At 43.4% G+C, this 57,671-nt stretch carries 56 protein-coding genes and 2 pseudogenes (1 of these 58 running past the window's edge); 45 read left to right on the plus strand and 13 right to left on the minus strand.

Annotated elements, in window-relative coordinates:
• The first annotated feature begins 32 nt into the window (after window positions 1–32).
• The 6 genes from H70737_RS11025 (at window position 33) to H70737_RS11050 (ending at window position 8,420) form a co-directional block, all read left to right on the plus strand.
• Window positions 33–3,941, plus strand: a complete 3,909-nt coding sequence (locus tag H70737_RS11025) for a galactose-binding domain-containing protein (RefSeq protein WP_042187181.1) — start codon at window positions 33–35, stop codon at window positions 3,939–3,941.
• A gap of 154 nt (window positions 3,942–4,095) precedes the next feature.
• Entirely contained in the window at window positions 4,096–5,016 is a 921-nt protein-coding gene (gene cysK, locus H70737_RS11030; RefSeq protein ID WP_042187183.1) for a cysteine synthase A, read from the plus strand.
• Between the two features lie 20 nt (window positions 5,017–5,036).
• Window positions 5,037–5,996 carry a hypothetical protein gene (locus tag H70737_RS11035; protein ID WP_042187185.1) on the plus strand — a complete coding sequence of 320 codons (960 nt, stop codon included), beginning with the start codon at window positions 5,037–5,039 and terminating at the stop codon, window positions 5,994–5,996.
• 245 nt (window positions 5,997–6,241) lie between these two features.
• A complete protein-coding gene (locus H70737_RS11040) occupies window positions 6,242–7,060 on the plus strand; it encodes a sensor histidine kinase (protein WP_042187187.1) in 819 nt (272 codons plus the stop codon).
• Complete coding sequence (locus H70737_RS11045) at window positions 7,057–7,722, plus strand: response regulator (protein ID WP_042187189.1); 666 nt, start codon at window positions 7,057–7,059, stop codon at window positions 7,720–7,722. Before H70737_RS11040 ends, H70737_RS11045 begins: the two co-directional genes overlap by 4 nt.
• 50 nt (window positions 7,723–7,772) lie before the next feature.
• Entirely contained in the window at window positions 7,773–8,420 is a 648-nt protein-coding gene (locus tag H70737_RS11050) for a DUF1775 domain-containing protein (protein ID WP_052404250.1), read from the plus strand.
• A 215-nt stretch (window positions 8,421–8,635) separates the two neighbouring features.
• On the opposite strand, the gene H70737_RS11055 is transcribed toward H70737_RS11050, so the two are convergent.
• Genes H70737_RS11055 through H70737_RS11065 form a run of 3 tightly spaced genes read right to left on the minus strand, consistent with a single transcriptional unit; the run spans window position 8,636 to window position 12,020 of the window.
• Window positions 8,636–10,546: a CotH kinase family protein gene (locus H70737_RS11055; protein ID WP_042187191.1), complete on the minus strand. Its 1,911-nt coding sequence runs from the start codon at window positions 10,544–10,546 to the stop codon at window positions 8,636–8,638.
• Window positions 10,547–10,575: 29 nt separating this feature from the next.
• The gene (locus H70737_RS11060) at window positions 10,576–11,283 is read right to left on the minus strand and encodes a DUF4956 domain-containing protein (protein WP_042193703.1); all 708 of its coding nucleotides are present in this window, start codon (window positions 11,281–11,283) and stop codon (window positions 10,576–10,578) included.
• 23 nt (window positions 11,284–11,306) lie between these two features.
• A complete protein-coding gene (locus H70737_RS11065) occupies window positions 11,307–12,020 on the minus strand; it encodes a polyphosphate polymerase domain-containing protein (RefSeq protein ID WP_042187193.1) in 714 nt (237 codons plus the stop codon).
• Between the two features lie 219 nt (window positions 12,021–12,239).
• Here H70737_RS11065 and H70737_RS11070 point away from each other — a divergent pair, with 219 nt between their 5' ends.
• The 3 genes and pseudogenes from H70737_RS11070 to H70737_RS31200 all read left to right on the plus strand — a co-directional run.
• The gene (locus tag H70737_RS11070) at window positions 12,240–13,481 is read left to right on the plus strand and encodes a purple acid phosphatase family protein (RefSeq protein WP_042187195.1); all 1,242 of its coding nucleotides are present in this window, start codon (window positions 12,240–12,242) and stop codon (window positions 13,479–13,481) included.
• Window positions 13,482–13,848: 367 nt separating this feature from the next.
• Window positions 13,849–17,001, plus strand: a pseudogene (locus H70737_RS11075) (X2-like carbohydrate binding domain-containing protein); the annotation flags it as partial.
• Window positions 17,002–17,034: 33 nt separating this feature from the next.
• Window positions 17,035–17,757 (plus strand): annotated as a pseudogene (locus tag H70737_RS31200) (X2-like carbohydrate binding domain-containing protein); the annotation flags it as partial.
• A gap of 343 nt (window positions 17,758–18,100) precedes the next feature.
• Here H70737_RS31200 and H70737_RS11080 read toward each other — a convergent pair.
• Window positions 18,101–18,841, minus strand: a complete 741-nt coding sequence (locus H70737_RS11080) for an SDR family NAD(P)-dependent oxidoreductase (protein WP_042187197.1) — start codon at window positions 18,839–18,841, stop codon at window positions 18,101–18,103.
• Between the two features lie 131 nt (window positions 18,842–18,972).
• Here H70737_RS11080 and H70737_RS11085 point away from each other — a divergent pair, with 131 nt between their 5' ends.
• From H70737_RS11085 to H70737_RS11095, 3 genes are read left to right on the plus strand one after another with little or no spacing between them, the layout of a single operon-like run.
• Window positions 18,973–19,866: a LysR family transcriptional regulator gene (locus H70737_RS11085; protein WP_042187199.1), complete on the plus strand. Its 894-nt coding sequence runs from the start codon at window positions 18,973–18,975 to the stop codon at window positions 19,864–19,866.
• 49 nt (window positions 19,867–19,915) lie between these two features.
• Window positions 19,916–20,215: a hypothetical protein gene (locus tag H70737_RS11090; protein ID WP_042187201.1), complete on the plus strand. Its 300-nt coding sequence runs from the start codon at window positions 19,916–19,918 to the stop codon at window positions 20,213–20,215.
• Window positions 20,216–20,257: 42 nt separating this feature from the next.
• Window positions 20,258–20,962 (plus strand): hypothetical protein, encoded by a 705-nt coding sequence (locus H70737_RS11095; protein WP_042187203.1) that lies wholly within the window; start codon window positions 20,258–20,260, stop codon window positions 20,960–20,962.
• Between the two features lie 103 nt (window positions 20,963–21,065).
• On the opposite strand, the gene H70737_RS11100 is transcribed toward H70737_RS11095, so the two are convergent.
• Window positions 21,066–22,280: an MFS transporter gene (locus H70737_RS11100; RefSeq protein ID WP_042193708.1), complete on the minus strand. Its 1,215-nt coding sequence runs from the start codon at window positions 22,278–22,280 to the stop codon at window positions 21,066–21,068.
• A gap of 173 nt (window positions 22,281–22,453) precedes the next feature.
• Between H70737_RS11100 and H70737_RS11105 the strand changes: the two genes are divergently transcribed.
• The 6 genes from H70737_RS11105 (at window position 22,454) to H70737_RS11130 (ending at window position 26,525) form a co-directional block, all read left to right on the plus strand.
• On the plus strand, window positions 22,454–22,663 hold the full coding sequence (locus H70737_RS11105) for a hypothetical protein (RefSeq protein WP_042187205.1): 210 nt from the start codon (window positions 22,454–22,456) through the stop codon (window positions 22,661–22,663).
• Entirely contained in the window at window positions 22,660–23,622 is a 963-nt protein-coding gene (locus H70737_RS11110; RefSeq protein WP_042187207.1) for a phosphotransferase enzyme family protein, read from the plus strand. The genes H70737_RS11105 and H70737_RS11110 overlap by 4 nt, the downstream gene beginning before the upstream one ends.
• 60 nt (window positions 23,623–23,682) lie before the next feature.
• Window positions 23,683–24,168, plus strand: a complete 486-nt coding sequence (locus H70737_RS11115) for a DUF3888 domain-containing protein (protein WP_081951092.1) — start codon at window positions 23,683–23,685, stop codon at window positions 24,166–24,168.
• Between the two features lie 180 nt (window positions 24,169–24,348).
• Window positions 24,349–24,684: a hypothetical protein gene (locus H70737_RS11120; protein ID WP_231573432.1), complete on the plus strand. Its 336-nt coding sequence runs from the start codon at window positions 24,349–24,351 to the stop codon at window positions 24,682–24,684.
• Complete coding sequence (gene dnaN / locus H70737_RS11125; protein ID WP_042187209.1) at window positions 24,685–25,833, plus strand: DNA polymerase III subunit beta; 1,149 nt, start codon at window positions 24,685–24,687, stop codon at window positions 25,831–25,833.
• Window positions 25,834–25,904: 71 nt separating this feature from the next.
• The gene (locus H70737_RS11130) at window positions 25,905–26,525 is read left to right on the plus strand and encodes a hypothetical protein (RefSeq protein WP_042187211.1); all 621 of its coding nucleotides are present in this window, start codon (window positions 25,905–25,907) and stop codon (window positions 26,523–26,525) included.
• 107 nt (window positions 26,526–26,632) lie between these two features.
• Here the strand turns inward: H70737_RS11130 and H70737_RS11135 are convergent, their stop codons facing one another.
• On the minus strand, window positions 26,633–27,250 hold the full coding sequence (locus tag H70737_RS11135) for a nitroreductase family protein (protein ID WP_042187213.1): 618 nt from the start codon (window positions 27,248–27,250) through the stop codon (window positions 26,633–26,635).
• A 263-nt stretch (window positions 27,251–27,513) separates the two neighbouring features.
• Here H70737_RS11135 and H70737_RS11140 point away from each other — a divergent pair, with 263 nt between their 5' ends.
• The 21 genes from H70737_RS11140 (at window position 27,514) to H70737_RS11240 (ending at window position 45,771) form a co-directional block, all read left to right on the plus strand.
• Entirely contained in the window at window positions 27,514–28,356 is an 843-nt protein-coding gene (locus H70737_RS11140) for a DUF2785 domain-containing protein (RefSeq protein WP_042193715.1), read from the plus strand.
• Window positions 28,357–28,564: 208 nt separating this feature from the next.
• Window positions 28,565–29,008: a helical membrane plugin domain-containing protein gene (locus H70737_RS11145; RefSeq protein ID WP_042187214.1), complete on the plus strand. Its 444-nt coding sequence runs from the start codon at window positions 28,565–28,567 to the stop codon at window positions 29,006–29,008.
• Window positions 29,009–29,047: 39 nt separating this feature from the next.
• The gene (locus tag H70737_RS11150) at window positions 29,048–30,226 is read left to right on the plus strand and encodes an NAD(P)/FAD-dependent oxidoreductase (protein ID WP_042187216.1); all 1,179 of its coding nucleotides are present in this window, start codon (window positions 29,048–29,050) and stop codon (window positions 30,224–30,226) included.
• A 160-nt stretch (window positions 30,227–30,386) separates the two neighbouring features.
• On the plus strand, window positions 30,387–31,019 hold the full coding sequence (locus H70737_RS11155) for an SGNH/GDSL hydrolase family protein (RefSeq protein WP_042187218.1): 633 nt from the start codon (window positions 30,387–30,389) through the stop codon (window positions 31,017–31,019).
• Between the two features lie 327 nt (window positions 31,020–31,346).
• A complete protein-coding gene (locus tag H70737_RS11160) occupies window positions 31,347–32,267 on the plus strand; it encodes a YhfM domain-containing protein (protein WP_042187220.1) in 921 nt (306 codons plus the stop codon).
• 32 nt (window positions 32,268–32,299) lie between these two features.
• Window positions 32,300–33,046 carry a type I methionyl aminopeptidase gene (gene map / locus H70737_RS11165; protein ID WP_042187221.1) on the plus strand — a complete coding sequence of 249 codons (747 nt, stop codon included), beginning with the start codon at window positions 32,300–32,302 and terminating at the stop codon, window positions 33,044–33,046.
• Between the two features lie 16 nt (window positions 33,047–33,062).
• On the plus strand, window positions 33,063–33,644 hold the full coding sequence (locus tag H70737_RS11170) for a DJ-1/PfpI family protein (protein ID WP_042187222.1): 582 nt from the start codon (window positions 33,063–33,065) through the stop codon (window positions 33,642–33,644).
• A gap of 24 nt (window positions 33,645–33,668) precedes the next feature.
• Entirely contained in the window at window positions 33,669–34,493 is an 825-nt protein-coding gene (locus H70737_RS11175; RefSeq protein WP_042187225.1) for a hypothetical protein, read from the plus strand.
• Between the two features lie 108 nt (window positions 34,494–34,601).
• On the plus strand, window positions 34,602–35,861 hold the full coding sequence (locus H70737_RS11180; RefSeq protein ID WP_042187227.1) for an MFS transporter: 1,260 nt from the start codon (window positions 34,602–34,604) through the stop codon (window positions 35,859–35,861).
• Window positions 35,858–37,162, plus strand: coding sequence for an alkaline phosphatase family protein (locus H70737_RS11185; protein ID WP_042187229.1), 1,305 nt, complete (start codon window positions 35,858–35,860; stop codon window positions 37,160–37,162). The genes H70737_RS11180 and H70737_RS11185 overlap by 4 nt, the downstream gene beginning before the upstream one ends.
• Before the next feature lie 84 nt (window positions 37,163–37,246).
• A complete protein-coding gene (locus tag H70737_RS11190; protein WP_042187231.1) occupies window positions 37,247–38,329 on the plus strand; it encodes a nucleotidyltransferase domain-containing protein in 1,083 nt (360 codons plus the stop codon).
• A 227-nt stretch (window positions 38,330–38,556) separates the two neighbouring features.
• A complete protein-coding gene (locus H70737_RS11195; protein ID WP_179085712.1) occupies window positions 38,557–39,432 on the plus strand; it encodes a YitT family protein in 876 nt (291 codons plus the stop codon).
• Between the two features lie 122 nt (window positions 39,433–39,554).
• A complete protein-coding gene (locus H70737_RS11200) occupies window positions 39,555–39,977 on the plus strand; it encodes an Rrf2 family transcriptional regulator (protein WP_042187235.1) in 423 nt (140 codons plus the stop codon).
• Window positions 39,978–40,212: 235 nt separating this feature from the next.
• A complete protein-coding gene (locus H70737_RS11205; protein WP_042193717.1) occupies window positions 40,213–40,947 on the plus strand; it encodes a metallophosphoesterase family protein in 735 nt (244 codons plus the stop codon).
• Window positions 40,948–41,008: 61 nt separating this feature from the next.
• A complete protein-coding gene (locus tag H70737_RS11210) occupies window positions 41,009–41,593 on the plus strand; it encodes a GNAT family N-acetyltransferase (RefSeq protein WP_042187237.1) in 585 nt (194 codons plus the stop codon).
• 17 nt (window positions 41,594–41,610) lie between these two features.
• Window positions 41,611–42,357: a Type 1 glutamine amidotransferase-like domain-containing protein gene (locus tag H70737_RS11215; protein ID WP_042193719.1), complete on the plus strand. Its 747-nt coding sequence runs from the start codon at window positions 41,611–41,613 to the stop codon at window positions 42,355–42,357.
• Window positions 42,354–42,728: a hypothetical protein gene (locus tag H70737_RS11220; RefSeq protein WP_042187241.1), complete on the plus strand. Its 375-nt coding sequence runs from the start codon at window positions 42,354–42,356 to the stop codon at window positions 42,726–42,728. The genes H70737_RS11215 and H70737_RS11220 overlap by 4 nt, the downstream gene beginning before the upstream one ends.
• 30 nt (window positions 42,729–42,758) lie before the next feature.
• Window positions 42,759–43,091, plus strand: coding sequence for a low molecular weight protein tyrosine phosphatase family protein (locus tag H70737_RS11225; protein WP_179086694.1), 333 nt, complete (start codon window positions 42,759–42,761; stop codon window positions 43,089–43,091).
• A gap of 148 nt (window positions 43,092–43,239) precedes the next feature.
• Window positions 43,240–44,115 carry a VOC family protein gene (locus H70737_RS11230; RefSeq protein ID WP_042187243.1) on the plus strand — a complete coding sequence of 292 codons (876 nt, stop codon included), beginning with the start codon at window positions 43,240–43,242 and terminating at the stop codon, window positions 44,113–44,115.
• 105 nt (window positions 44,116–44,220) lie between these two features.
• A complete protein-coding gene (locus H70737_RS11235) occupies window positions 44,221–45,114 on the plus strand; it encodes a beta-1,6-N-acetylglucosaminyltransferase (RefSeq protein ID WP_156113098.1) in 894 nt (297 codons plus the stop codon).
• 21 nt (window positions 45,115–45,135) lie between these two features.
• Window positions 45,136–45,771: an NAD(P)-dependent oxidoreductase gene (locus H70737_RS11240; protein WP_042187246.1), complete on the plus strand. Its 636-nt coding sequence runs from the start codon at window positions 45,136–45,138 to the stop codon at window positions 45,769–45,771.
• Window positions 45,772–45,845: 74 nt separating this feature from the next.
• Here the strand turns inward: H70737_RS11240 and H70737_RS11245 are convergent, their stop codons facing one another.
• A complete protein-coding gene (locus H70737_RS11245) occupies window positions 45,846–46,601 on the minus strand; it encodes an MBL fold metallo-hydrolase (protein ID WP_042187249.1) in 756 nt (251 codons plus the stop codon).
• A gap of 250 nt (window positions 46,602–46,851) precedes the next feature.
• Here H70737_RS11245 and H70737_RS11250 point away from each other — a divergent pair, with 250 nt between their 5' ends.
• The 4 genes from H70737_RS11250 to H70737_RS11260 all read left to right on the plus strand — a co-directional run bounded on the left by H70737_RS11250 (window position 46,852) and on the right by H70737_RS11260 (window position 50,548).
• Complete coding sequence (locus H70737_RS11250) at window positions 46,852–48,870, plus strand: Na+/H+ antiporter (RefSeq protein WP_042187253.1); 2,019 nt, start codon at window positions 46,852–46,854, stop codon at window positions 48,868–48,870.
• 77 nt (window positions 48,871–48,947) lie between these two features.
• Window positions 48,948–49,151 (plus strand): DIP1984 family protein, encoded by a 204-nt coding sequence (locus tag H70737_RS30680; RefSeq protein WP_256716297.1) that lies wholly within the window; start codon window positions 48,948–48,950, stop codon window positions 49,149–49,151.
• A 14-nt stretch (window positions 49,152–49,165) separates the two neighbouring features.
• On the plus strand, window positions 49,166–49,315 hold the full coding sequence (locus tag H70737_RS30685) for a DIP1984 family protein (RefSeq protein ID WP_156113099.1): 150 nt from the start codon (window positions 49,166–49,168) through the stop codon (window positions 49,313–49,315).
• A gap of 330 nt (window positions 49,316–49,645) precedes the next feature.
• Complete coding sequence (locus H70737_RS11260; RefSeq protein ID WP_331281430.1) at window positions 49,646–50,548, plus strand: DegV family protein; 903 nt, start codon at window positions 49,646–49,648, stop codon at window positions 50,546–50,548.
• 89 nt (window positions 50,549–50,637) lie between these two features.
• Here the strand turns inward: H70737_RS11260 and H70737_RS11265 are convergent, their stop codons facing one another.
• From H70737_RS11265 to H70737_RS11285, 5 genes are all read right to left on the minus strand, one after another.
• A complete protein-coding gene (locus tag H70737_RS11265) occupies window positions 50,638–51,063 on the minus strand; it encodes a threonine/serine exporter family protein (RefSeq protein ID WP_042126727.1) in 426 nt (141 codons plus the stop codon).
• 27 nt (window positions 51,064–51,090) lie between these two features.
• Window positions 51,091–51,855 carry a threonine/serine exporter family protein gene (locus H70737_RS11270; RefSeq protein WP_042187254.1) on the minus strand — a complete coding sequence of 255 codons (765 nt, stop codon included), beginning with the start codon at window positions 51,853–51,855 and terminating at the stop codon, window positions 51,091–51,093.
• 127 nt (window positions 51,856–51,982) lie between these two features.
• Complete coding sequence (locus H70737_RS11275) at window positions 51,983–53,245, minus strand: DNA polymerase IV (RefSeq protein ID WP_042187257.1); 1,263 nt, start codon at window positions 53,243–53,245, stop codon at window positions 51,983–51,985.
• 96 nt (window positions 53,246–53,341) lie between these two features.
• Window positions 53,342–53,932: a YitT family protein gene (locus H70737_RS11280; protein WP_042193725.1), complete on the minus strand. Its 591-nt coding sequence runs from the start codon at window positions 53,930–53,932 to the stop codon at window positions 53,342–53,344.
• A 247-nt stretch (window positions 53,933–54,179) separates the two neighbouring features.
• Window positions 54,180–55,046 (minus strand): helix-turn-helix transcriptional regulator, encoded by an 867-nt coding sequence (locus tag H70737_RS11285; RefSeq protein ID WP_042187259.1) that lies wholly within the window; start codon window positions 55,044–55,046, stop codon window positions 54,180–54,182.
• 133 nt (window positions 55,047–55,179) lie between these two features.
• On the opposite strand from H70737_RS11285, the gene H70737_RS11290 reads away from it, so the two are divergent.
• Together H70737_RS11290 and H70737_RS11295 are read left to right on the plus strand one after the other, a co-directional pair.
• Entirely contained in the window at window positions 55,180–57,144 is a 1,965-nt protein-coding gene (locus H70737_RS11290; RefSeq protein WP_042187260.1) for a glycoside hydrolase family 127 protein, read from the plus strand.
• Window positions 57,145–57,265: 121 nt separating this feature from the next.
• The gene (locus H70737_RS11295; RefSeq protein WP_042187261.1) at window positions 57,266–57,574 is read left to right on the plus strand and encodes a hypothetical protein; all 309 of its coding nucleotides are present in this window, start codon (window positions 57,266–57,268) and stop codon (window positions 57,572–57,574) included.
• 89 nt (window positions 57,575–57,663) lie between these two features.
• On the opposite strand, the gene H70737_RS11300 is transcribed toward H70737_RS11295, so the two are convergent.
• Window positions 57,664–57,671, minus strand: partial view of a glycoside hydrolase family 94 protein gene (locus H70737_RS11300; RefSeq protein ID WP_042187263.1) — the 3' portion only. The gene runs 2,428 nt beyond the window's last position; only the last 8 of its 2,436 coding nucleotides appear in the window; its start codon lies off the right edge, out of view; the stop codon is at window positions 57,664–57,666.

Here is a 57,671-nt window from a genome sequence, read left to right on the forward strand (position 1 = left end):
AGCTTCACAAAACTTTGGGAGGTGGTTCTCTAATGATAGCAGCTTCTAAAAAAATTACGGGTAAGTCGGCAGTAATGTATTTTTTGATTGTAATATTGTTTGTAGGTCAATTAGCGTTGTACCCCTCGGTGAGTTTAGCTGCGGGGAATTTAGCCCAAGGTAAAAGCATTACTTCAAGCTCATTTGGCGATGTTTATGTAGCAACTAATGCCAATGACAGCAATCAAGGAACGTATTGGGAGAGTGTAAGTAACGCATTCCCGCAATGGATTAAAGTGGACTTAGGCGACGTAAGCAGTGTCAATCAGGTTGTTCTAAAACTGCCGACGAACTGGGAAACAAGAACCCAAACGTTGTCGGTGGAGGGAAGCTCTGATGATTCTACTTACACTAATTTAGCAGCCTCTGCCAATTACACCTTTAATCCAGCAAGCGGATCTAATACTGTGACCATTAATTTTACAGCTGCGAGTGCTAGATATGTTAAATTGAACTTCACGGCAAATACAGGATGGCCAGCAGCACAGTTATCGGAATTTGAGATTTATGGCAGCACAACGACACTTCCAACAACAGGATATGAAGCGGAGAATGCTGCTTTATCCGGTGGAGCAAAAGTCAATACAGATCATACCGGTTATACCGGAACCGGATTTGTAGATGGCTATTTGACACAAGGAGCAACGACTGCCTTTAGTGTTAATGTTGCCTCTGCTGGAAACTATGATGCCGCATTAAAATATGCAAATGCTTCAGGCAGCACAAAAACGGTAAGTATTTATGTAAATGGGACGAAATTAAAGCAATCTTCTCTTTTAAATCTGGCCAACTGGAATACATGGTCCACAAAGGTTGAAACGCTAGCCTTGAATGCTGGTGCTAATACGATTACTTATAAATATGACGCTGGTGATACTGGAAACGTGAATCTGGACAACCTGATCCTTACTCCATCTTCAGCACCGACAGCAACACCATCACCAACAGCAACGTCAACCCCAATGCCAACGGCCACACCAACGGCAACACCAACACCAACACCGACAGTAACCCCAACACCAACGGCAACACCAACGGCAACACCAACGCCAACACCAACACCGACAGTAACACCGACACCAACGGTAACCCCAACACCTGGGACGGGTTCAAATTTGGCTGTGAACAAAAGTATAACTGCGTCGTCCTCGGTCTTTACCTTTGTGCAGACGAATGCGAATGACGGTGATGTAACTACTTATTGGGAGGGGGCAGGGGGAAGTTATCCGAACACATTAACTGTTAATTTGGGCAGCAATGCTGATGTTACATCGGTTGTTCTCAAGCTGAATCCTGCATCGGCGTGGTCGACACGTACTCAGACCATTCAAGTGCTTGGGCATAATCAGAATACAACGGCTTTTACGAGTCTTGTACCTGCGACCGTGTATACCTTTAATCCGGCAACCGGTAATACAGTGACGATTCCGGTCACGGCTACAGCTAGTGAATTGCAGCTAAAGATCACTACCAACTCAGGTTCAAGTGCTGGACAAATTGCTGAATTTCAGGTAATTGGTACACCATCTGCGAATCCAGATTTGACGGTGACTGCTCTTACATGGACTCCAACCTCTCCAATTGAGACGGATGCCATTACTCTTAATGCAACAGTTAAGAATATCGGATCTCTAGCATCTGCTGCCACTAATGTGAATTTTTATTTGGGTACTACCCTTGTAGGGACTAGCCCAGTAGGTGCTCTAGCTGCTGGCGCATCAACGAGCGTATCTCTTAACCTGGGTGCAAAAGATGCAGCAACCTACTCATTAAGTGCAAAGGTCGATGAGAATAATACAGTGATTGAATCAAATGAGGGGAATAATAGTTTTACTAGTCCGGCTTCCCTTATTATTGCTCCAGTGTCCAGTTCTGATCTGGTTGCTTCCTCCGTCAGTTGGACACCTGGCAATCCAGCAGGCGGCAACACTGTAAGCTTCTCAGTTGCCATTAAGAATCAAGGTACAGCAGCTTCCGCGAGTGGTGCGCATAACATAACTCTGACGGTTTTAGATGCTACTACGAATGCGGTGGTTAAGACTCTAACAGGCTCCTATAACGGCGTGATCGCAAGTGGGGTGACCACAGCGCCTGTAGCTCTTGGTAATTGGACTGCAGGAAATGGCAAATATACTGTGAAGAGTGAAATTGCAGTAGATGCTAATGAGCTGCCTGTAAAACGGGCTAATAATATTCAGACGCAGTCACTGTTCATCGGTCGAGGTGCGAACATGCCTTACGACATGTATGAGGCTGAGGATGGAGTTATTGGCGGTGGGGCCGTAAAGCTTTCAGCCAACCGGACCATCGGCGATCCTGCAGGTGAGGCTTCAGGCAGAAGAGCAGTCACTCTGAACACCACAGGTAGCTATGTTGAATTCACGACAAAAGCCAGCACGAACACTCTGGTTACTCGTTTCTCGATTCCAGATTCAGCGAGTGGTGACGGCACAAATGCTACGCTTAACATCTATGTTAATGGTGTCTTTAGCAAAGCTATTAACTTAACCTCTAAATATGCATGGTTGTACGGTTCTGAGACAAGTCCTGGAAATTCGCCAAGCGCAGGTTCTCCACGGCATATTTATGATGAAGCTAACATTATGTTTGATAGTACCATTCCGGCAGGAAGTACGATCCGTTTACAAAAGGATACCGCTAACACTTCTCAATACGCCATCGACTTCATCAGTCTTGAGCAGGTTTCACCGATTGCTAATCCAGATCCGGCTAAATACACTGTTCCTGCAGGCTTTACGCATCAGGATGTTCAAAATGCGCTTGATAAAGTGCGGATGGACACCACAGGAAATCTCGTAGGTGTATATTTGCCACCAGGAAACTATCAGACCTCTAACAAGTTTCAGGTCTACGGCAAGGCAGTGAAGGTTATCGGTGCGGGTCCTTGGTATACAAGGTTCATTGCTCCAACTAACCAAGAGAATACCGATGTCGGATTCCGAGCCAGTGATACTGCGAATGGATCTACCTTTGCGAATTTCGCTTATTTCGGAAACTATACTTCTCGTATCGACGGTCCTGGTAAAGTATTTGATTTCTCCAATGTGGCGAACATTACGATCGACAACATCTGGACTGAACATCAGGTCTGTATGTACTGGGGAGCCAATACCGATAACATGGTGATTAAAAACTCCCGTATACGTAACACCTTCGCTGACGGTATCAATATGACTAATGGAAGCACGAATAACCTGGTGTCTAATATTGAAGCACGGGCAACAGGTGATGATAGCTTTGCATTGTTCTCGGCGATTGATTCTGGTGGTGCAGATATGAAGGATAACATCTATGAGAACCTCACTTCAATCTTGACTTGGCGTGCTGCTGGTGTAGCTGTCTATGGTGGATACGCAAATACCTTCCGTAATATTTATATTGCGGATACACTTTGCTACTCCGGGATTACAATCAGCTCTTTAGACTTTGGATATCCGATGAATGGCTTCGGAGCTTCACCGACTACGAATTTTGAGAATATTTCTATTGTTCGTGCAGGTGGGCATTTCTGGGGCGCGCAGACTTTCCCGGCGATCTGGGTATTCTCGGCCTCCAAGGTCTTCCAAGGTATCCGAGTCAATGATGTGGATATCATTGATCCGACCTATCATGGCATCATGTTCCAGACCAACTATGTAGGTTCCACTCCACAATTCCCTGTAACAGATACCATCTTTAATAATGTTACAATTACCGGTGCGCAGAAGAGCGGCGATGCTTTTGATAGTAAATCCGGAGTGGGTATCTGGGTGAATGAAGCTGCTGAGGCTGGTCAAGGTCCAGCCAGAGGCTCAGCAACCTTCAACAATCTAAAGATTACGAACACGGTAACAAATATTAAGAATAATACTTCTACTTTTACCATTAACGTGAATCCGTAAATTGTAGATCAGTAGTCAGTTATAATGAAGCCGCCTACCCATAAATTTGGGAGGCGGCTTTTTAACTTAGGGAGCTTGCAAGCTCCAGAATCGACAGGAGGTGCCACTCAAGTTACAATGAAGGGTATGTAAAGTAATGAAGGAGGCACTATATATGACACCACTAGTTGTTAACAATATAACTGAGCTGATTGGGAATACACCGGTTGTGCGACTAAATCGGTTGACCACCCCCCAAGATGCAGAACTATATGTAAAGCTGGAACGCTTCAATCCCAGTGGCAGTGTAAAGGATAGAGCAGCTTATAATCTGATCCTGCAAGCAGAACTAGCCGGGCTGCTGAAGCCCGGAGGGACCATTATAGAGCCGACAAGCGGAAATACAGGCATTGGATTGGCTATGAATGCCGCTGCAAAAGGCTATAAAGCGATTCTTGTCATGCCTGACAATATGACGAAGGAACGAATCAATATTCTAAAGGCTTATGGCGCTGAAGTTGTGCTGACTCCTGCAGCGGAGCGGATGCCGGGAGCTATTGCAAAAGCAATTGCGCTAGGGAAAGAAGTGGCAAACAGCTTTATTCCACAGCAATTTGAGAACAAAGCGAACCCTGACATTCACCGTACTACGACAGCTCTTGAAATTATGGAGCAAATGGAAGGGAAGCTGGACGTGTTCGTTGCTTCTTCGGGAACAGGTGGTACGATAACTGGAACTGGGGAAGTGTTGCGTGAGCAGCTTCCAGATATTCGCATTCTAGTTGTTGAGCCGCAGGGCTCACCAGTATTATCCGGTGGAAAGCCTGGACCGCATAAGCTGGTTGGAACCAGTCCGGGCTTTATACCCGCCATTCTGAATACAAAGGTCTACGATGAAATTGTTCAAGTTTCGGATGAAGATGCACTGAATACCGTGAGAATGCTGGCAGCACAGGAAGGAATTCTGCTTGGACCATCAGGTGGAGCCGCAGTATGGACAGCATTGCAGGAAGCACGGCGCCTCGGGGCCGGCAAGCGAGTGCTATGTATTGCACCTGATGCGGGGGAACGTTACCTGAGCATGGGAATATTCTAACTTCGTTTGGAGGAAAAAGAATGAATAAGCTTATGGTAAGTTTCTTTATTGCTCTTATGTTGGTGGGTTGTTCCAGCAACAACTCTATGACCAGTGATGGCGATCATGTTGAGTCTACACCGGAACAAAGTGCTGAAACTGTACTGCCTTCACCAACGCTTCCTCCAAGCGCAGAGCCATTACCAACTCCAAGCAAGCAGAAGACTGAAGCTTATCTAGATACTGAGAAGCTGAAGACGAATTTTGGCTTTGCGGATGCAGAGGGGCGGAATATTCTAGTTACCGGGCATGAAAAAGGGCTGGATCAGGAGATGGCACAATTAAATGAGGCTATTGGTGATCAGGGGAATGTGTTAAAGGTTAAATTTATTAAATGGCAGGATGGAACAGAGAACAGCAATGGCCGGGAGATGGCACATAATTTTGTAAATCTGGCGGGTTATCTTTTTACGGTGGAAGAAGCAAGTGCGACCCCGGATGAAACCTACTATTTGACGGATCAAACAGACTTTAAGGTTGATACGCTTTTGCCTATTGAATCCTTAGAGGGTCAAGAAGCTTTATCTACTGTGGAAGAAAGTATTCGACAGCGTATTGTAGATACGAAAAAACGTGAAATTCAGAAAATATGGAAGCTGGCAGACCTATCTACAGATCGACAGCTGTATCTCGTTCAATTCGTAAGGCTGGATCAGAATATGTTATTTAGTCTCGTTTGGAAAGAAAAAGATGAATTTACCTTCATGGACTATCCAGCGGTGATTCAAGGAGATGAATATTCGGTCTGGCGGGTGGATGATGGCGGAGAGGTTATCCCTGAAATGTTCTCCATCCTTTTTGCTGCTGATACCTCAGAGGGCCCATTACTCGGCCTGAATTGGTGGGGCTCAGAGGGAGTAAATACGTTTTTTCTGAAAAAAGAGGGAGATTCGTTTAAAGAAATGGATATCCAATATGGACGTTATACTTCACCACTTTAGGTAGGATTTCGCAGTAAAAGTAGAAATGATTGGGTGCATCGTGAGATGTATCTTTTTTTTGCTACAATATAAGAAAGCCTGCTTATGATATTATGAATGTCAGCAATCACCTTTTAAAATACTTAAATTTGTAACATTAATGGGTCTATATAGCCCGATCGAGTCATGTCGCTTAGATGAGACGGTGATATTGTTAAGCATAAGATGTGCAGGAGGGGACGGCAACGTATAAACAAATAAAGTATATGATCCTGTTATTGCCAACGCTAATGGTGGGGATCTGGGAGATTGTGCGTCACCAGTTTCTAATGCCTTATATTTCTATGGATTTGGGGAACTATTTGACGCCAGTCCTGGTGTTTTTAGTCAGTCTTGTGTTGCTCGTCCCTTTGTTCTCTCTTATGGAACGGAATCAGCGGGAGCTGGAGCAGGAACGTGCGCTTAAAGATGCAATGAAGGCTCGGGAAGGACTTGCCAAAGAACTGCATGATGGAATGGCGCAATCTTTATTTCTCTTATCTGTCAAAATCGACCGGCTAGAAGCAAGCCGCAAGAATGGTGAGGTCAGTGAGGAAAATGTGGATCAGATCAAAAAGACGGTCCATGAGGTGAACCGTTATGTGCGGCAGGCCATTGCCAATCTGAAGATTCCGGTCTCAGAGCAGAGTTCTTTTTCATTGGAACAGTCGGTAAAAGATCAGCTAGCCCAGATGGCGAACGAGATTATGATCGAAGCCTCTCTCGAATGGAGCCTGCAAGATGATGCGCTCTCCCCTTCGGAAAAATCAGAATTGTTATCCTGTATTCGCGAAGCGATCATTAATGTTCGTAAGCATACACGAGCTGGACTGGTTTCAATTACTGGCGCTGGCGATGAGAAGAACTGGAGGGTAGTTGTTACAGACAATGGAGAAGGATTTCAGTATGATCCATTTGAAGTGAGTGGCAGCTACGGACTTCAGATCATGAAGGAACGTGTCGAGGGGATGGGCTGGAAGCTTAGGCTGACTTCTGGTGACACAGGCACCCAGGTTGAAATTACGAAAGGGGAAGTCAGTCCATGAGCCGATACCGGGTTTTAGTTGTAGATGACCATGCGCATGCACGTGAGGCGATGTGCGAGATTTTGTCCATGGATGATAGTTTTGAGGTCATTGGAGTAGTGGAGAGTGGTGCTGAAGCGATCGCTTTCACAGCCCAGTGGATGCCTGATCTCATCCTAATCGATATTCAGATGCCGGAAATGGACGGGCTGGAGACGACTCGCCGGATCAAGCAGGAATATCCTTATGTCAAAATCGTTATCGTTACCGTATCGGACGAAATTTCCCACCTCCTCGAAGCGCTAAAGCAAGGAGCACAGGGGTATTTGCTAAAGAATCTGGCACCTTCCACCTGGATTCAATATTTGCAGGCCATTGTTAATGAAGAAGCACCGCTTAGTCGGGAGCTGGCTTTTCAAATCTTGAAGGAGTTCACCGTACCCTCTGTAACGGATGAAGGGGAGTCGTTGACGGCTAGAGAGAAAGAAATTTTAAGCTGTGTATCTTCTGGATCAAAAAACAAGGAGATTGCAGTGAGCTTGGGGATTTCGGAGCATACCGTAAAAAACCATTTGAAGAACATCCTCCAAAAGCTGCAACTCCAAAACCGGACGCAGCTGACGCGTTATGCCTTGGAGCAAGGGCTTGCTTCGCGTAAACGAGATTTTTCGAAAGATGTATAGCAGGAAATTAAGGACGAAGATATATAATTATTGATGAGAAGAGGCTAACTATGAACAGATTATCTCGCAAAATAATGACGTTATTCGCACCAGCTGCAGCAACACTGTTATTGTTCGCAGCAGTGGCTAGCGCGCACGTAACCGTGGCACCAGCACAATCTAGCACGGGGGCATGGGAGACTTATACATTAAAGGTTCCTTCGGAAAAAGACGTGGCAACTGTACAAGTTGATCTACGAGTTCCAGCAGGTGCCGAGTTTAAACAATATGAGGCTACACCCGGATGGGATGTTACCATTGAGGGGAATAAGGTTAGCTGGATAGCTAATGGTGAGGGCATTCAGAAGGGGCAATTCCAACGCTTCTACTTTACGGCCAAGAACCCTGATGCCGCTGGCGACATTGCATGGGATGCTTATCAGCACTATGCCGATGGAAGCTTGGTGCAATGGTCCGGTGAGGCTGGAACAGAGAATCCGCATTCCATTACTACAATTGTACAAGCTTCCGGTGGGGATGAACATTCTCACGGTTCCAATGTCAAGAGCGATTCCATGAGCATGGAAGAGCATAATGCTATTATGAAAGATGAGGAAAAATCAAACAGTGTCAATCCAATGGTCTACATCGCAGTCGGGATATCTTTACTTGCCTTTTTAATAGCGGCTATAAGTATATTGCGCGGGCGGAAAGAGTAAGCGGAGATCGTTGGATTCCGTGATCTGAGTTGGATACTTTGATAAGATAAAAGTTTGAATTTATAACTGTGAACTGTCTCGAGTGAAGTTTGAGACTGTTCACAGTTTTTTTGTGGAGATTTAGCAATATGATCTTTAGGACATGAAAGAAGCCCCAGCCGATAAACGATGGGAGCTTCTTTTATGTTTTTTTGTTGTGGATTACTTTTACTTGTCTACAGCCGTTTCCGCTTATAGAAGGTCACAAAGACTGCAGTCAGCAGTAAGAGAAGTATCGCGACCCCAGTAGTGATGGCTTCACTCGTGCTGCCTTTTTGCTGCATAGCGCCAGCACCGCCGCCAAAGTTACCACCCATGCCACCAGGCATACCGCCACCCATTCCGCCACCGCCAGGGCCATTTCCACCTTCAGGGATAGCTGGTCCACCCATGGCACCCGGTGCACCGCCAGGCCCTCCAGTGAATCCACCTTGAGCGGCTTGCCCATCGGTATTGGTCTGCGCACCCTGAGCGGCTTGCCCGTCGGTTTTGGTTTGACCACCTTGAGCAGCTTGCCCACCAGCTGTTGCTTGCGTGTTACTGCCGGGACCCGCGCCGGCATCAGGGATAGCCGGTCCGCCCATGGCACCGGGCTCACCGCCTGCACCGCCCTGAAGAGCCTGCCCATCCGTGGCAGCTTGTCCGCTTTCGGCGTTCGGTGCAGCACCACCCGCGCTCTGATCCGCCCCCGCGTCAGTCTGCCCGTTACCCGAGCCGTTCGCGCCTTGTCCAGCACCAGCACCAGCGCCATTCCTAGTACCACCACCAAAGCCGCCGCCCATGCCACCACCCATACCGCTTCCCGATCCGTCACCGGAGGAAGGGATGGTTCCGTCGAGCTGCTGCTGGATATTTTTAGCCATGTTCGACATGAAGGTCTTAACAGACTTAATCCCTTCTTCATATTGCTCGAAGGTGTAGAAAGCAGAAGGATCTGCTTTGACATAGCTGGAAATCATCATGTCCAGCTGATCCATTCTAGTTTGGAACGTATCATCAGCTAGATAGCCATTAATCATTTCGCTGACGATCTCGTGATATTTCGCTTTGTATTCGTCGTTAGCAAGTAGCTTCGCAATCAGAGGACGTTCAGCCAGCGCGCCTTGTGTAGGCTCGTCAATCAGTACGTCTGCGCTGCCCATGCCGCCAAAAGCCATATTATAATCCCACGGCAGGATCGAGAAGACGCCTTCGTCTTCATATAAGTAATAATTTTGTTTATTACCACCTAAATAACTGTCCATATTTGCCGTGACCGCATTTAGAGCGATATACTTCAGCGATTCCTCTACGTCGATGTATTTTTCATAATCGGTGCCGTTATTAAGCTCATTCAGCATATCGATCAAAATATTATCGTTAGATTTATCCGACTTCATTACTAATCCGGTATAGAGGGAAGGGTCGTCACCAAGCCAAGTCAAGTCACTGCCCTGACCGGTCATTTCCCCTTTATAAAGTGCGCCGTAAGAGTTCCCGAAATTGCGTTCCAAATATGCGTCGCCGATCTGTTCCACCGCGAGGTAGAAGCCCTTCAGTTCATCGTTGACGTATACATTAACGAAGGAATATTTCGGCGTCGGGAGTCCGACACTCTCAGCGAGCTCATAGGTCAGAAATTCACGCATATAAGAAGCATCGCTGTAATTGTTATTTAGGTTGATCTTAGTGATGCCGAATAAGTTCTGGTTCACATATTCATCAAAAGAAATTTTAAAGCTGTACCGATCAGAGTCTGTCATCTGTACTACACTTCTGAGACTAAGATTTCCTTTGGTCCGCACGGCAACGTTATCGAATTTAACGCCGTTGTACTCAACCGATGCGGTTTTATATTCTTCTGCGCTGGCATTATCCAGCATATCCAGAAAATCATCCGGGTCCAAAGTGATTTTGACATCGACGACCTTATCTTTTGGAAAGACCTGCTCGTCTAGATTTTTCTCGTCGCTCGAGACTACCTTATCCTTAGAATCTGTTGCAGGTTCGTTTGTTGCCGATGGACTTGCGTTCTGGCACCCAGCTACAGCGATGACCAGCAGCAGGCAACAAAGACTCAGCAGGATAGATTTACCTCTTGCTTTCATCTGGGGCACCGCCTTTCATCTTATTATGTTTAGGATACATAGTCACCGCTGTAGCTGATCAGAAGTGCGTTTTTAACGCCCTTTAAGTCGGAAACAGTATTGACAAAGCCACCTACTTTATCATCCAGACGAAGCTCCAGTGTTAATTCGATATTGTTTGCAGATACTGTTTTTTGCTTCACGTTGTAGCGTTTCACGGATTTGGTGATATGGTTGTGGACTTCACGTTCACTCTCGTCGCTATCACAGTTAATGACTAGCAAGTATGGTGTTTCGATAGAAGAATGTTTTATGAAGAGGAACAGAATTAGACCTATGATGATTGAACCCACAATAGCCAAAGTGAAGAAGCCTGCGCCAGTTACAATCCCTGCTACTGCTGCCCAGAATAAGAAGATCAGATCTGTTGGATCTTTGATCGGCGTTCTGAAACGAACGATGGACAATGCGCCGACCATACCGAGGGACAGCACAAGATTAGAGTTGATGGCGATAATGACAGTGGCTGTAATCATGGTCATGCCCATTAGCGAGACGTTGAAGCTTTTGGAGTATAACACTCCGCTAAATACACGTTTATAGAGAAGGTAAATAAAGTAGCCAATCAGAAAAGCCACACCTAACGTGATTAGCATTTTCGAGATGCTTATATCGGAGACAAAGTTGTCTATCACCGAGTTTTTAATGATATCTGAAAAAGTATTTGTGGTTGTATCTGTTGTTGCGGTTGCTGCCATTGTTGCTAGTGATGCATTCATAATCAATAATCCTCCCAAGTGTTGGTTTTTAAGAATTTGCGGCAGATCACATATTTTGAAGCGGACTGTCTGTTCAGCCCCTCTAACTGCAGCGCAATCTTAATGTATTCCGGAATGTACTCATCGAATTTCACTTCAAAAATAATAAAGTTCTCATCAATCGCCCGAATCGGTTGCAAATCCTTATCAAAAATATCCGTCGAATGCAGACCGGTACGTAATTCTTTATCGAACGTGATCCGCACGTTGCCGTTGTGGCAAACATAGGGCTCGCGAACATAATCCACGATGACCTTCGGCCGAAGAAGGTTATGGCGCATCTGATTGTATAATTCCATGAACAGTGGACTGTCCGGGACATTCAGGACCTCATAGTTACCTGCCATGATCTCGTCGTACATTTGACGGGTCAGCGGCTCTTTAATTTTGGCGATATAATCGTCCATTTTGATTTTTTTCTCAAAGTGAATGATGTTGTCTTGAATGTTGTAGATACGAATACGATATTTGGCGCGTTCTCTGAGACCTCCGAGTTTGTCGGCAAGCGCCGAGTTGTTGATGTCGTCAAAATACAAACTGCGGATATGATATTCGCCACTCTCATTGGCATGCTGGTCTGTATCAATCAAACTCTGTAGTCGTTGGCGTAATACAAGGTATTGATGATAGTTAATGAAGAATTTTAGTTCATGCCGGAATTGAAGCTTGTTACTCATTTTCCCACCTCGTTTCTATCTCTATCTCTGTCGTTGGCTAACCTTCTTGCACAACTAATTCTAGGAGACAGACCTTATGCTTAACTTAAAATAGACTGAATGTTAGCTGAATGTTTTACACTGCGTTAACAAAAGTATAGATCTATAGATTTGACTTCTGACTTTCTGGAAGGCTATCTTAGTTAGAAGACTAGAGAGAAAAATGAAGGAGGAGCCGTGATGAAAGACTATAAATTCGCCATCATCCTAGGGATAGTAGTGATTGTTCTGATCTTGGTGGCTGTTGGGATGGAGTGGTCCAAATCCGGGAGCTCCAAGAAATCATCAGCCCCGTATGATCTTGTTACTACCTTTAAGGGAGATGCGGGAACGAGTCGTGCGTTTACTTGGTATACTAGCGATTCCAATGCCGCAGGAGTTCTGGAGTTAGTAAAGGGACAGATGTCCTCTTTTGTAGAATCGGATGTACTAAGGGTAGAAGCAAATAGTAGCGCCATCAAAACGGACCATGGTCCCAGAGGTGTTCACAAAGCGGAGGTTACAGGACTTGAACCTGGGACGTTATATTCTTACAGAGTGGGCAGCGGGCTTGAGGGAGGATGGAGTTCAGTTGCGGAATTTACCACGGAAGAGGTTGGACTAGATAGTGTTACGTTTATCAACGTCGCGGATTCTCAAGGGGAGAGGGCGGATGATTTTAAGCTGTGGGGGAAGACATTGAGCAAGGCCTTTCAGACCTTTCCAGAGGCCAAGTTTATTGTGCATAATGGTGACTTAACGGAGGACCCGGAGGATTCGGCGGGCTGGGATCAATTTTTTGGTAACGTGCAAGGCTTGCTTTCTGCGATACCCTTAATGCCTGTTACGGGAAATCATGATCAGGTTGATGACGATGCGACGGACTCTACTTCTCATTTCAACCTGCCAGATAACGGGGCAAAAGGTTCTATTGCGGGCACCTCGTATTCCTTCGATTACGGTCCTGTACATGTGTCTGTATTGAATACGGAGAGCAATTTGAAAAAGCAAGCTGAGTGGCTGAAGCAAGATTTGAAGAGCACGGATAAGGAATGGAAGATTGTTGCGATGCACCGTCCGGCATACGGGGGCAATTCATATAAGAAGGTTGAAGATTGGACGGATATTTTTGATGCATATGAGGTCGATCTGGTGCTGCAGGGGCATAATCATGAGTACTCCAGATCCTACCCTTTGCGGGCTGGAAAAATCGTTCCTGAAGGTGAGAATCCGGTAGGTGCTAAAAAAGGTACGGTATATGTGGTGACCAATGCATCTGGTGGGAAGTTTAATGAGAAAAAAGAAGATCAGTTCTATCATGCGGTGCATTTTCAAAACTACAAGCAAATGTTCGCGGGGATTAGTGTTACCAAGGATAGTTTGACTTATCAGGCTTATGATGTGGATGGTAAGATGCTGGATGAATTTGTGCTTACGCATTAACCAGTAGTAGCTTTCTTCACCGTTAGGGTGGAGAGGGCTTTTTTGGGATGTTTCTGGATTTTTGATTTGACACTCCTCTTAGGGGAGGTATTTATGCTTGTGAAATGTAATCTAAGGTGTGAAAATGGTACGATTTTTAGAGACAAACTTCATGAAAATACAACCATTTTCTATCGATTATGAAAAACATTACCATTATAATGAAAGCGTTATCAGAAAAATTTAAATAGTCGAATTTAGGGGGGAGGGAAGAAGCAGGGATACAGAGTAGGAGGAAAGCAAAAGCAAACCAATAAAATTGTAGGAGGCGTAAAACGTGATTCGTAATCGTATCCGAAAAACTGGATTGTTAATCCTGCTTGGCGCGATGATAGGCTCTTTATTCTCTGCATTCCCAGCTACTACTCATGCGGCCGCAAGTGAACCTTACAATTGGAAGAGTGTTGTAACGGGAGCAGGCGGTGGTTTTGTACCCGGAATTATTTTTAATCAGTCCGAACCCAATTTAATTTATGCCAGAACAGATATCGGGGGTGCCTATCGCTGGAATCAGGCTACCTCTAGTTGGACTTCGATTAGTGACTCCGTAGGCTGGGTCGATTGGAATAAGAATGGTGTAGATGCCCTTGCTACAGATCCTATTGATCCGAATAAAGTCTATATGGCAACGGGTACTTATACTAACTCCTGGGATAATAACGGTCAGATCATGCGCTCTAGTGACCGGGGAAACACCTGGCAAACCACTCCGCTGCCTTTTAAGGTAGGTGGCAATATGCCGGGCCGCTCTGCGGGTGAACGCCTCGTCATTGACCCGAATAAGAATAATATTTTATTCTTCGGAGCCAGAAGTGGCAATGGGCTCTGGAAAAGTACGGACTCCGGTGTTACTTGGTCGAAGGTAACCTCCTTTACGAATGTAGGAACATATATTCAGAATCCGACACTGGATTATGGAAATGATCTCGTTGGCTTATCCTGGATTACGTTCGATAAGAGCACAGGAACACTTGGCAATGCGACTCAAACGATATATGTAGGGGTTGCCGATACAGCAAGCAGCGTATATCGAAGTACAGATGGAGGCGTAACATGGACAGCTCTGGCAGGACAACCTTCAGGCTACTTGCCACATCATGGCGTGCTTTCATCTACAGGCGATCTGTATATTACTTATAGCAATGGTGTAGGTCCTTATGACGGAAGTAAAGGTGAGGTTTGGAAATACAATAAAACAAGCGGTGCATGGACGAACATCAGTCCTTCAACCGGAACGGATAATTGGTATGGCTTCGGTGGTTTAGCTGTGGATGCACAGAATCCTAACACAGTTATGGTATCCAGTTTAAACGCTTGGTGGCCTGATGAAGTGATTTTCCGCAGTACTAACGGTGGTGCAACATGGAGCCGAATTTGGGACTGGGGCAATTATCCAGAACGAACTTATAAGTTCAGTATGGATATCACAGCAGCACCTTGGCTCGATCACGGAACGACTTCGACCTCTCTTGATCCTTCACCAAAACTGGGCTGGATGATGGGCGATCTGGAAATTGATCCTTTCAACTCTAACCGGATGATGTATGGTACGGGGGCCACCATTTATGGCTCGAACAATTTGACCTCATGGGATACCGGAGGCAAGGTGAATATCTCGGTTATGGCCAAGGGTGTGGAGGAAACGGCTGTGCTCGGACTGATAAGCCCGCCAACGGGAACCTCCCATTTGATCACTGCACTTGGTGACGTTTCTGGTTTCCGTCATGAGGATTTGTCGGTAGCTCCAACTAAATTCCAGACCAGTCCTTCATGGGCAACAACAATGAGTATCGATTATGCAGAGTTGAGTCCATCTTATATGGTACGGGTAGGCAGTGCAGATAAAGAGAAGACACCAAGTATGAAATCCATTGGTATCTCTAACGATGGTGGTGTGAACTGGTACATGCCAAATTCCGAACCGTCAAATGGCACCAAAACAACAGTAGGGCATGGACAAGTAGCTGTGTCTGCAAGTGGGAACTCTATTTTGTGGAGCACCTCGGATATTGGTGTGTACTACTCCAAAACAACAGGTAACTCTTGGACAGCAAGCGCCGGATTACCTGCAGGAGCAAAAGTAGCATCTGACCGAGTGAATGCTAACAAATTTTATGGTTTTTTTGCTGGGGTCTTCTATGTTAGTGTGGATGGCGGAGCTACATTTACTGCCACTTCAGCTTCAGGTTTCCCAACCAATAATGTAGCTGGATTACAGCCGAATGAAGCTCAGATCAGCATGAAAGCAGTACCAGGTATTGAAGGTGACATCTGGTTTGCAGGAGGAAATACGACTGAGAATAAGTATGGTTTGTGGCACTCCACGAACTCTGGTGCGAGCTTCACGAAGTTAACCAACGTACAAGAAGCTGATCTCATTGGTTATGGAAAGGCTGCGCCGGGTCAAACTTACATGGCACTATACACGGTAGCGAAGATTGATGGCGTGCGGGGTGTCTTCCGTTCCGATGATGTTGGCGCAACTTGGGTTCGTATTAATGACGATGCCCACCAATACGCCAAGATTAATATGGCGATTACTGGTGACCCAAGAATTTACGGACGTGTATATCTCGGAACGAATGGCCGAGGCACATTGTATGCTGATCCTGTCAATCTACCAGCTACAGGCTCAACCATTACTCCAACAACTGCAAGCTTTGATAAGAAAACAGCGAATCAGGCCGACGTAGCAGTAACTATGACGTTGAACGGAAACACGCTCAGCACGATCAAGAACGGAACGGCGACATTGGTTACTGGTACAGATTACACGGTCAGTGGATCTACTGTGACCATTAAAAAAGCGTATCTAGCGACGCAAGCGGTAGGGACGACCACGCTGACGTTCAGCTTTAGCGCAGGAGCGACGCAATCCTTAGCGGTTGCGGTGACGGATACGACAACACCAGTAAGTAACTCCACGATAACACCAACAACCGCAAGCTTTGATAAGAAAACAGCGAATCAGGCCGACGTAGCAGTAACTATGACGTTGAACGGAAACACGCTCAGCACGATCAAGAACGGAACGGCGACATTGGTTACTGGTACAGATTACACGGTCAGTGGATCTACTGTGACCATTAAAAAAGCGTATCTAGCGACGCAAGCGGTAGGGACGACCACGCTGACGTTCAGCTTTAGCGCAGGAGCGACGCAATCCTTAGCGGTTGCGGTGACGGATACGACAACACCAGTAAGTAACTCCACGATAACACCAACAACCGCAAGCTTTGATAAGAAAACAGCGAATCAGGCCGACGTCGCAGTAACCATGACGCTGAATGGAAACACGCTCAGCACGATCAAAAACGGAACAGCCACATTGGTTACTGGTACAGATTATACGGTCAGTGGATCTACTGTGACCATTAAAAAAACGTATCTAGCGACGCAAGCGGTAGGAACGACCACGCTGACGTTTAGCTTTAGCGCAGGGGCTAATCAATCATTGGCGGTTGCGGTGACGGATACGACAACACCAGTAAGTAACTCCACGATAACACCAACAACTGCAAGCTTTGATAAGAAAACAGCGAATCAGGCCGACGTAGCAGTAACGCTGACACTGAATGGAAACACGCTCAGCACAATCAAGAACGGAACAGCCACCCTCGTAGCAAGCACAGATTATACAGTGAGTGGTTCTACAGTAACGATCAAGAAAGAGTATCTGGCAACCCAAGCGTTGGGAAGCACTACGCTTACCTTTGAGTTTAGTGCAGGAACCACACAATCCTTGGTTGTCACGATTGCGGATACGACAGTAGCTCCTACTGCAGCATTGAAAGTACAGATGTATAATAGTTCATTGTCTGCTTCCGGAAATACGTTGAATCCAAAGTTTAAGCTGGTGAATACGAGCACAAGTGCTGTGACACTCTCTGATGTGAAAGTGAGATATTATTACACTATTGATGGTGAGAAGGCACAAAGCTTCTTCTGCGACTGGTCACAGGTGGGAAGCGCGTATGTAACAGGAACATTTGTAAAATTGCCAACAGCTAAAGCAAATGCGGATTATTATCTGGAGGTTGGTTTCTCAAGTGCAGCAGGTTCACTTGCGGCGGGTGCGAGTATCGACATTCAGGTGCGTGTGTCTAAAGAGGATTGGACGAATTACACTCAAACCGGAGATTTTTCTTTTAATGCGGTGGATACTAATTATGTGGACTGGAGCAAAACACCAGCATACGTGTCAGGAAACTTGATTTGGGGTAGTGAACCTAACTAAAGAAATCACCAATATTTATGCAATAGAGGCTGTCCTAGAAGTAGAAAATTCTACTTTTGGGACAGCTTCTATCTTTATAAAATAGACCAAACGACGATCGTGTGAGCTAGAGAGGAATTAGGGAATAACTCCCTGAAAATAGCCGATTTTATCCTTAAATGAACGAAAACAGGGAATTCCTCCCTAAAAATCAGGGGAATTTCTTTATTTTCCAGCAAATCAGCTAAATTATAGGGAGGTTTTCCGTAATTACTATTTGGATGAGTAGATATATCAGAATTATAGGGAGAAATTCCCTAATTATTCTATCGGCGCTTCAATTGATATGCCATTTGTTTAGTTGTTACAACGTTTGTCCACTATCTACCGTAATGATCTGTCCGGTCATTGCTTCCTGTTCGAGTGTCGCGCAGACGAATTGAGCGATATCCTCAGTGGATGATAGACGCTGGAGCAGCAGATTAGGTGCTAATTTATGCATCTGTTCTTCTCGACCAGACCACCATCTAGTAGCAACAGCTCCCGGTGCGACACAGTTCACTCTAATAGTTGGAGCTAGCGCATGGGCTAGAGATTTCGTGAGGCCATGAACAGCAGCTTTGGAGACCGCATAAGGAAGGGAAGAGCCTAAGCCAGTTTGTCCGGCGATGCTGCCGAGATTGACGATGGTGCCTGAACCGCTCATGTTCATATATGGTGCAACTGCTCTGGCGCAGAAAAACATTCCTTTCACATTTACATCATAGAGTTCATCCCAGACTTCCTCCGTTGCTTTTTCCAGATCACCCAGCGCAATATGTTTAGTAATACTGGCGTTATTCACCAGCAGATCTAACGTCCCAAAATGCTGAATAATCGAATGGACCATACTTCGCACTTCCTGATCCTTAGAAACATCGGCTTGTACTGCTATCGCTTGTCCACCTTGATTCATAATCGTATTCACGGTTTCATTAGCTTCCGCCTCGGATCTAGAATAGTTCACTGCAACAAGGGCTCCGCGTCGGGCTAATTCTAGACTTACAGCTCTGCCAATTCCAGTTCCTCCACCAGTTACTAAGGCTACTTTATTGTTAAGATCCATCCTTATTCACTCCTTTGGTTGGCGTATGTTGTTGATATAGAGTATTCTATAGTGATTATTGGATTTCGTATAATTGAATTAATTGAAGGTTTGGTTCAATTTATTTGAATTAAGTAGTGGAGGGCTCAGGAATGGATCTAAAAACAATAAAAACCTTTCAAACCATTGTGAGTTCAGGAAGCTTTAACCGTGCAGCAGAGGAATTGAATTATGCCCAATCCACGGTCACGATGCAAATGCAGAGGCTTGAATCCGACTTAGGATGTCAACTGCTTGAGCGGGGAAAACAAATCAGCTTAAGTGAAGCTGGCAGATTGTTTTATGAAGAGAGCTTACATATTGTTAAGGATATGGAGCGGTTGCAGAGCCGTTTGGTCGATTTGAAGATAGGTGAGGCGGGCAACCTCCGCATAGGGGTAACGGATCCGACGGCGAGCTATCGTTTGCCGCAGCTGTTAAGCAGCTTTATGACGCAGTTTCCGAAAGTGAAAGTCTCCGTGGAGATCGCGGGAACCGTTGCACTCAGTGAACTGCTTTTGCGAGGCGAAATTGATATGGCTGTATGTTCAGCGCCAGAGCTGGGTAAGGAGCTTTATTTTGAACCCTTATTTACGGAGGAATTTGTGTTACTTATGCCAGAAGAGCATCCGCTAGCTTACAAGGAGAATATCACGCCAGAGGATTTACAGGATCATAGGTTACTTATTACGGCAGCAAACTGTCCTTATCGCAAAAAATTAGAAAGTGTGCTACAGGAATCAGGTGGTGCACCGTTCGATACTATGGAGATTGGAAGCATGTCGGCTCTAAAATATTTTGTGGAAAGTGGCTTAGGCGTCGCTCTTGTCCCTGAGATAGTCTTGAATCCGGCCCCTGCAGGAACGGTAGTGCGAAAACTGGAGGGAAAGGTTATCGATATGACCTGCGGTATCCTATGTAAACTTTCGGATTATCCCTTGAAGCTGGCGAGCTCCAGATTGTATCATTTTTTAAAGCAGGAGCTATCCGCGACAAGGATATTTTGAATTTTAAACGAATTGTATGTATTAGGAAAAAAAGAGAGGGCGGTGCTTGATGTTTTTAAGGAGAAAATTCAGTTTCTGGTTTTCGATTATTAGTATCATCATCTGTCTGGGTGATTATTTGGGGATTGAGATCGCAAACATCATTCTTGTACGACTTAATCCAATTATAGATACGCTGATTTTCATGAAGCCCTTTGCAAACTGGATGGTTGATGTTAATAATACGGAATGGGCTGCAAGCAGTATATTAATCAGCGTCAGATTTCCCACGTATGTAATTCATTTTGGGTCGTTCCTGATTCTAGGACTTCTTATAGATTATCTTATACATATATTTAAACAGAAGTAAAAAGCGAGCAGTATTAGCCGAGATGAGGAAAGGTGAGATGAGATGAGCGGAGTAGAGGGAAAGCTTGAGTTGGAGAGGATTGTTTTTATAGGAAGGACCTTTGAGGAATATTTACAGATGTTCAAATTGAAAGAAGCGGATCTTGTAGGCAGGCGGATTTTGGATTGTCCTGCAGGTGCCTGCTCTTTTACAGCGATATCGAATCAGTTAGGGAGTGACGTGACTGCTGCGGATATCGCTTATTATTACTCTGCGGATGAGCTTGAAGATAAAGGTGTTCAAGATATTGAGCATGCTATGTCTGAACTGGTTAAGGTACAGGGCAATTTTGTATGGGACTACTTCAAGTCTATAGAGGATTTGACACAAGCGAGGAGTAGGGCTTTAAACGATAACATCAGGGATCAGAGACAAACCCCGGCGCGATATGTTCCTGTGATTTTACCTAATCTGCCGTTCAATGATGAGGATTTTGATCTGACATTGTCTGCGCATTTCCTATTTATGTATAGTGATCGGCTGGATTATGATTTTCATCTAAGGACTGTTAATGAACTTATGCGGGTGACTAGAGGAGAGTTTCGTATTTTCCCTTTAGTTGATCTGTCTTGCAAAAGATATGAGCATCTAGATCGCCTTATAGATGAGATGGTTCAACAAGGTTTCGCTGTGGAGGAAATGGAGGTTCCTTATGAATTTCAAAAAGGGGCAAATCAGATGCTGAGCATTAGAAGAATGAAGCCATAAGATAGTAGATAGCTATAGTTTGTAAAATGAAACACGAGGGCGTCCCTAAGCCATTTTCATCGCTTTGGAGACACCCTCGTTTTTTAATATAAGCCTATAAAAATTACGCCACTTTCTCTTTACGTTCTGCTACATAACAAGCAATCCCCAGTACCAGACCGAGTCCTACCAGAACGGCACCGACCCATGGCAGCGAAGTAATCGCAAGATGAGAAATGACCCATCCGCCGATGAAGGCACCTGTTGCGTTTCCGAGATTACCTGCAGAATGACTGGTTGTAGAAGCGAGGGCAGGAGCGGCCTGAGCCAGACTCATGATCCGTATTTGTAGTCCTGGCATGACCGCAAAGGATACCAAACCCCAGAAGAATATTGTGATGACCGCGGCTACTGGACTATGCATTGTGAAGGAAAATATCGTAAGAATGACACTAACCGCGAAATAAAGTCCCACGATAGAAGGCATCAGCTTCCAATCTGCAAGCTTCCCGCCAACGATATTCCCGATGGTTACACCACAGCCGAAGAGAACTAGAATCCATGTCACACTATGCTCGGCAAAGCCGGTAACTTCCATTAGCAGTGGCGCTATATAAGTGAACACCGTGAACAAGCTGGCGTTACCAAGCGCACCGATCAGTAAGAATAGAAGCAGTTTAGGATTAGCTAGCGCAGAAATTTGCTGGATTACACTAGCAGGTTTGTCTTGTTTAATCTTTGGAATGAAAATAAGAATGCCGATTAGTGCAGCGACGCCCATGACTGCTATCGCAGCAAATGAGGCGCGCCAGCCCATGTTTTGCCCAATAAATGTTCCTAAAGGAACACCGATGATATTAGCAATCGTTAGACCAGCCATCATAATGGATACGGCTCCGGCCCGCCTATTGGGCTTGACCAGATTAGAAGCGATCACTGCACCAACGCCAAAGAAAGTCCCGTGTGTTAAAGCTGTGATGATACGAGCAACCATAAGAACGGTATAGTTTGGAGCAAATACAGAGATTCCGTTGCCTAGAATAAATAATACCATGAGCAGGCATAACAGTTTCTTTTGCGGAATTCGTTGTGTAAGGATGGTTAGAATAGGAGCACCGACGGCTACCCCAAGGGCATACATCGTGATGAGCTGACCTGCAGTAGAAATACTAACCTGTAAATCTTTGGCGACATTTGGTAAAATACCCATGATGACAAATTCAGTCATTCCAATGGCAAAAGCGCCTACCGTAAGCGAAAGAATAGAGATGGGGAAAGGTTCTTTGCGTGTTTTTTCCACACGGGCTGGTTCCTTGTTGAGGTTTGGAATTGCGTTCATGGTGCCGATGTTCAACCTTTCTTCTGTCTGTAATGAAGCTCCACCCTTATTAAGATGATAGATCCGACAAGTAGTACTGCTTTATATTATTTAGTTTTCTGAAATTATTTTCAAGAGAAATATTTATTTCAGATATTTTCATTTTTTATAATCATAGAAGGGATGAATTATTCATGATGGATGAAGGTGTAGTCCAAGTGCTCGAATTACCGGAGATGAAGCTAATAGGCTTGAGTATTACTTCTTCCTTTGTAGGGCACGAGACGGAAAGAGTAGAAGCGATGAAGCGAGAGCAGTATGTTCATGCACTGGCTATTGAAGTCTATCAGTTTGCTAATCCTACGTGGCCTGATGAGGTTGATGTGTACATTCCATTGCGATGAGAAATAATTATAAGCAAGCAGCTTTAATGGCGCTCCGGCACTTTGACCTCGATTGGACACAGATTCGTTTTATCCAACGATCGGACACCTGCACTTTTGTAATAGAGACTAATAAAGAGGGGACTTTTTTGCTGCGTCTTCACTCGGGGAGATCTAAAGAAGAAATTAACTCCGAAATCGCTTGGCTGGAGCTTTTGAAGAGCAAAATCGATGTCCCTCTGCCGAAAGGCGTTCATGATCGAACGGGTTCTGTTACGTTCAAAGTGGAGCAAGGTAATGAGGATGGTATATATGCATCGTTAATGCGCTGGGTTGAAGGCGAACATGCGAACGAAAGACTTACCGAAGATCAAATTTACAAAGAAGGCGTTCTATTAGCCAAGCTGCATAAAGCGGCACAGCAGCTTGAGTTACCTCCAGGCTTTAATCGTCCTGTGTGGGATGAACATAGCTTTAGAAAAGCAATGCTCCGATTAAAGCTGCACTACCATAGTTTTCTTTCGGATGATGAGTTCGTGCTGTATCAGTCTGCGGCTGAGAAATTATACGGCTGGTTAAGCAAGCAGCATAAAAATAAGAACAGAAGGACTTATGGGGTTATCCATGGTGATTTACATCAAGGGAACATCATATTTAAAGAGGGTGAACCTCGACCGATTGATTTCGGAAGATGTGGCTGGGGATATTATCTTTATGATGTGGCACATACCATTCTAGGGTTGTATCCTTTACAAAGAGAACTGGTCATTAAGGGTTACGAAAGTGTGGCCAAGCTTGATGGGGAGTGGTTTCAGACTTTAGAGAATTTTACGGTCATGGTTATGATCGAAAATTATTGCCATCACGCACCCGACCCTAGAGAAACCGAGGGACTGAAAGCAGAACAGCCTTATGCGCAAGCGATTCTAAGGAATTATCTTAGGGGAGATCCCTTTCTTTTTAACACAATTGAGATTTAGCGTATAAAAATAGGGCCTCATTGGGGAATTTATAAAAAGTTCCCTAAGGAGGCTATTTTGATGAAAAAAAGCTGGATTGCTCCTCTTCTTATCGCAGGTATGTTCTTGCTGGGGCAACAACCTTGCTCCGCTAATGGCTTAGTTCAACCGCAATCTGAGGCTCCGCTTAGATCTGAATCGGAACCGAAGCTTCCAGATCAGGATTCCCGCGAGCTCATGTACAAAGACACACTAATGCTCTTCCTTTTACCCCATATTGAGAAAAAAATGGCTGAGATTTATGCGCCACTTCTGACGGTAACTCCTACAGTGTATCCTTATTTAGTAGATGTTACAGATATAAAGCGAGTGAATGGATTTCGTCGGTTTGATTTCTTAATTACACTCAATATACACCCTACAGTGGGTCCACATCTTTCCGTTGGAGAGGACACTATGACTTTTAGAATCACTCCTGGTCCTAAGGTGAAGTTAGAATCATTCAAGCATTTGAGAGACCCACGAAAGTCTGACCTTACACCAAATTACCAGAATATCTTGAGATAGTGTGGTATTTAACTCTTACAATCACAATTTCGAACGCTTACCCAGCTAACCACACACTCCGATCTATGGGGTGTTTTTTTTTGTGTCTAGAATGGTGGTGGATTATTGGCATGTATGGTATTATGAAAATAGTGGATTTATTGATTTTAGTTACTAAATTCAAATTATGAGGTGTGAGGATTGAGTGATCATAAATTCGAAGACGAACACAGAGATGAAATTTTAAGTGAATTCAATTCTAAAATCACAAGCGATATCACAAGCAGCTCTAAGGATAAAGTTAAGGTAGGCGTAGCTACTAAAGATGGGCAGTTAGGGTTTCTTTTTACGAGGGGAGGTCTTCGGGAAGGGGCTGGCAGAAAAAGCACCGGTATAACTAAAAAGGTATCTTTGACGTTACCAGAAAACATCTGGCAGGAGATAGAGCAGGCCTGTGAGGAACAGAACGTATCTCGCTCCCAGGTATTTCGGAACATTATTGAGGCACATTTTGCAAAGGAATCTAAGGAGAGTTAGGTGAGGTCTTTGCTAATCCATGTGTCAAAAGATTCTCTTAGCACTGCACTACAAGCAGCCTTAAAAGCTATATCCGCGAATAGTTCCTCCCGTGTTCTTTCCGCAATACATATTCAGGCGCAAGCGGAGGGTCTGACTTTAACAGCCAGCAATATAAGAATGACCATTGAATATAAGCTTCCTGTGAAGATGGATTCGATGATTGTACACAAACCAGGTGAGATCGTAGTGCCCGCTCGTTATTTTTATGAGATCATCCGCAAGCTTGACCCTGAATTAATTAGGCTGGAAATCGCAGAGACATTGATTCTAAATATCCAATCGGGCAATATTCAGTTTCGTTTATGCGGGATGGACACTGCAGAATTTCCGAGAATCCATTACGTGGATCATCCAAACACCCAAAAGATACGCATGAAGAACACACTTTTGAAGCAAATATTTAAACATGTGGTTTTTGCGGTCTCTTCCTTGGAGACTAGACCTGTGCTCACAGGTGTTTCACTTCAAATAGATAATCAAAACATTCGCGTAGTCGCGACTGATGGCATCCGCCTCGCTCAGCATGTTGTTGAAACCGTAGAAGATTACGGAGCAAGTCCTTTAAATGTCATTATACCGGGCAGCACCCTTGAGGATCTTTTAAAAATAATAAACGATGATGAGGGCAGCAGCATCCAAATCGAGATAGGTCAGAAACAAATCAGATTTATTTCTGATGGCTTGAGGGTTCAGTCTGCGCTACTTGAGGGCACTTATCCCTATGTCGATAATTTAATTCCACAGGTATATATATCCGAAATGATCGTTAAGACAGAGCGTTTGTTGCGTGTGGTTGAACGTATTGCTATATTGGCTGGTGAAAGTGTAACGCTCGGTGTATATCCCTCCGGTATACTTCATTTAATATCCAGGACCGCCGACGTGGGTGAGGCAAAAGAGGAGATTCCATTGGAGTATCTAGAAGGTGAATATTTTCGAGTAGCTTTTAACGGAAAATATTTCAGAGACATCCTTCGGGCGATCGATAGTGATACGCTTAGAATAAGGTTTGCTGGAAAAGAAAGACCACTGGTGATACAGCCTGTAGACATGACTTCGTCCACACTTTTTTTAATTACACCAATGAGGACGCAGGATGGAGGATAGGCATATGAGCTTGCTAAGAAGAGTTCTCTTTGCTGAAAAAATATTATATTAATTACTTGGAGGAATGATCTATGAATCTGTTTCAGATGGGATCAAAGCCGCTTGGGACCGAACGAATCACAGCATTTTTAGAGGATAATTATGTGAGTATCGGATATCCCGGAATAGGGGATTTGGAGAACATCAGTAAAGTGGAGCTCCGTGATCGGATGATTCATGCATACCAATACAGTGAGTTGGAGCTTACAGAACATATACAAGCCATTCAACTCTTTGTACATACGATGCAGGATGGCGATTATGTGCTGGTGTGTGATGGCGATTGGGTACATCTAGGAGATCTTGGCGATTATTTTTACAATGAATTATTTGACGCGCCAGACATCGGTACATGCCATCGACGTGGTGTAACTTGGCTGAAAAGTCTTCCTATAACCGATCTAAACGCAGGGATAAAAGAGTTTCTTAGCGATAGTGGAGTGGTCAAACAGTATAAGGGGCCGATGCCTAGTGCTCGTGTGGATCTGTGGATTACAGGTTCTTCTGATTCAGAGCAAGCGGTGAGTAATCGAATGCATGTGGATGAAGAGACATTATCAATGGCGCTCGATATTTTGAAGGAAGCTCTTGTTAGTGAGAACGCCGAACGACGGGAACGAGCAGCAATTGCAATTCTTCAGTATGCTAAGTAGTGAAGAAAGATTTAAGCTCCACATCCTTAGTAAAAAAGCGTTCCATCCGAACTTCAAATATCGGATGAAACGCTTTTGTTATATCTATCGATATCTACCAATAACCCTCAGATAAATTCAACGAATTCATTGACCGGTTTACGATAGCCACGTGGTCTGATTTTATGTTTCTTGTCTTTGCCGATAGTGATCAGCATAACAGGTACCATATGATCGGGTAGATTTAAAGTGGATTGAATTGCTTCCGGATCAAAGCCGATCATCGGGCAGGTATCCCAGCCTTTATCTTTGGCAATCAGCATGAAGTGCATGGCAGAGAGTGAAGCATTCCGAATAGCCTCATCTCTTTGGAAAGCATCATTTCCTTTGTATGCATTGTTAATCGTTTCTATCTCTGCATCATAATCCTCTTGACTCATAGCCCCTAAAGCTTTAAGTCCTCCGAAGATTTCTGGGGCTTTCAGATAAGCATTCTTATCCCCGAGTACCACTATTACCGCTGAGGCGGAGTGGATTTTATATTGACCGTAAGCCGCTTTACGAATCTCATCTTTTAAATTCTCATCAGAAACCACTTTATAATTGGCATGTTGAAGATTATATGCAGATGGAGCCAATCTGGCGTAAGAGAACATTTCCTCTAGTTCATTCTGAGGGATCTTCACCCCTTCAACAAAATTCATAGCAGACCTGCGGGATTCAATCAAATCTGTAAAAGCGCTCATGAGTTATTCCTCCATATGTTATGTATTTGCTTGTTAATTATAAATAAGTGATATTTATAAATGAACTAACTATTAGTTACTAACTCAAAATAGCACAGTTAATTATATTCGTCAATGATTAAATTCACTTCATTTACATTCAGCTCTCTAAGTACTTTGGAATGTCGAAGAATAATTACTATGTTGTAAAATATTGGGATGTAAATTAGGATATTAGGATACGAAAAATTTAAATTGCTTTTATTAATGAAAGGGTGGGAATGTTGAACGATACTAGAGAGCAGTTGATAATTGACTTGCAAAGAATTGAAGAGAACGATTACGAGCTTAGAAGTGGGGAGCAATTAAGGGATTATGTGAAATTGATGCTTGAGTACATAGGAGATCCACAGCCGAAGCTACGAGATGACTTGATCTATTCCACCTTCTACAAATGGGTTAACGAGAAACAATGGTTTAGTGATGCGGAGCTTCGTGAACTACTTTTGATTCTCCTTGACGAGCAGCATTTGTTCTATCACATTGGCAGCAAAGAAGATCAGGCTGTGTTCACAAGAACGTTTTCGGTACTGATCGTTGCGCTGATTCTTCAGCGGCACAGGGAACAGGCTTTTTTAGCTAGCGCAGAGTTTACAAATGTGAAGGAAGCGCTGATTAGATATTATGAGGAAGAACAGGATTTACGAGGATTTATGCCTGAAGAAGGCTGGGCTCATGCTGCAGCCCATGGCGCAGATGCCTTGGATGAACTGGTACTCTGCTCGGAGAGTGATGCTGCAATAAGAGAAGAGGTTTTGGCAGTCATCCAAAGGATGCTTTACAACGATCAGCACATATTTAGCGACGAAGAAGATGAACGGATCGCTACGATTGTAGCTACAATGATAGATCATCATTTACTTCCACAACAATCTATTGTCGACTGGATTCGCAACTTGGAGCAATGTGGGGGGTGGCCGAGAAGCCGTGGCCAGTACGTTGCTCGTGTGAACACCAAAAATTTCGTTCGTTCTCTGTATTTTAGATTGCTACCATTAAAGAACAATCCGGCAATGGTCGAGGTTTTATTGAAAGCGGAGATGAATTTGAATAAATTTACACAATAAGCATTTAATCATCTATGCATGTATAAAAAATATCGAAAATTATGACTAATTTATTTTAATGTAATAAAAATCACAAAACTTTAGAAAAAATCAAAAACTTTGTGACATTTATAACTTGATAAGTGCTATAATAGAAATATGGCGTTATAAGTTTTTATTTTTTTATTACTATTAAGCAGCAAAGCTTATTTGCAGAGGAGATTCGGATATGTCAGAAACAATCACTCAAACACAACCTGAGCAAGAATCACCAAAATTAGCTGTCACTCAAGAACAAATGAATGTTCTAGAGCAGCTATTGAAGCCTGAAGTTCAGGAGTCGTTAACTGTCTTAGTGGAACAGTTGCCAAAATTAACAGAGCTTGTCGGCGTGCTCACAAAGTCATATGACTTTGTTCAAACTGTTGCTGCGGATGAAGTCTTGAAAAGTGATACGGTAAGTGCAATAAAAGAACTTGCTGAACCAGTGGTGCATTCGGCGAAGAATATGGCAGCTACAGTGATCGAAGCGCAAGATCGTGCGAATGAAAATAGCGATGTGATCGGTGTATTTGGTCTTATGAAGATGATGAAAGATCCACAAGCACAGAAGCTTTTCCGTTTCGTAAATGCTTATCTTCAAGTTGCCGGCGAACGCAGTCAACAGAAATAATATTTTTTATATCTCATTCGTAAGGACGGAGGAAACATCATGTCTAAACATATTGTCATTCTAGGAGCAGGTTATGGTGGTCTACTAAGCGCCTTAACTGTACGCAAGTACCTGAAGAAGGACGAAGCTAAAATTACAGTCGTTAATCAATATCCTACACATCAAATTATTACAGAATTGCATCGTCTTGCAGCGGGTAGTGTTGCAGAAGGTGCTGTTGCTATGCCATTAGCTAAGCTTTTTGCAGGTAAAGATATCGACCTGAAAATTGCAAAGGTGAATTCTTTTTCTGTTGAAAATAAACAAATTACACTATCTGATGGTGTGACATTGTCCTACGATGCTTTAGTTGTGGGTCTTGGAAGCACTACGGCTTATTTTGGCATTCCAGGTCTTGAGCAATACAGTATGGTTTTGAAATCGGCAGCAGATGCTAACAGAATTCATCGTCATATTGATGAGCGTATCCGTGAATATGCGAAGTCTAAAAATCCAGCGGATGCAAGCATCCTAATCGGTGGCGGTGGCTTAACAGGTGTTGAACTTGTTGGTGAAATCGCTGATGTGTTGCCAACACTCACTAAGAAATATGGCGTGGATCCTAAAGAAATTAAACTGATGCTGGTTGAAGCAGGCCCTAAGATTTTACCAGTATTGCCAGATGCATTGATCGAACGCGCAGTGGCAAGCTTAGAAAAACGTGGTGTTCAATTCTTGACAGGACTACCTGTTACGAATGTAGCGGATAATGTCATTGACTTGAAAGATGGTCAAAAAATTATTGCTAACACCTTCGTATGGACTGGCGGCGTACAAGGAAATCCACTGATTGGTGAGTCCGGTCTTGAAGTGAACCGTGGTCGTGCAACGGTAAATGAATTCTTGCAATCCACATCACACAAAGACGTATTCGTTGCTGGTGACAGCGCCGTTGTCTTTGCCGAAGATGGTCGTCCATATCCACCAACTGCACAAATCGCTTGGCAAATGGGCGAATTGATCGGGTACAATCTTTATGCATACTTGAAGGATAAATCATTTGAATCCTTTAGTCCGATCAACTCAGGGACGCTTGCGAGCTTAGGTCGTAAAGACGGTGTAGCCATCGTTGGTGCTAGCTCAACTCCGCTAAAAGGATTGCCTGCAACCTTGATGAAGGAAGCAAGTAATATTCGTTACTTGTCACACATTAAAGGATTGTTTAGCTTAGCTTATTAATTGTATTATTGGAAAACCTGCTCTAATTTGAGCAGGTTTTTTTGTTGATCTCTAGTGGTTTCTACCATGAATTGTTAATGATTGTCCTAGTACGTAGTATTCATTTTTGATATACTATATTGGCTAATATTAACAGGGGAAAATAGGGGAGGATTACGTGATGTTATTCCGACAAAACGATGTCATTCTGTTTCAAGGCGACAGTATAACGGATTGGGGTCGTAATTATGATGATGCTTCATCGCTTGGTGTAGGTTATGCATTGATGGTCGCCGCTCGTCTGGGGCATTTATATCCTGAGAAGAATCTTACGTTCTATAATCGTGGAATTAGCGGCAACCGTGCAGTAGATTTGCAGGAACGCTGGGAGAAGGATTGCCTGAATCTGAAGCCGACTTGGGTGTCCATATATATTGGGATAAATGACACTTGGCGCCGCTTTGATTCTGGTCAGGAAACAACGCCTGAACAATTTGAAGCTGCATATCGTGACCTGATCGAACGCACGCAGCATTCGCTGGCTGCTAATTTAGTCTTAATCGAGCCATTTGTGTTGCCTGTCCCAGAAGATCGTAGAACTTGGCGCCAGGATTTGGACCCTAAAATTCACATTGTTCGTGAATTGGTACGTGAATATGGTGCATTACTTGTTCCGTTGGATGGCCTGTTTGCTGCGGCATCCGTGAAAGCAGAGCCTGCTTATTGGGCTCCGGATGGAGTACATCCATCACCTGCGGGCCATGCACTTATTGCAGAGGCTTGGCTTAAGACGGTTAGCGCAATTCAAGCTTAATCGTCTGATCATATCACTACATATTTACTTGATTTTATAAGACTAGAACCACTCATTAAAGGAGCAGGTTGTAGTCTTTTTTTAAAAATATAAGAATTTATATGCTCCATGCTATAAATTATCCTTATCGAAGGCGTTTATGCTTGTAACGGTTCGGAAAGTCGATTTCTTTAAATTTATGGACGCTGTTATAATTGGGTTATGTTTCTTTTCTTGGAGGTGGTTCGCATTAGGAAATTACTATGGGTTGTACCCTTGTTCTTGGTTGCTCTTTTAAGCGGGTGTAAGAATGAGGTGGGCTTCATCAATGCAAGGTGGATCGCCGGAGTGTCTTTAACTCCTGTAACAACTAGTGATCAGAACCAAGTTGATCGACCCGAACATTTTGAGACCCTAATACTGAAGGACTCCGCTCTGATTAAGGCGCTTTCGGAGGCTATGAACAAGAGTGTAAAATTATCAGGTGAGCTAGATTGGGCTCCTGATTTCGATATGGAGCTTGTTTATGGTGATGGCTACTCGGAGGATTATTACATAGCAATAGGTAATGAACTTGGCTATAAAGGTTTATTTACTACAGCTGAGAATAGTGGTCAGGGCTACTCGATTCCGGTGAAGAACGCAGATCAAATAAGACAACTCATCTATGGAACAGCAGATCAGGCGAACATAGAACAGACGGAGTCGCTGGAGTCTTCTGTTAAGGTTACAGGGCCAGTAACGATATCACATAATGATCTCTATCCCTTAACTAATAGAACTGGATTCTTGAATCTGCAGCTTTTAGATGGAACCTACAGTGAGGATTGGACGATACCAGGTCCGTTGATGGGAAGAAATTGGAGTGGCAAATTTGGGCTTGCGCTTATCGATAATCAAGGGAGAACTTTGAATAGCTTTCCACTCAGTGAACATTTTGAGGATCCCATAATATTTAATGATTTTTTTCAAATTCAGTTTGAGGACTATAATGGCGACGGCGATCCGGATTTTACGATTGGTCAGTACGGATCCAGTAACGGTTACTTCTACAAGCTATTTACGCTTAGAAAAAATAACGTTATAGAGGAATTAGGGATCAAACTCGGCTCTGATTTATTTATCAGCAGTCCAAAGGGGTATTCGATAAAGCTTGATAAAGTGGATGATCATAGCTTCAAGAGAAGTTATTACGATAATGTAGCGGGTAAACAGATGGAAGATATTTTCCAGTGGAATGGAAGTGCATTTCAGAAGTTAGACAAGTGATTCATACCAGAAGTGAGAGGAATGTGTGATAGATGACGAGTGATACCATACAAGATTTAGAAGGGCTAAAAGCCATAGGGAGAGTAGTAGGACATACCATCGCCGAGATGAAAAAGAAAGTAACTCCAGGTATGACAACAGCGGAGCTTGATAAGATTGGAGCTGAAATTCTAGCGGAATTCGGAGCATCTTCAGCCCCAATGATAACGTATAATTTTCCAGGCAGCACCTGCATCAGTGTGAATGAAGAGGTTGCTCATGGGATTCCTGGTCCTAGAGTGATTAATGCGGGTGATTTGATCAATATTGATGTATCTGCTGAACTGAATGGTTATTATGGGGACGCCGGAGTTTCGTTTCAACTACCACCTTATAATGATGACATTCTTCGACTATGCCAGAGTGCAGAGGAAACTATGATGAGCGTGATCAATCATCTGAGAGCAGGGATGAAGGTCAATGAGATTGGCAGAATGATGGAACTCGAAGCTCGGAAACGCGGCTATAGAGTGGTACGTAATCTGTGCAGCCACGGGATTGGCAAATCACTCCATGAGAAGCCTTTTGAAATCTTACCTTTCTACAATCCAAGAGTGACTACAGTGTTAAAAGAGGGACAGGTGATTACGGTTGAACCCTTCCTTTCTACTGGAGCAGATTACGTGGAGCAGCAGTCGGATGGATGGACACTGAGTGTCGTAGACAATGGCCGGGTAGCACAGTTTGAACATACGATTATTGTGACTAAAGGTGAGCCTATTATCCTAACCAAGCCATAAAGAGGAGAGTGCGAAATTGAAAATCGCCTTTATACTTTTTGACGGGATTACGTTCTTAGATTTTGCGGGGTTCTATGATGTTATTTATCGATTGGGGCAATTTGAAATCGGCAAAAATTTGTCTTGGGATATATGTGCAGCGTCGGAGGAAGTGACGGATGAGTTAGGTTTCACAGTTAAAGCTGGAAAAGTGCTGCCAGAGCTTTCGGAGTATGACATGGTATTTGTACCTGGAGGGATGGGGACACGGAAACTTCGTTATGATGAAGGTTTTGTCTCGTGGATTGCTGGTGCTCACAATGTTCCTTATAAGGTATCTGTCTGCACAGGCTCACTGCTGCTTGGGGCTGCGGGGCTGCTAGGAGGGAAGAAAGCTACTACCCATCCATCTGCCTATGAATTACTAAAACCTTACTGTGTAGAAGTTGTGGAGAGCCGTATCGTGCATGATGGTAATGTGATTACAGGTGGTGGAGTTTCCACTTCTATTGATCTGGGGTTATATCTGATTACACACTTGGCTGGAGAAGCAGCAATGAATTCGGTGAAAAAGCAGATTGATTATCCATACGAGATGCAGGGGATTGTTCAAATCTAAAGGTAAATACCGGAGGGACCAGAGATGGCTGGACAAAAAATGGTTGATATGCTGTTTCAGCAATGGGTAAGCGATAAGGAGCAGTGGGTACAGCTTAGAGATTTACTGATGAAGGAGAGTAATCTTCCCGGACCACGAGTGAATTTGGAGCTATCAGGCAATTTTGCCAAACATTTTGCCCATCCTAAACTAACGGAAACAGACTGGGAGTTTCTTAATTCATGGGCTAATCTTACAGAGGCAGAAGCTGGGGTGAATGATCCCCGTGAGTTTCTGCCGTTTTGTGCGGTTAGAGCGCTGGGCGCTTATTACAGCTACGCTGAAGAAGAGCAGCGAATTGTGATTCAGAGCATCATTAAGACAGCTATGAACGACTCCAGATGGAGGATGCGTGAAGCGTCTGCTATGGCGCTGCAAAGTATAGGGGAGGATGGTTTTGCCCTTATCAGGCAGTTGATCGAGATGTGGGAGGAGGGTGCGAACGGGCTTGAACAAAGAGCTTTTGTAGCAGCGTTAGCGCATCCTCCTCTTTTAAAAGAGAAAGAGAATACGCTTTATTGTCTTCAGTTGGCTACTCGAATCATGGAAAATATGGGTAGTGGGGAAGTGCAATATGAGGACGCTGAGCATTTTCGTGTATTATCTAAGGGGCTTGAATACAGCTTAAGTGTATTTGTGGCGAGTGAACCTGAAGCGGGCTTTGCCATGCTGGAGAAATTCGCTAAGAGCCGAGATACCCGAATGATTAAGATTGTGAAGAGTAATCTTGGTAAGTCACGTTTGAGTAAAAAGTATGCTCTACAGGTTGCTGAGGTCCTTAAAAGTTTGACAATACAGGAGAGGACATGAGGATCAGCTCTCCAGTGGAATTATGAAGTGTAGTTTTACATGCATTTAACATGCCACATATGCTTAAGTGATATAACAGAAGGAACTAGGTGAAAAGGTGGCTGTTAGATGAAATTAAGTAAAGAGGAAAAATCATGGATTTTATATGACTGTGGAAATTCGGCGTATTCGATGGCGGTTACAACGGCTTTACTGCCTATTGTATTTGGGATGTTTTCGAATGTTAACAACAGCATGGATTTGGGGTATTTTAATTCCATAGCGAGTATTCTGGTGGCCATCCTTAGCCCGATTTTAGGGACGATGGCAGATTATAAGGATAAGAAAAAACGCTTCTTCATATTTTTCTCATTGATCGGCGTGATAGCTACTGCTTCGCTGGCTTTCGTTGCACCTGCGAGTGGGCAGTGGCAGTTATTGATTGTATTTTATATTTTGTCAGTCATAGGATTTGCCGGGGCCAATATTTTTTATGATTCTTTTCTGGTGGATGTAACCACGGATGAAAGGATGGATAAGGTATCCTCAAAAGGGTTTGCTTTTGGATATATCGCCAGCGTTATTCCATTCGGTATCAGCCTACTGCTGATTCTGTTTATGGGGATGGATAAATCAATCGGCTATCAGATTGGATTTATAATCACTGCCCTTTGGTGGGGACTGCTGACCATGCCTATGATCAAGGATGTGCAGCAAAGATATTACATAGAACCTGAACCCAAACCGGTCATTAATAGCTTTAAAAGACTGGGAGACACGTTTAAAAATGTCAGACAGCATAAAGTAGTATTTGTATTCTTGATCGCCTACTTTCTCTATATTGATGGGGTAGATACGATTATTAAAATGGTAGTGCCATATGCCACATCGGTACTGGGTGCGGATGCTTTTGATACCTTTACTTTACTGGGGATCTTATTAGTTATCCAGATCATCGCATTTCCGTGTGCTATCCTGTACGGTAATCTTGCCAAAAAATACTCAGCTAGAACAATGATCATCGTGGGGATTTTTACATATATCATTTCTTGTATCGCGGCTTACTTTATTACTTCAGTGTGGCATATATTTATTCTGGGAGCGCTAATTGGATCTGCCCAGGGAGGGATTCAAGCGCTTAGCAGATCTTATTATGCGAAGATTATTCCTAAGGAAAAATCCAATGAATTCTTTGGCTTTTACAATATCTTTGGCAAGTTTGCGGCGATTGTGGGTCCTGCTGTAATGTCATTAACAACTACCCTAACAGGCAACGCTAAATTTAGTATTTTAGCGATTATCCCACTATTTATTATTGGATTCTTCGTATTTATAACTTTACCAAAAGAGAAGCTTGAACAAGATGAACCGAAGGGACTTATCCTATGAAGTCAAGCGAAGAACAAACGGCAATGGCCAAACATCTGATTGTCATCTCTTACGATGCCTTTTCAGAAGACCAATGGGAAATGGCCAGCCGTCTTCCAAACCTATCGAAATTGATTAAGAACGGAGCGCATAGTAATCAATTAAAAAGTGTATATCCCACGCTCACTTATGTGGTACACACTACGATAGCAACCGGTGTATATCCAGATAAGCATGGTATCCACCATAACAATCCATTTCAGTCGTTTGTGAAGGAAAAGGAGCAAAGCTGGTTCTGGTTCAGAAATGCGATAAAGGTGCCCACGATTTATGATGCTGCGCGCGAGCATAACATGAGTACCGCAGGAATCCTCTGGCCGGTATCAGGGAAATCCTCAATCCAATATAATATCCCTGAAATCAGAGCCATCAACAACGAAAATCAGGCACTGAAGGTGTTAAAAAGCGGGAGCCCGTTATATTGCATTGAAATGGAGCTGAAATATGGACGGCTTCGAAAAGGAATTGAACAGCCTTATCTGGATGACTTCACGACAAAGTGTGCGATGGAAACGATTAAGCGTAAAAAGCCTAATCTTCTTATGATGCATTTGATTGATCTGGATGACGCCAAGCATGTCTACGGTACTGACAGCGATGAAGTGAAGCGGGTAATCACACGTATGGATAAGCGATTAGGTGATGTTATGCAAGCAGTGGATGAAGCCGGGATAAAGGATGACACGGTTTTTTTAGTTTTGGGTGACCATGGCCAGTTCAATGTTCGGTATAAAGTGCATTTGAACAACCTTTTGCAGGAAAAAGGGTTGATCTATGAAGAGAACGGCGAAATGAAGTGGAGAGCTTACTTTCAGTGTGGGGGCGGATCCGCTTATCTGCATATTAAAGAAGGTGATGAAGAAGCTGAACAATTAGCGTTAGCTGTTATTCAGGAATATATGGATGATGACGCTTCAGGTATAGAGGAAATATATACTAGAGAGCAGCTGAATCAACTTCATGTGGGCCCATCTACTAAATATATGCTTGAAGCTAGGAGAGGCTATTGTTTTGATGAGAGCATGGATGAACCTACGATTGTTGATTTGGACAAACAAGGGATTAAATATGCTACGCATGGCTACTCTCCCGATAAAGAGGATTATAGATGCAACTTGGTGATCTCAGGGAATAAGGTGAAAAGTGATTTTCCTATAGGGGATCTCAAAATGGTAGATATAGCTCCTACGATGGCAAAGATTTTAGGGATTGATTTTAATCCTTGTGACGGAAGACCTTTAGATGAAATTTTCTTGGTATAGATTGAATATATATAAAGTCGGAATACTTACTGGAGCTATATCCATATACAATGGAATTAAAATGGAGTAAGAGGAGAATTGGATATGGATGCTGATATTAGACAAAAAATTCTAAATAAAAATGACAGACTAATTAGTATGGTTATTGAACGTGCTAAGAGAGATTTTCCTGATGACATTGCAATCATTGGGCTTACAGGTTCTTTCAGTACCGGAGATTTTCATGAAAAAAGCGATCTTGATCTAATTATAATTAATAACACGGCCCAAGGCTGGGGAATATCTTCGTGTTTTATTCTTGAGGATGTTGGATACGACATCTATTGTACGCCATGGGAAACAAGGATAGAAGATCAAGCGAATCTTGAGAGCCCAATGATTTCGTGTCTGATAGATTTAGAGCTGTTATATTGTGCGAAACCCGAATATCTGGAAAAGCTAAACTTATATAAACAAAGAGCTCTCGATGCTTTGGCTAAGCCTATAGGGAATGAATGTATTAGTAGAGCGAAAAAGAATATAGACATAGCAAAAAAAGAATATACGAATACATTACTTTCTGAAGATATCGGAGCAGTGAGGTATGCTTCATGCGAAGTTGTATACAATTCGGTAAATGCTCTAACACATTTGAACAATACCTATTTTAAAAGGGGACTTAAGAGATATCTGGAGGAAATAGCTACGTATCGTTATGTTCCTGATGATTTTGAAAATATATATATGGCTGTGATCGATGCGAAGACAATTATTGAAATCAGAAGTGCATCATATAGATTTTTAGAAAGCGTCAATGATTTATATAATAAAATGTATAAGGATTTTGTGATTCAGCCTATCCCTACCTATGATAATCTTGGTGGCACCTTTGAGGAATTATGGTGTAACTGCCGCAATAAGGTTATAGCAAGTGTGGAATTAAATGATAAATCTTATGCTTATTATGCAGCCATGGGCATACAAAATTTTCTTGATGAAATGACAGAATCAAGAGGAACAAAAAAGTTTGATATTATGCAGTATTTTGATTCAGATCATCTGCATTTATTTAAAGAGCAGTTCCTGCAGGTCATGGATGAATATCTGGAAGAATATAATAAGGTGGGAAGGAAAGTTGAAAGATACGATACTTTTGAGGAATTGTATAACGAATACATGAAGGTGTGATAGAGGAGATTACCAGATTACGAATTTTCGTAGTCTGGTTTTTTCATTTTTTATGGAACGATAAGATTATTTTAAGTCATATGGGTAAAATAATAGATATCATACTAGCGGCGTCTGATTTGCCAAAGTGGTGACATTTATTATAGACTGTTTTTTGTCGGCTTTTGTCCAGTGGATGTTTTTCACTTGCAGTGATATAAAAAACTAATTTGAAGTGGGGAAATGGAATGCATGGAATAAGACAGCATCAAAAATCAAATAAGCTGAAGATATTTTCAAAAGTCATATTAATTATTATAGGGGCACTTATAACTTCATATGGCCTGGAATCCGTATTAATACCTAACAATGTTTCAGATGGTGGTGTAACAGGCCTAAGTATCGTTGGCTCACAGCTGTTTGGATTACCGTTAGGGCTGCTAATTGTTATAATTAACATCCCATTTGTTTGGTTAGGATATAAGCAAATTGGTAAAAGCTTTGCTATTTATTCCATTATCGGTATTGCCTCACTAGCCATTGGTACAAGCCTAATGCACCATGTGCCAACGATTATTGAAGGAGATACATTATTAATTACTGTTGTAGGCGGGATTATCATCGGTTTTGGTATGGGTTTAGCGTTACGTAATGGTGGAGCGTTAGATGGGATCGACATGTTGGCTGTATTGCTTTCACGAAAAATACCTTTTGGGACAAGTGATCTAATCTTATTCCTAAACATGTTTGTCTTTATTGTTGTTTCAACTGCATTTGGTCTACAAGGGGCGATTCTATCTGCACTTGCTTATTTTATTGCTTCTAAAGTGATTCATATCGTTGAGGAAGGTTTGAGCGGATCTAAAACTTTCAAAATCATCACCGTTCAACCGGAAATTATGGTGGAAACGATTCGTGACCGATTGGGACGTGGGGCAACCTATACTGATGCATACGGTGGTTACTCCAATGAACAGTTCAAAGAAATTACCTGTGTAATTAACCGTCTGGAAGAAAGCAAAATCAAGGAAATCATTCATGAAATTGACCCTAACGCTTTTGTTGTAGTATATGATGTAGCAGAAGTTAAGGGTGGTAATTTCAAAAAGCATAATATTCACTAATTAAGATCCTGAAGTGCATCTCCTTAAGTGTTTGACAAATGCATAAAATGTAACTATTATTGTTGCATCTGATTAATGCACTTGTTGCTAGCCCGGTAGTATGGCAAAAGGAGAGATTTATAGTGAACATCAGCACCCGATTTGCGGTAGCCATTCATATATTAACGTTAATCGACAGTAATAAAGAGGGTAAAAGTACCTCGGAGTGGATAGCTGGTAGTGTGAACACCAACCCTGTAGTTATCCGCCGGCTAACTAGTATGTTGCAAAAAGCAGGACTGGTAACGGCCCGCCCCGGAGTCGCAGGAGCCTCACTTTCACGTAGTAGCGCTGAGATTACACTACTTCAGATTTATAAGGCAGTAAACGCGGTGGAAGAGGATTCGTTGTTCTCAGTTCATGAGCACCCTAATCCCGATTGTCCAGTCGGCAAAAATATAGCCAGCGCCATTGTACCGGTATTCTCGCTCGCGCAAAAGGCGATGGAGAATGTCCTTCAGGAGGTTACTTTGGAGCAGATTGTGAATGAAATGCCTGAAATATAACCACTCCATATCGCAACGTAGAATGAAGACCACAACATGTGCTAACGTGATTGTGGTCTTTTTTTATTGGAAACATATCAAGAGGCTCCGAATGGCTCGGGTCAGGAGAGTAGTGACTTAAAGAAGGGAAGTAGGGCGTAATCATAGAATCTGTATTTAGAAGGCAGAAAACAGATAATACTTCATATAGGGAAACTCTAATATGCTGAAGTGGAAAATGAACGGAGGATTTACAGTGGAACAAATCGCATTAATCTCAGATATTCATGGAAATATCCCGGCTTTGACAGCCGTATTAGAGGATATTAAGCAGCGTGGAATTAGCAGGATATTTTGCCTAGGTGATATTGTTGGTAAAGGACCAAATTCAGATCTAGCCGCTGATATCATTAAGAACAATTGTGAAATCAGTGTTATGGGAAACTGGGATGATTTAATGAATCAGGATGTTGATTTTGAAATGGCCCGGTGGAGTCGGAATTTGTTAGGGAAAGACCGCCTTGCTTATTTAGGTACATTACCGTTCTCGATTGAGTTTATGATGAGTGGTAAGTTTATCCGATTATTTCATGCTTCACCGCGAAGCTATTATGAACGGATTCAGCCTTGGGACGATTATGAGAAGCGGTTATCTATGTTTGGTTGTTCTGATCTCTGCCAGGAGAAGCGACAAGCGGATATCGTAGGCTATGGGGACATTCACAATGCTTTTATACAACATTTAGAAGGGAAGACTTTATTTAATGTTGGCAGTGTGGGGAATCCTCTAGATGTCACTCAGGCATCTTATGTGATTTTGGAGGGGGAGTATGGAGGCCTGACAACAGCATCTTTGAATATACAATTTGTAAGAGTTCCTTATGATATTGAGTTAGCCATTCAACAAGCCATAGATGCAGTTATGCCAGCTACAGAGCCCTATATTCGAGAGCTTAGAACTGCGCAGTATAGAGGGAATGCGCGGGGATAGAAGATGAGCTTTCGAGCGGTAACCTTGATTCACAACATCAAAAAGTAACGGAGGGAACGAATTGAAGCTTAGTCATGTATTTGAGCAATTCCCTACTTTAGAAACTGAACAACTAACACTGAAAAAAATTGAAGTTAGTAACCTTGAAGAGGTATTTGGAATTTATAGCAATGATCAAGTGTTTGAGTACTGCGGAATTATTCCGAAACATAATAAAGATACAGTAAAGAATATGATCGGACATTTCGAACGTGATTTTAATAAAGGGTTAAGAGTGAAGTGGGGAATTTTCCGTAAAAATAATCCGTACATACTGCTAGGTATCATCGAAGCTATGGATTTTAATCAAAAAGTGGATATGGTCACGATTGGTTATTTTTTGGCGGAGTCTTATTGGGGAAAAGGGATTGCAACTCAGGCCGTTGAAATGGTGAAAAAATATTTATTTGAGACGGCAGAGGTCAATCGAATCCAAGCTGAAGTCATGCCTTTTAATGAGCGGTCCAAGCGGGTCCTTTTGAAAAGTGGCTTTATGAAAGAGGGGACGTTAAGACAAGCCCATGTATGGTCAGGTAAAGGGCTCATTGATTTGGAGATTTACAGCATTCTTGCAGAGGAATACGGAAAGGGAGAAAACAGATCCTAGTGAAAGTAGGGGAGATTATGGGGACTATCGTGGTAATCGGTGGGGGAGAGCTAATCGATTTAGAAACGCTTGAAATGGATCGTGAAGTTGTGAAGTTAACCCAGAAAGCTAATCCGAAAGCGTTATTTATTCCAACAGCTAGTAGTGATGCACCAGGTTATTGTGATACGTTCAACAAAGTGTACGGCGAGATTCTAGGATGTGAAACAAGTCATTTATTGCTTGTGAGCCAAACCTATACCCATGAAGAAATCGCAGAGTTAATTATATCCGCTGATCTGATTTATGTTGGTGGTGGTAATACCCGAAAGATGCTGGAGATTTGGAAAAATACCGGCGTAGATGCTCTTCTAAAAGAAGCGTACAACTCGGGGACTATTTTGGCAGGGCTGAGTGCAGGTTCCATTTGCTGGTTTGAATATGGGCATAGTGACTCTGAAGCGTTCGACGACCAAGGGAACTGGCAGTATATTAAGCTTGAAGCGATGGGGATTCTGCCAGGTATTCATTGTCCGCATTATAATGAGAATATTCGGGTTGAGGATTTTTCGCGTATGGTAAAAGACGGAGGTTTGCTCGGAATCGCAGTGGATAATAACTGTGCCATCATCTACAAGGATAATGAATATAAGGTGATGTCGACCAGAGAAGAAGCTAAAGCCTACCGTGTGATGGACTCAGAGCAAGGTGTTGTCGTTACGCAAATCGAAGAACATCCAAGCTACAGACCTCTTCATGAAGTGTACGGTGGAGGTGATCAATGAAGTCTAATCAAATCTCAATTATCGTGGCGAGTCTTATTCTAGGGATTTCATTTATTATTGGATGTTCAATAACTAATGGCGATAAAGAGTTGGTAGTTGATCAAGACCAGACTCCATCCATAGTAACGGCAGATAAGCTTTTGATGGATATTAAAGAGACGGCCTTATACTTAAATCTGACTGAAGATCAAGTGATGAATATTATTAAAACGGAGCATGAGAATTTAAGTAGATCGGGCATTTTTGAAGGGACTATGTTCCCTTATATCAGAGTTGGTAATGAATATCTTTTTAACAAAGACTTATTAACAACATGGGTTTCGGATGCCTCCTTAAATAGGAGGGTTTATCTAAACCGACAAACGAAATAAGGTATTAATCGGATAAGGAAGGTGCTCTCTATTAAACTACTGTTTGTCTGCAGCCAGAATCGCTGGCGGAGTTTAACTGCGGAGAAGATATTTCAAGGAATTGATGGTCATGAAGTGAGATCTGCTGGAACAGAGGATCATGCCAGAATCAAACTTTCTGAAGGGCATGTGGGCTGGGCGGATGTTATTTTTGTGATGGAGAAGAAGCATGTTCGAAGAATTCAAGATAAATTCAGAGACGGAGTAATCGGCAAAAGAATAATTTGTTTGAATATATCAGATGATTATAAGTATATGGATGAAGACTTAATTGGACTTCTTGAATCCAGTGTATCTGAATATTTACAGGAATGGCACTCCTAAGGATGAGGTGTTCTTATGAATCATGTTTGGCTGTGAATCAGTCAGCATGATTTTTTTGTTGGTAATTGACAAACATATAGAAGGTAACTATACTAAAGATAGTTAATTTGTAACTGATCAAGTTACAGGAATAGTGGGAGGAAATATAATGACAACTAAAACAACACTTCATCCGGACGTAGAGATTGGTCTGGTACAAATTAGAGTAAGTAATTTAGAGCGTTCGCTCACCTTTTATCAGGACGTGGTGGGGTTAAGTGTCTTGCGGCAATCTGGCCGTGAGGTGGAAATGACTGCTGACGGTCATAATGTGTTATTGATTCTGCGGGAGATTGAGAATGCAAAGGTTCTTCGTCCGAACTCAGTGGCTGGATTGTATCATTTTGCTATCCTTGTTCCGGATCGTCCTAGCTTGGGACTCGTTGTACGCAATTTGATCGCGTCGGGAATTGAAGTGGGTCAGGGAGATCATTTGGTGAGTGAAGCACTGTATATTCAGGACCCGGATAACAACGGAATCGAAATTTATAGAGATCGTCCTAGGGATACATGGAAGTATGATGCGGAAGGGCATGTAATGATGACAACGGACCCAGTGGATGTAGATGGTTTGTTGGCGGCTTCTGAAGGTTTACAATGGAACGGGCTGCCAGCTGGAACGGTGATCGGACATGTACACTTTCATGTGGGTAATTTAACTAAGGCGAAGGAGTTCTACGTTGGTTTGCTTGGTTTTGATCAAGTAGCTAATTATGGCAGTGCGGCAATGTTTATCTCAGCAGGTGGGTATCATCACCACATTGGATTGAATATATGGGCAGGGCAAGGCGCACCTGTGGCACCTGCTGATGCAGTAGGAATTGATTATTTCACCTTACTTCTTCCGAATGAAGAGGAGCGTACGTCTGTAGTGGAGCGTGTTAAGCAGGCGGGTTACACCGTTGTTGAAGAGATTGGAGCCCCTACATTCAAAGATCCATGGAACATTGGAATCAGACTTATAGTGAAAAGTCATACGAAATAACTAATCACCAATCGAATTCACCTTTTTCTGGATAGAAAGAACTATCCATTTTTGTCCATTTATTTTATAATATTTGGAAAAAGATGGGCGGAAGGGTGAAGGTTGTTGGAATCATTCAAAATGGCGTATGTGATCCTTTGTCACAAAAATCCTGAGCAGATCAATATGCTAATCGATAGTTTAACTAATGACTCCGTCGAGTTTTTCCTACATGTCGATCAGAAGAGTGGTATTGAAGGTGATATTACTCATCGTAACGATATTCATTTTGTGAAAGAGCCTATTGATGTAAGGTGGGGACATTACAGTCAGATTGAATGTGTTTTGAAGTGTTTTGCGCTGATCAAAGAACATGGGAAATTCAATTATATACACATCATAAGTGGTCAGGATCTGCCCTTAGCTTCCAACGAAGTTATTCTTGATTTCTTTAAGAAGAATCAGGGGAACGAATTTGTGAAGCATCAGCAATTACCGAATACTTCTGAAACGTGGGGATGTTATGAGCGGGTGTCGGTTTATTATCCTAGATTCCTGATCTCAAGAACCAGGCGTATGGCTGCCATTAGAATGAGGTATATTAAAGCAGTAATGAACGTTCCATTCTTGCATAGAAGGTTGGGTGTTCTGCCAAAATCGCTGTATAAAGGCTCTAACTGGATGTCTATTACAGGTGAATGTATGGAATACATCATGGAGTTTACTTCTACTTCTCCAGAGTATGTTAGATTTTTTAAGAACACATTATGTGGAGATGAAATCTTCTTCCATACGATTATTTTGAATAGTGGGTTTAAGAACAATGTACGGAGTGAAATTAAGAGGTATACAGACTGGGAAACAGGACCGGATTATCCAAGAACACTAACGATAGAAGATTATGACCGGATCACTAGTACGGGTACAGAATGCTTTTGGGGGAGAAAGTTTGATCTCGATATCGACAGAAGCATCGTTCAGGATCTCCTTGATATAAATACTAAAGTAAAAACATCGTAAACATATACAGGAGGAAATAATATGAAAATCGCAGTTGTAGGAGCAAGTGGAAAAGCCGGAAGCCGAATCACTCAGGAAGCGCTAGATAGAGGCCATGAAGTTACAGCCATTGTACGGGATGCATCGAAAGTTGCAAATCGTAAGGCAAAGGTCATCGAAAAGGATGTATTTGCACTTACCGCTGAAGATTTGAAGGGTTTTGATGTTGTTGTGAATGCTTTTGGAGCACCATTTGGACAAGAGCATCTGCATGTGGATGCCGGAAATGTGCTTATTGAAGCATTAAAGGATGCCCCTAATACAAGATTGATTGTAGTTGGAGGTGCGGGAAGTTTATACGTAGATGAAGCTAAGACGCTTAAAGTGGTAGATACCCCTGATTTCCCTGACTTTATCAAGCCAACGGCTACGAATCAAGGGAAGAACCTGGAGATCCTGCAAGGTACAGACTCGCTGTCTTGGACCTTCGTTAGTCCATCCGCTAATTTTGCAATTGGGACAAGAACGGGTTCTTATGTGAAAGGCAAAGATCATCTGCTTGTGAATTCCAAAGGTGAGAGCTATGTCAGCTATGAAGATTATGCGATTGCTATTGTAGATGAAATTGAACAGCCGCAGCATATTCGTGAACGGTTTACAGTTGTTTCGGAATCATAAGTGAGTATAACGAGTAAGGACTATATATAAAAAGAAAGCAGAGCCAGATAAGGGCTCTGCTTTCTTGCATCAGTCTATTCTCTTGCTTCCGCAATTTCAGCAATCCGTTTGTTTGCGTTTCCGCGATAAATTCCGCCATGATAGCAAATGACCGTTTCAATCTCATACTCGGCGAACTTTCTCAGAGAGATTAAAGCTTGCTTCATGTCAGGCGTTGCCGAAGGAGTGGGGCCGTGCAGCTCATCGCCTTGAACGGTAAGAGCATCCGCGGCAATTAGCGTACGGCTATCATGATGGTATAGACTCAGATGTCCAGGGCTATGTCCTGGTGTATGGATAATCGTAATTCCACCGGCAAGAGGCAGTATATCCCCATCCACTATGGTTCGATCTACTCTTCCTTTAGGGGGATGAGATAACACGGATAGGAAAGCGCGGCGCCATTCCTCTGGTACATGAGGGGGGATCATGGCTTCTGCCGCAGCTAAAGCTTCAGGGGTGTGTTTAAGGAGCATTCGCTCTCCTTCAATATAAGGCTGCTCGATTTCATGAGCCAGAACTGTCAGTTCTAGACATTCTTCTGACAGTAAATCAGGTAAGCTCCCGATGTGATCTAGATCTTGATGTGTGATGATTACGGTGCGCAGTTGTTCCCAAGGCACATGGGTTTCTTTTAGAGCTTCTTTGAATTTTGGGAGCAGGCCCGGAAATCCAGTGTCTACGAGTACAGCAGAATTTTGATCCCAGAGCAGCGTGGGGTAAATCGTGTCACTCCCGCCCATAACCTGTGCTGTAATCTCTAACATTTCTATTCCACTAGCAATATGCATAAGATCCCTCCATGATTGATGATAAGAGCGATGCCGTTAGGCTAATGCATATAATACTTAAAATAAAATGTAATTTCAATAGCGTAATTTATTATTATAACATAAATAAATATTTTTGTCAATATATATCTGATGTATTTTTTGTGTAATTTCTAGGGGACATTATTGTTGAGAACTTCTATTTCTATATTTTTCCCTTACCCGAAGCTTTACGATATAATAACCAAATAAAAAAGGGAGTTGATGTGGTTTGGAGACTTTTCTAGTTGTACTCGTCCTACTGGGCCTTATCGCAATTTCCAACATCATAAACCGATTTATTCCCTTTGTGCCAATACCGTTAATTCAAATTGGTCTGGGTGTAATGGTTGTGTTAATGCCTTTGGGAATACATATGACATTGGAACCAGAGCTGTTTTTCGTATTGTTTATTGCACCGCTTTTGTTCAATGATGGGAAACGGACGCCAAGAAATGAATTATGGAACTTACGGGGTCCGATATTAATGCTAGCGCTGGGATTGGTTTTTGCTACGGTGCTTATTGCTGGATATTCGATCAACTGGATGATTCCAACGATCCCGCTAGCAGCTGCATTTGCTCTGGCAGCGATCTTGTCACCTACAGATGCGGTCGCGGTCAGCGCAATCGCTGGTAGAGTACATCTTCCTAAGAGTATTCACCGCATTCTAGAGGGCGAATCATTAATGAATGATGCTTCCGGGCTTGTTGCCTTTAACTTTGCCATTGCTGCAGCAGTTACGGGTATGTTTTCTTTACCGAAAGCCTCCATTAGCTTTGTAGTTATTGCGGCAGGCGGGTTGATCGTTGGGGCATTATTGGCTTTTCTTCTGATTCGGCTAAGCGTAATTATTCGCAGACTGGGGATGGAGGATATCACAGTGCATGTGCTGCTGCAAATCCTAACTCCTTTTATTATTTATTTGATCAGTGAAGAGATAGGGGTATCTGGCATTTTGGCAGTGGTTGCAGGGGGAATTATTCATGCGGTTGAGAAGGACCGTGCCGTATCTCCGCAGTATAAGCTACAACTGGTATCCGCTAGTACATGGTCTGTTCTGCTCTATATATTGAATGGCCTGGTCTTTCTTATTCTTGGCTTATCTATTCCAGATGTTATTGAAGTGATCTACCGTGATACGGCCGTGGATAATCTTATAGTTGTAGGTTATGTATTAGCCATTACTTTGCTGCTGTTTGTACTACGGTTTGTATGGGTGTATGTGTTCTCTTTAGTAGGATCTCGTCTGCGGAAAATGGAGAAATCATCTGTTAAGTCACTATTAATCCTCACGATTTCAGGAGTGCGTGGAGCGGTTACCTTAGCCGGTGCGTTCTCGATTCCCTTTTTTCTTGGGGATGGATCGCCATTTCCTGAGCGTGATTTAATCATCTTTATCGCCGCAGGTGTTATTCTAATGTCGCTGCTGATCGCTAGTATCTTTTTGCCAATTCTAGCAGGTAAAGAAGAGCCAGTTGCTGAATCAGGTGAGACAGGAGTCGAGCAGGCGGCCAAGTCTAAAGTTATTGCTGCCGGTTTGACCATGCTGCAAAGTATGATGACAGAAGAAAGTAAGGAATCCGCACAACCGGCTTTGAGTGAATTTAGAGAAAAGGTTTATAGTCTAAACCGTGAGGACCAATCGAATGATCCAGCACTCGAGAACTTCCGCCGACTGGGTGTTGAAGCGAGGATTGTGGGTCTGCAAGCTGAACGTAAAGAACTGAACCGATTGCTAGAGAACAATGAGATTCCCGCCTCAGTGGCTCAGAAGCTGGGAGAATTCTTGGATCATAGTGAGGTCTTTCTAGCCAGAAGTCTAAATTCACAAATCAGAATATCGATTACCGAGATCAGACGACTGTTTGCGGGAATGTTCTCAGGTCAGAATGAAGGGGAAGCTAGCCAACAAATGCTGCAACAGGCTGAGTGTGCTAGAGAAGCGAAAATTGCCATGGCCCATGCTGCTATAGCTGCTATTAATGTCTGTAAGAACGAGAACAACCGAAGTGCAGCTGAGAAGGTTGCATGCAGTTATGAGCAGTTAATTTCTCGTCTGGAGCAAGGGAAAGGCTGGACAAAGGATGGGCTTGTTGATGATCAAAAGCTTGAAATGAAGCTGAAAGCCATTCAAGAGCAGCGGGATAAGGTGCAGCAAATGTATCAGGATGGAACCATTAACCGCAAGCTAGCTGGTAAATTACGCAAGTTCGTAGATCATTTAGAGACATCGATTTGGGAGGATTAGCTGTACTGAACACCACGGCATCTCTTCACACGAGCTTTATTCGCTAGCTATCAGAAAATTTTAGGGGGAATCCAGATCTGAAACTTGCGGAAGCGTTAGTGAAGCGAAGTGATCTAACCCGTAAAATCGCGCAGCTAAAGCAGCGGCTAGAGCGAGTCGTTAAAGTTCAAGAGGGTGAGGAGCCGGCTGAACAACCTGAAGCTCTTTTGCAGGAGTTAGAAAGAGCTGTGAATGAACAGACGATTTTGATCCGAGTGATCAATCGATCGCCGATGCGCTAGCGGAACGGGACAAAATGCTACAGCTACGCAAGCTGCTTAGCGATTTGCTTGAACAGACTTCCATTACTCAGGATCGTTACAGTCGCTCGGAGGTTCGTTTTCAAAGAACGGTAGATGTCGCTCAGATTCAGAAGCAGATGGATGAGTTGAAGTTGGAAAACTGACAGATGCCGGGAACGGGGATATTTTTGCTGTGGTTTAGCTTTTTCATAACATGAAGTGGCTCTATTAGGATAGGTATATTCGTCATATATAATGTGAAAAAATGTCGAATAATGTTGAATTAAATGGATTGAAATTTGCATGAAAGACCTGTTTTGCCTATATTAACGCTTGTTATCCTGTATAATTTACGAATACGCGGATTACTTAACCGCTGTTCAATTCTTAAGTTGATTATTCAGGATGAGCGTGTGATTCACTGGTCTGGAATTCTTGGCCCTTGTCTCCTCATTCATTCTACTATTCCTTTTTATGAGAGAGAGAAGTGACAAATGACCATGAAATCAATTGCCTGGGTAACCGACAGTACAAGTATCATAGATCCGGAGTTCGCTAAGAATAATCATGTGTATATTATTCCGTTACGGATTATTATTAACAACGAATGTTATAAAGAGAATATAGATATTACGATCGATGACTTCTATGAGAAAATGCGCCAGCATGAAAAGGTAGGCAGCTCACAGCCTCCAATCGGTGAGTTTATTGAGCTATACGAACGGTTGAAGGAAGAATACGATGAAATTATTGCTGTACATCTTTCTTCAGAGCTCAGTGGCACTTACAATGCTTCGATGCAAGGCGCCGAAATAGCGGAGGCCAATGTAATTGGAATTGATGCCAAGGTTGGCGCTTATCCAATCCGAGAAATGATCATGCGCGGTATACATTGGCAGAAGAAGGGTCTTTCTGGACTAGAAATTAAAGCGAAGATTGAAAATATTATTGAGAATATGTCTTTTTACTTAATTCCTGCAAGCTTGACACAGCTTCATCGCAGTGGACGTGTTTCTGGATCACAATTTGTACTTAGCCAATTGCTGCGTATAAACTTGCTGCTTCGTTTTGACGAAGGGAAGGTCGTTGTTGTGGAGAAAATCCGTACAATGAAGAAGACGCAACAAGCGCTTTTGGAGATATTTAAACAGGATGTAGGGCTTGTTAGTGATGTATGTATCATGCATTCGAATAATTTAGAGATGGCACTCAAGCTAGAAGAGGACATCAAAGCAATGGCGCCTGACATACGAACTGAGATTATGACCTATATTCCTGCTGTGGCTGTTCATGCGGGTGAGGGTACTGTAGGGCTGTCCTGGATCAAGAACACTAGCATCAATAGTATTCATCCGGGTGCTGCGCCTTTAGTCTTCCCTGAAGCGTTATTTGCATAGAGATGAACAAAGAAATCGCTCCTTGGGAGATGGATGGGTGACCACCATTGTACCAACAGGCGATTTCTTTTTTTTGAAGAAGTATGCTGTTATTTGATTGCACGACGACGGAACATTTGTCCAATTACATCACTTAGCACAAGTCCAGCTGCAATGGCTCCAGAGAGCATTAATGCCCGAACAGCGATTTCAACAGCCAGAGTATAGTCCTCTTCCACAAATTTACGCATAGCATCGTAAGCGAGACCACCCGGAACAAGCGGGATAATACCACCTACACTAAAAATAATAACCGGCATTTTGAAGGATCGCGCAAAAAATTGGCTGACGATGCCCACTATTACACTAGCTGCAAACGTAGCTACAACAGGCCCGAACTCTACATTAAGAAGCACATACACCATCCAGCCCACCATTCCGGCAAAACCACACTGTAGTAGTGAGCGCTTAGGCGCATTAAATAGAATACAGAAGGTTGCCGCGGCGATAAAACTGGTTATAAGTTGCAAAATCATGAAGGGCTAACCTCTTTCACATGGATATTAAAATAGTGATAGTACAAGCCCGATACCTGTACCGATCGCAAATGCAGTTAGAAAGGCATCTGCTCCCTTGGATATGCCTGAGACCAGATGACCGGCCATCAGATCACGAACGGCATTTGTAATGAGTAGTCCGGGTACTAGAGGCATAACGGAGCCGATAATGATTTTGTCCATTTCTTGACCAATCCCCAGCTTTACAGAACAGAAGGCTAGAAGTCCGATCAGGAAGGAAGCAGAAAACTCTGCGAAGAATTTAGTCTGCACTAAACGATGCAGATAAATGACCGCAGCGAAGCCCAGTCCGGAAATCGGCAAGGCGGGGAGAGCATCCCACAAACTGCCTTTAAACATAACGGTGAAGCAAGCACCAGTAAGGGCGGCTGCTAAGATCTGCAGCCATACGGGATAGACAGGTGAGGCTTCATCGACTTCTCCTAATTTTGCACGAGCTTCCTCAGCTGTAATCTGACGTTCGCTTAGACGCCGAGAAATGTCATTGACCTCCGATACCTTCTGCAGATCTGTTGTTCGCTCCGCAATTCTGTATAACTTAACAGGTTCTATTCTATTTGTGGTGAACATAATAACGGTTGGCGTCACATAGCTATGTGCTCCTGGGAACCCGAGGGATCCTGCCATTCGTGTCATCGTATCTTCAACTCTGGATGTTTCTGCACCATTCTGCAGCATGATCTTGCCAGCAAGAAGACAGAGATCAACGATTTCATAATACGTAGTGTTAGTGTTGCTCGTGCTATCCAACTTCTCCGGTCCTCCTCTGGAATGTGATTATCTATGTTTACATATTTCGATTGTCGCTTCATCTACGTGAAAATAACAACCCCAATATAGCATTATAAACGATATGGTGTGTATTTTAATATAGTTTTTATTTATAGTGTCCGCCGATCTTTCCAGATCTGTCCTTAAGCTGCCCGGCATCTGTAAAAGAAGCTGCTCGCCCAATGATCGTCTCCCCATATTTATTCTTGAGGGCATCGGTCGCACGTTCGAGTTCACGATAGCGAGGGCGAGACTCAAATAGGGTTAGCTGGTACTGGCTTTCGTCAGATAGATTGGACAGGCTTAAGTGGATTCTACGCACAGGCTGACCGTCCCAGTGGAGCTTGAAGAGAGAAAGAGCTGCCTCATATACAAGCAGGGTGGCATTTGTAGGATCGCTCATTGTAGTTTGTCTTGAGAAGCCTGTGGGGTCATCAAAGCTGGCACCTTGGCAGCCGATAGACACGACTGCACCATGTACTTTCAATTTGCGGCAACGTCTACATACAAGCTCAGATAGCTCAAGAATGATGGTCTTAATATCTTGCAGCTTATAGTAATCCCTTGGAAGCGTCATTTGGTGCCCGACACTCTTGGGTGCGACTTCATAGGTGCTTGGGCTCACGGGGCTGTCATCGATGCCATTGGCTATCCGCCAATATAGCTCGGCGTCGATATCACATTTTTTGTGGAATTTCTCCCTCATGCGCCATTTCAGCTCGCTTAGCGGCATCTGTGCCAAATGTCCAATTGTCGTAATACCCATGCTTTGGAAATGGGCGGACATGCGGCGACCTACCATGAACAGCTCGCTAATGGGGAGAGGCCAGAGCACATTCGGAAGCTCCTCGTTAGCGAGGGTGAATATACCATCCGCGTTCTTCTTGGCCCACAGGTCGCAAGCCATTTTGGCGGTAACCTTGGAATATCCAATGCCGATGCGCGCACGCACACCTGTGTTTCTACGAATTAGATCCTGAATGGCGGTAGCGATCTCCCTTGGACTGCCAAATAAGCTGAGGCTACCGCTGATATCAATAAACTGTTCATCGATAGAATAAGGTTCTACCTGGTCGCTAAACTTACGTAGAATATCTGTGATTTGAGAGGAGACATCGATATATTGCTGCATATGTGGTCTGACCACGATGACTTCGGGGCATTTTGCCAGCGCTTCCTTCAACGTCTCAGCGGTAGTAATGCCATAGGATTTGGCTATAGGGCAGGCAGCCAGCACAATACCGCTCCGTCTAGCTGGGTCTCCAGCAACGATCAGCGGCTTATTGCTGTACTGCGGATTAGAGGCTTTTTCCACAGAGGCATAGAAGCTTTGGCAATCAGATAGCATAATGACACGCTCTTTATTCATAGGTTCACACGCTCCAGGTGAGGTAGAGATACCTTATATTTTTTCTCCTTATTATAATACGAACGTATGATCGTGTGTATTCTTATTTATTTCCATTTATTTCGTCTCAAGTGTGCATAGACCCGTAGCCACGCCCCCAGAGATAATCGTGAGGATGGAGTGGAAGAAGGTTTCCTTGGAAATCAGGAGTCCTCCCGCGCCGATAATCATAAAGTCGGTCAAAAAAATGATGAATCCAAGGTTCAGCGGGACATACCTTTTTATAAATTGAGCGAGCAGATCGGTGCCCCCCGTACTTGCTTTAAACCGCAGCATAATCCCAAGTCCCGTTCCCATCAAAAAACCGCCAATAATGGCGCTAGAAATGGAACCAAACTCAAAATAATATAGAAAGTGATATTGGAAAGGACCGAGAAGCTCGATCAGAAATGATGAGATCAATAGGCCGAGTACACTGTTGTAAAAGATATCGCGTTCCTTTAACCAAGCGAGCAGAAAGATAGGAAAGCTGCAGAGAATTATAGCTACGCCAATTTTAGCGCCGGATAAATAATTAATAATGAGGGCTATCCCTATTATTCCCCCATCCAAGATTTTATATGGTACGAGAAAAAAATTAGTTCCCGCAGCAACGAGTAAGCTTCCTAAAAGTATGATAAGGTATCTTAATGGCCGCATATTTAACATCTCCACATTAAAGGCATGTCTATAAATATGCTTGTCACTTCCAAAAAATTGCAGTTGAACAAAAAAACCTGATTATGAATCAGGGTTAAAAAGTCTTATATTACATAGTGTGTGAGGGATAGCCGGTTCCTAACGCTCAAAAGACACCAAGTAACTAAGCGTAAACAATTCAGAAATGAAAGTATGAATGTTACTGTATGGAGGAATTAGCACGTGTCCAATAATCGGAGACGTGCTGCTTGTGTTTTTAACGGGAGTAACGCTTGCGAAAGCGAAGCGGAGAGATTCCGATCTGCTGAGCAAATCGACGCGAGAAGTAGGCGGCACTCTCGAAGCCGGTACGTTCTGCGATTCCGGCTATAGAAAGCTCAGTCTTAAGCAGCAATAGCTTAGCCTGTTCCAAACGGTAATCCGTCAAATACTCCATCGGAGTCAGCCCATATACTCGTTTCATGCAGCGAGTAAGGTAGTTATAGTGAAAATGCAGTGCGTCCGCTAGTGAGGCATTGGAGAGAGGCTCCGCATAATGATTACGGATATAAGTCTCCGTCTGCTCTGCGATTTCCACCGCGTGACTTTCTGAAGTATCATGCTGTGCCAGATCCATCATCCGCAGTATTTCTTCAAATATCCGTTGCTGCTGCCAAACTGCGCTGGAACGCCGGCCCGTAGACAGCTGTAATAGCATCTCGGCTTGTCCACTCCGTTCAAAAGGGTCAGGGAGGGGACCGAACTGTGGCACTCGAATGGTATACGGATGAGTAAGAAACTGCCGAAAATGTGTTTCACGGTTGATATACACGGGTCCACCCTCAGAGCTAGACCAATCTGCAAGGGTATGAAAATGAATCCATATAAATGAAGTGGTCTCATCACATGGCTTAACGGAGTAATGATAGCGATCGGGCAGCAATAGCAGTGTATGTCCCGCCGAAACCTCCCATTGATTATGGTCCTCCCCGATAAATAGACAGCCTTGTTCTACAATAAGTAGATCAAACACCCCAATATGGCTTCTATTTGGATGCTGATCCCCGGGTTGATAAACCGTGCGATTGCATTCTAGAAAATAAGGAAATGGCGGCGCAGCGAAATGTATAAATGAAAGGCCCATTTTGTAATTATCCCTCCTTTCTAAAGTGTGAAATAGTACAAAAAAGGGGTTGCTTCTGATCGTATTTTTAATCTATTCTACCCCCTATAATTATTATTAGCGAGTATGAAATAAGACTGAGGGGAAGATGAAGATGAACAAAATTATACAGGATCAAGAAGTTGTAAAAGATCAAACTGTTACCATTCAAGATGATTTCTGGGGCGGATACATTAGGCTGGTCCAGAACGTTGTTATCCCCTATCAATATGAGGCATTGCACGATAGAGCACTGGGAGCTGAACCCAGTCATGCCATTGCTAATTTTGAGATTGCTGCGGGCCGGAAGACTGGCGAGTTTTACGGCTGGGTATTTCAAGATAGTGATGTGGCTAAGTGGCTGGAGGCTGTTGGTTATTCCTTAAGCATTACACGTGATCCTGAGCTAGAGCGTCAAGCGGATGAAGTGATTGACCTCGTTGGCGAGGCGCAGCAGGAAGATGGATACTTAAATACTTATTTTACGATAAAAGAACCGGGTAAGCGCTGGACCAATTTGAACGATTGTCATGAGCTGTACTGTGCTGGACATTTCATAGAAGCTGCCGTTTCTTATTATGAAGCTACTGGCAAAAGAAAACTGCTCGACATCATGTGCCGAATGGTTGATCATATCGATTCTGTGTTTGGACCGGAAGAAGGCAAAATGCAGGGCTATGATGGGCATCAGGAGATTGAACTCGCGCTCGTTAAGCTGTATCGATTGACAGGTGAGGAACGATATTTGAAGCTCAGCAGCTTTTTTATTAATGAGCGAGGTCAACAGCCGAATTTCTTAAAGGAACAATGGGATAATCTGGGGAAGATCAATTTTTTCACAGGTCGGAAGGAGGATCTTGATTTAAAATATTACCAGAGTCATCTTCCAGTAAGAGAGCAGAAGGTGGCTGTAGGCCATGCTGTACGTGCGGTTTATATGTATACTGCTATGGCTGATCTTGCCGCTATTACTGGAGATGAATCACTACGTGAAGCATGCGAGAGACTGTGGAATAACATTACGAACAAGCAAATGTACATTACAGGCGGGATCGGCTCTACACATAGAGGGGAGGCGTTCACCTTCGATTATGATCTGCCTAACGATTCGGTGTACGCAGAGACTTGTGCCTCTATTGGGTTGATCTTTTTTGCACAGCGTATGCTGAGAATATCACCGGATGCACGTTATGCCGATGTCATGGAGCGGGCGCTTTACAACAATGTACTGGGCTCGATGGCACAAGATGGCAAGCACTATTTTTATGTGAACCCACTGGAAGTATGGCCCCAGGCATGCAGTTGCAACCCGGAGAAACATCATGTGAAGTCTGAACGTCAAGGCTGGTTTGGCTGCGCCTGCTGCCCTCCGAATGTCGCGCGTCTACTTACTTCGCTCAATCAATATATTTACACGGTTCATGGCGATACACTCTATACGAATTTGTATATTGGAAGTAATCTGAACACTAAGCTGAGTGGAACGGATGTTACGATTCAGCAAGAGTGCAACTATCCATGGAAAGGTACAGTCTCGATGAAGATCAATCCGGCAGAGGAAGCGGAGTTCGGAATTGCTTTACGGATTCCATCGTGGAGTCTAGGAATGGAGTTCAGAGTCAATGGTGAAGCGCTGAACACTGCTGAGAACATCGAGCAGGGATACCTCGTTATTCGGAGAATGTGGAGAGCAGGAGACATAATCGAAGTGAATGACCCAATGGAGGCACATCGCATTTACGCTCATCCCAATTTGCGAGCAGATGCTCAAAAAGTAACGATTCAACGCGGACCGCTTGTGTATTGCCTTGAAAGTATCGATAATGGTGAGCCTTTAAGCTCTATTTCTTTAAAAGAAGACGGTGAACTCACGGCGAGTTTTGATGAGACTTTGCTTGGTGGCGCTGTTGTTGTCGAGGCAGATGGACTGCGTGTTGATCAAGAGAGCTGGAGTGGTGGACTTTACAGCAGAGAGAAAGCATCCCTTCAAGCCGTTAAGGTCAAAGCTGTTCCCTATTACTTGTGGGGCAATCGTGGCAGTGGTGAAATGAAGGTATGGATTCCGGAAGGTAGTATGTGAGTTATGGGACAGGCAAAGTAATTTAAGGTTTAGGATAGCAGGGATTTACGCTTTATTGTATGCTATATTTGATCGGGACAAGGTAGCTGATCATTTTACAGAAAATATTGGAGGCATCACAATGAGCAAACGTTATCGAATTACACGAGCTATGCAAAATGATGGAGGTTCAACACAAACGATATCTTTAGAAGAGTGCAAGCAGTATTTCGCATCCAAACCTGATTTCACCTATACATCAGTTTATACAGTAGCAGGCGCCACTACGATGTCCATTGAGGGAGATTTCTTTATGTGGAGCTTTGGTGATACTACAATCCCATTTAGGCATTATCAAGGGGATATTTACGTTTCTGGAAATAATGAAGCTGTGATCCCGAGAATGCTTGAGGTTGCGAGTGATTTAAGAGCAGATGTTGTGGAAGGGTAAAAAAAAAAGACCCCTGAAGAGTTCAGGAGTCATCCAGCGTTAATTATAGATCCGCCCAATCGTTCAAGTGAACGGTTGAGCGGATTTTTTTAACCCA

Source organism: Paenibacillus sp. FSL H7-0737, assembly GCF_000758545.1.
Taxonomy (GTDB): domain Bacteria; phylum Bacillota; class Bacilli; order Paenibacillales; family Paenibacillaceae; genus Paenibacillus_AQ.

Coding starts and splice junctions, on each gene's coding strand:
- H70737_RS11050 (WP_052404250.1), top strand. CDS start 7,773: ATGAACAGATTATCTCGCAAAATAATGACGTTATTCGCACCAGCTGCA.
- H70737_RS11090 (WP_042187201.1), top strand. CDS start 19,916: ATGTTTTTAAGGAGAAAATTCAGTTTCTGGTTTTCGATTATTAGTATC.
- H70737_RS11215 (WP_042193719.1), top strand. CDS start 41,611: ATGGGGACTATCGTGGTAATCGGTGGGGGAGAGCTAATCGATTTAGAA.
- H70737_RS11155 (WP_042187218.1), top strand. CDS start 30,387: ATGTTATTCCGACAAAACGATGTCATTCTGTTTCAAGGCGACAGTATA.
- H70737_RS11265 (WP_042126727.1), bottom strand. CDS start 51,063: ATGATTTTGCAACTTATAACCAGTTTTATCGCCGCGGCAACCTTCTGT.
- H70737_RS11115 (WP_081951092.1), top strand. CDS start 23,683: ATGAAAAAAAGCTGGATTGCTCCTCTTCTTATCGCAGGTATGTTCTTG.
- H70737_RS11180 (WP_042187227.1), top strand. CDS start 34,602: ATGAAATTAAGTAAAGAGGAAAAATCATGGATTTTATATGACTGTGGA.
- map (WP_042187221.1), top strand. CDS start 32,300: ATGACGAGTGATACCATACAAGATTTAGAAGGGCTAAAAGCCATAGGG.
- H70737_RS11095 (WP_042187203.1), top strand. CDS start 20,258: ATGAGCGGAGTAGAGGGAAAGCTTGAGTTGGAGAGGATTGTTTTTATA.
- H70737_RS11065 (WP_042187193.1), bottom strand. CDS start 12,020: ATGAGTAACAAGCTTCAATTCCGGCATGAACTAAAATTCTTCATTAAC.
- H70737_RS11035 (WP_042187185.1), top strand. CDS start 5,037: ATGAATAAGCTTATGGTAAGTTTCTTTATTGCTCTTATGTTGGTGGGT.
- H70737_RS11220 (WP_042187241.1), top strand. CDS start 42,354: ATGAAGTCTAATCAAATCTCAATTATCGTGGCGAGTCTTATTCTAGGG.
- H70737_RS30685 (WP_156113099.1), top strand. CDS start 49,166: ATGCTACAGCTACGCAAGCTGCTTAGCGATTTGCTTGAACAGACTTCC.
- H70737_RS11105 (WP_042187205.1), top strand. CDS start 22,454: ATGATGGATGAAGGTGTAGTCCAAGTGCTCGAATTACCGGAGATGAAG.
- H70737_RS11295 (WP_042187261.1), top strand. CDS start 57,266: ATGAGCAAACGTTATCGAATTACACGAGCTATGCAAAATGATGGAGGT.
- H70737_RS11085 (WP_042187199.1), top strand. CDS start 18,973: ATGGATCTAAAAACAATAAAAACCTTTCAAACCATTGTGAGTTCAGGA.
- H70737_RS11060 (WP_042193703.1), bottom strand. CDS start 11,283: ATGGCAGCAACCGCAACAACAGATACAACCACAAATACTTTTTCAGAT.
- cysK (WP_042187183.1), top strand. CDS start 4,096: ATGACACCACTAGTTGTTAACAATATAACTGAGCTGATTGGGAATACA.
- H70737_RS11070 (WP_042187195.1), top strand. CDS start 12,240: ATGAAAGACTATAAATTCGCCATCATCCTAGGGATAGTAGTGATTGTT.
- H70737_RS11045 (WP_042187189.1), top strand. CDS start 7,057: ATGAGCCGATACCGGGTTTTAGTTGTAGATGACCATGCGCATGCACGT.
- H70737_RS11135 (WP_042187213.1), bottom strand. CDS start 27,250: ATGAGCGCTTTTACAGATTTGATTGAATCCCGCAGGTCTGCTATGAAT.
- H70737_RS11040 (WP_042187187.1), top strand. CDS start 6,242: ATGATCCTGTTATTGCCAACGCTAATGGTGGGGATCTGGGAGATTGTG.
- H70737_RS11025 (WP_042187181.1), top strand. CDS start 33: ATGATAGCAGCTTCTAAAAAAATTACGGGTAAGTCGGCAGTAATGTAT.
- H70737_RS11145 (WP_042187214.1), top strand. CDS start 28,565: ATGTCAGAAACAATCACTCAAACACAACCTGAGCAAGAATCACCAAAA.
- H70737_RS11110 (WP_042187207.1), top strand. CDS start 22,660: ATGAGAAATAATTATAAGCAAGCAGCTTTAATGGCGCTCCGGCACTTT.
- H70737_RS11130 (WP_042187211.1), top strand. CDS start 25,905: ATGAATCTGTTTCAGATGGGATCAAAGCCGCTTGGGACCGAACGAATC.
- H70737_RS11280 (WP_042193725.1), bottom strand. CDS start 53,932: ATGTTAAATATGCGGCCATTAAGATACCTTATCATACTTTTAGGAAGC.
- H70737_RS11080 (WP_042187197.1), bottom strand. CDS start 18,841: ATGGATCTTAACAATAAAGTAGCCTTAGTAACTGGTGGAGGAACTGGA.
- H70737_RS11285 (WP_042187259.1), bottom strand. CDS start 55,046: ATGGGCCTTTCATTTATACATTTCGCTGCGCCGCCATTTCCTTATTTT.
- H70737_RS11150 (WP_042187216.1), top strand. CDS start 29,048: ATGTCTAAACATATTGTCATTCTAGGAGCAGGTTATGGTGGTCTACTA.
- H70737_RS11230 (WP_042187243.1), top strand. CDS start 43,240: ATGACAACTAAAACAACACTTCATCCGGACGTAGAGATTGGTCTGGTA.
- H70737_RS11245 (WP_042187249.1), bottom strand. CDS start 46,601: ATGCATATTGCTAGTGGAATAGAAATGTTAGAGATTACAGCACAGGTT.
- H70737_RS11055 (WP_042187191.1), bottom strand. CDS start 10,546: ATGAAAGCAAGAGGTAAATCTATCCTGCTGAGTCTTTGTTGCCTGCTG.
- H70737_RS11290 (WP_042187260.1), top strand. CDS start 55,180: ATGAACAAAATTATACAGGATCAAGAAGTTGTAAAAGATCAAACTGTT.
- H70737_RS11275 (WP_042187257.1), bottom strand. CDS start 53,245: ATGAATAAAGAGCGTGTCATTATGCTATCTGATTGCCAAAGCTTCTAT.
- H70737_RS11175 (WP_042187225.1), top strand. CDS start 33,669: ATGGCTGGACAAAAAATGGTTGATATGCTGTTTCAGCAATGGGTAAGC.
- H70737_RS11185 (WP_042187229.1), top strand. CDS start 35,858: ATGAAGTCAAGCGAAGAACAAACGGCAATGGCCAAACATCTGATTGTC.
- H70737_RS11240 (WP_042187246.1), top strand. CDS start 45,136: ATGAAAATCGCAGTTGTAGGAGCAAGTGGAAAAGCCGGAAGCCGAATC.
- H70737_RS11260 (WP_331281430.1), top strand. CDS start 49,646: ATGACCATGAAATCAATTGCCTGGGTAACCGACAGTACAAGTATCATA.
- H70737_RS11100 (WP_042193708.1), bottom strand. CDS start 22,280: ATGAACGCAATTCCAAACCTCAACAAGGAACCAGCCCGTGTGGAAAAA.
- H70737_RS11195 (WP_179085712.1), top strand. CDS start 38,557: ATGCATGGAATAAGACAGCATCAAAAATCAAATAAGCTGAAGATATTT.
- H70737_RS11190 (WP_042187231.1), top strand. CDS start 37,247: ATGGATGCTGATATTAGACAAAAAATTCTAAATAAAAATGACAGACTA.